We start from the raw sequence: 56946 nt of genomic DNA on the forward strand, positions 1-56946 counted from the left end.
TCCGGCCCTGATCCGTCCCTACGCTCGTGCCGTGAACGAGGGCGATCGCGATCAACCGACCACCGCGTGGATCGAGCGGGCCAGGGCGGGCGCCGCGCTGCGGACCGACGTGCCTCGCCGGGCGCACGGCGACTGGGCACCAGCGGCTGGCCGTCCGGATCCCATCGCGCTCCTCACAGCGCAGGACGAAACCCGCTCCGGCGACCTCATCCCGATCCGGCACGGACGGATGTCGGCCAGCGCGTTCGCGTTCTTCCGAGGCTCCGCCGTCATCATGGCCGCCGATCTGGCGGCCACACCGTCGACGGGACTCGTCAGTCAGATCTGCGGCGACGCACACCTCTCCAACCTCGGAGTGTTCGCGTCACCGGAACGAAACCTCCTGTTCGACCTCAACGACTTCGACGAGACGCTTCCCGGCCCGTGGGAGTGGGATCTGAAGCGGCTGGCCGCCAGCTTCACCATCGCCGCTCGATCCAATGGCCTCGGCAAGCGCGACGACTCGGACGCCGCTCAGGCATGCGCCGAGGCCTACCGGACGGCGATGGCCGACTTCGCGAAGATGACTGCGCTCGACACCTGGTACGCGCGGGTGGACGTCGACGAGACGCTCGATCAACTCCGCGAGACCGCTCCGAAAAAGGTGGTGCGGCGGACCGAAGCGAATATGGCCAAGGCGCGCACACGCACGAGCCTGCAAGCGGCGCGGAAACTGACGGCGCTCGTCGATGGTCGCCTACAGATCGTCGCCGATGCGCCGCTCGTGATGCCGTTGTCGACCGTCGTGCCCGCCCATCGCGTGAGCGAACTCCGCGACGGGATCGCCGATTCCTACCGCCAGTATCGCGCCTCGCTCCCCACCGGTCCGCGCCACGTGCTCGACGACTACGAGTTCGTCGATATCGCCCACAAGGTCGTCGGCGTGGGCAGCGTCGGACTCCGGGCCTACATCGGGTTGCTGCAGTCGCGGCGAACGGGCGAGCCGCTCCTGCTCCAGATGAAGGAGGCGACCGCCTCCGTACTCGAAGCGCACCTCGCCCCCTCCCCGTGGGAGCAGCCGGGACGTCGCGTCGTCGAAGGTCAGCGGATGATGCAGGCAGCGAGTGACATGTTCCTCGGGTGGAGCACGTCGGTCATCGACGGCCGCGACTACTACTGGCGCCAACTCCGCGACATGAAGGCCTCGACCGACGTCGAACGACTCACGAAGCGAGGTCTCACCATCTACGCCCGACTGTGCGGCTGGTCGCTGGCCCGTGCACATGCCCGCTCGGGCTCGCCGGTGGCCATCGCCGGGTACCTCGGCGGCTCGGACCGCTTCGACCGCGCGGTCGCCGAATTCGCTCGCCGGTACGCCGCTCAGAACGACGCCGACTTCGCGGCGCACGCTCAGGCGATCGCCGACGGATCGGTTCCCGCGATCACCGGCGTCTGACATGGGTGGCGTCGGTCGCTTGCCTTCGCTGGTCGCGGTTGCCATTCGCCGTGCGACCAACGCTTCGACAGGCGTCAGTACGGAACCGGATCGATCGAGCGGGTCGCGACCACCAGCAGCAGACCGATCGCGAGGAGTGCACCCGATGGCACCACCGCCGTCGAGATCGGCACCACGATGACCACCGCGAGCGACGTACCGACCAAGCGCGCTCGCGCCCGGGCACCTCGTCACGGTTGAACTGGCCGAGCAACAAGATCGTCATGAGGACCCGAGAGGAGCGCTCCCACCCCAACGCCACACCGGTCGCACCGCCAACACCGACGGCGACGCCATCGCGTACAGCAGCCGACTGCCATCTCGATGCGACAACTCGACGCGCTGAGACGCAGGTAATCGGACCGCGATCAGGTAGCCGAGTGCTACGGCGAGCAGGAGAACCACCCCGAAGACTGCGGCGCGCTCGGCCTCGGGCTGAGGCGGCAGCGTGACGACCGCCAGCGCGATGATCGCCAGTGGCCGCGAGCGCCCCGACGACACCGGGCAACCGGCACCACCCGCCACGACACCGATGAGAGAGACCCACGGCCATGCACCGACCATGAGCGCCGCCAGGAATCCGGCGGCCACCAGCGTCGCCAGGGATCACCCGGCACGATTCGTCGATGCGGGTGTCTTCGAAGCCAGGATCCAGTCATCGGTGAGTACGATCGCGTCGCCTGGGCAGCCGCGACGGCGACCACACGGGTGGATGCGTGCGACACTGGCGAGATGACCGTGTCGATGGGCGCCTGCGACATCGACACCGCACTCGTCCGGCAGGGTCGTAGCGTCAGCGTGCCGGACGGCTCGCTGCGGTCGAGGGCTGGAACGGTCTCAGCGATGGAATCGTCCCCACGGTGATGTCGTTACCGCTGTTCGCGGACGCCTCTCCGCCTTCGCTCTTCGCACGGTTCGGCAGCGTCGGCTGGGTTCCCACGATCGAGCTCACCGTGCACCTCCGCCGTCGCCCGGTCGACGGGTGGGTCCGGGCGCGCTTCGAGTGCGACGACCTCGTCGGTGGCAGTCGGTGACCGACGCGTCACCGAAGGTCACCCTTGCACTCGTCGTCCTCGTTGCGTTGCTGATCGGCGCCAACTTCACGGCGCTGAAGTTCGCGCTGAACCACACGACACCGCTTCTGCTCGCCGGCATGCGCACGGTGGTGGGCGGCACGTTCCTGCTGGGCTTCGTCACCTTGGTGCGCGGCGAACGGATCCCGACCGATCGGACGATGCTCGGCAAGATCTTCGTGGTGAGCTTCGCGATCACCACGGTCTCCAGTGGCCTTCTGGTCTTCGGTGTCAACCGTGTTCCCGCCGGCTTGGCGTCGCTGCTCAGCAGCACCATGCCGCTGTTCACGGCACTGCTCGTTCTGCTTCTGTTGGGGACGCGGCCGACACGCGTCGGCGCACTCGGTCTGGTCGTGGGCTTCGGCGGCACCGTGGTCCTCGCGTCGCCATCTCTCGGGGGCGAGGCAACAGCGATCGGCATCATCGCGTTGGCTCTCTCGGCACTCGCCTGGTCGTTCGGCACCGTGTTCATGCAGTGGCGCGATTTCAGCGCGGTGTCGCCGGTGATGATCGTCGCTGTGCAGTTGCCGATGTCGGCAGCGGTGTTGATCCCGCTCGCATTGCTCGTCGAAGGTGCCGGCGACACCGACTGGTCACTGGGGCTCTTCGTCCCACTCGCCTACGCCGCGATTCCGGCCAATGCCGTCACGTTCGCGTTGATGGCCACGATCGTGAAGCGAGCGACGGCGACCCAGGCTGCGGCGACCGCCTACCTCATCCCCATTTCGGGTGTCTTCTTCGGTTGGCTCATCCGCGGTGAGCGACTCGGGGCGGTCGAGTTGATCGGCGGTGTCCTCGTCGTCACCGGCGTGTACCTCCTCGTCACCGCCAACGCCCGGGCGAAGATGGCCGCTGCAGCATCCGCCTGACTGCTCATGCTCGCGTCCAACGACTCGCTGTCGATCAACTGCTCGTCTCTGCCGATTGGCTGAGCATTCCGGTCGTCGTGATGTGGTGTCGAGATGTGGTGTCGAGATGTGGTGTCGAGATGTGGTGTCGAGATGTGGTGTCCGGCGCAGAGCGTTACGTCGCCGACGCCCAGCCCGGCAACCCGTGTCGCCGATGCCGTCGCGATGCCGACATCGGTGAAACGCTGATCCTCGTCGCTCACGACCAGTTCACCAGCGACAGTCCGTAACGATCGCTTCATCGACGCGTCAGCCGGCGGCATCGGCGGCGAGCACGTGACGCGGCGCCAGGTTGGCGCTGACGTTCGACGCCGTGTGCCGGTCTCGTCCTGCGGCGGCGACGACCTCGCAAGGCGCCTGCCGGACCGCTCGGCGGGTCACCGAACCGAATGCCCGGCGAATCCCACGGCCGCGCCGGTTGCCCATGACGATCAGACGCGCCTGGAGCCGTTCGGCTTCTTCGCACAGCACGGCGACCGGGTCTTGCCACGTCGAGGCGGTGGTGATCGAGGGCGCCTGCAGCAGTGCGGTGGCGTTGGTGAGGTAGTGCTCGGCATCGACGAACCAGTCGCGATGGAACCGGTCGGTTCCGACGGCCGCGCCCACGGGCCTGGTGCGTTCCGCGTGCAGCACCACGTGGAGGTTGACGCCGGCTGAAGTAGCCAGCGCGGCAGCGGTCTGCAGGGTGCGGCGGGCGGTATCGGATCGGTCGATGCTGACGATGATGTCGTTCATGAGGTTGCCTTTCGTGGCTGTCTGGTCCGGGTGGACGACATCACTGTGCAGGCCGCCGGTTACCGTTCCGTCACCGTCGACCCGCGGTACGGTGACACGAAGGGGAGGCGGCGTGACATGGCGGTGACCCGGTGACCGCGATGAACGACCGAGACGACATGCAGATCCAGGTGCTGGGACCGATCCAGGTGACCACCGACGTCGACGTCGTGGTGACGCTGTCTCCCCAGCTCAAGCGACTGCTCGGCCTCCTGGTGATCGCAGACGGGCAGCCCGTGTCGACGGGTCGGCTGGCCGAATACGTCGTGGACCCGAAGAGCTCGGGCTCCACCGTGCGGACCGCGGTGTCGCGGCTGCGACGAATCGTCGGCGACGGCATCGAAGCCTCCGACGGTGGCTATCGGCTCCGCACCGACCGCCACGTGATCGACGTCCGTCGTTTCGAGGCCCTGCGGACCTCGACAGGACCATCTCGCATCCGCGACCTCACCGAGGCGTTGGGGCTGTTCCGCGCCCGACCCTTCGGCGATCTCGCGGACGAGGAGTGGGCGACCGTCGAAGCGGAACGACTCGACAGCGAACGGGCAGCGACCACCGAAGACCTCGCCGAGGCACTCGTCGCTGATGAACGGCCCGACGCAGCGATCGAGTTGCTCGAACCCCACATCGCCGAACATGCCTACCGCGAACGGCCCGTGGCGCTCATGATGCGGGCGTTGGCCGACGCCGGTCGCACCACCGACGCGCTGCGGGCGTTCCAGAGATTCCGCACGACGCTCCGCGACGACGTGGGACTCGACCCGTCATCGGAACTCCGATCCCTCGACGCCGAGATTCTCGCCGCCGCCGACGACGACACGAGGAGCACGGCGCCGTCTGCTCGGGCGCCAGCGCCGTCGTCGGGCCTGCCTGATGGCACCGTGACCTTCCTGTTCACCGACATCGAATCGTCGACGCAACGCTGGCAGGCCGACGAGTCCCGAATGTCGCACGAACTCGAACGCCACGACACGCTCCTGGCCCGGATCATCACCGACCACGACGGCATGGTGTTCAGACACACCATCGACGGCGTCTGCGCGGTGTTCAGCTCTGCGACCGCCGCCGTCGACGCCGCGGTCGCTGCACAAGGCGAACTCGAGTTGCCGGTGCGGATCGGCCTGCACACCGGCGAAGCCGAACTGCGACACGACGACTACAGCGGAACCACGCTCAACCGGGTGGCGCGGCTGATGCGAGCCGGACACGGCGGACAGATCCTCCTCTCCGAGTCGACGGCGTCGCTGATCGACCACGAGGGGAACGGTCCGACACTGACCGATCTCGGCCGTCACCGGCTCGCGGGACTCTCGACGCCGGCGCACGTCTTCCAGGTCGGTGACGCCACGTTCCCACCGCTGCGTGGAGAACGCCACCAGCCCACCAATCTGCCGATCGAGACCAGTTCGTTCGTCGGGCGCTCGGCCGACATCGCCGAGGTGGCCGAGCAACTCGCGGAGCACCACGTCGTCACGCTGCTCGGCGTCGGAGGCACCGGCAAGACCCGCCTCGCGATGGAACTCGCCACGACGCTCGCCTCGTCGTTTCCCGACGGGTGCTGGATGGCGGAGCTCGCACCGATCGACGTCGCCGAAGCAGTTCCTTTCGCCATCGCCGCCGGTCTCGGCCTGTCACCGCCCCAGGACGGCGACATCGTCGACCACGTCATCAAGCGGATCCGCCATCAACGACTGCTGCTCATCGTCGACAACTGCGAACACGTGCTGTCCCACGCCGCAGATGCAGTGGAACGCATCGCTGCGGCCTGCCCGACCGTCACCCTGCTGATGACCAGTCGAGAACCCCTGATGGTGAGCGGCGAGCGTCTGTGGCCGGTGCCGTCGCTGTCGGAGCACGACGCGGTCGAGCTGTTTCTGGCTCGCGCCGCCACCGAAGCTCCGGACCTCCAGCTGGACGGCATCCAGCTCGCCCCGGTCACCGATCTGTGCGATCGCCTCGATCGACTCCCGCTCGCGATCGAACTCGCTGCTTCACGGCTGCGCTCGTTGACGCCGGTCGAGTTGCTCGCCAGCATCGACGAGCGATTCCGCCTCCTCGTCGGCGGACGACGTTCGCGGATGGAACGACACCAGACCATGCGCGGCACACTCGACTGGTCATACGAGTTGTGTACCCCGATCGAACAGCAGGTGTTCGACCGGCTTTCGGTGTTCCCGTCCCGGTTCAGCCTGACTTCGGCGCGGGCGATCGCCGCAGGTGGAGCGATCGACGAACTCGACGTGATCGATCTCGTTCCACAACTCGTCGACCGGTCACTGCTCCAACGAGTCACCGCCGACGACGGCACCTCTCGATACCGCATGCTCGAGACGGTGCGCGCCTACGCCCTCGCTCACCTCCAAGACGCAGGGACCACCGATGAGACCCGAGCGCTCCACGCACGCTACGTCGCCGACACACTGCACCGACTCGCGCTGCGCGCCTACGGCCCCGACGAGCACATCGTGCGTGCCGAGATGGCCAGTTGGCTCATCGACGCCGTTGCCGCCGTCGACACCTCCGTCGAGCAGCAACGATGGCACGACGCGTTCCTCCTCACCCGAGCCGGCCACGCGGCAGGGTTTCGCCAGTGGGTCGACCTGCAAGGACTCATCATCGACGCAGCACGAAACCGACAGGCGCTGAGCGAACTCGAGATCGCGCTCCTCGGATTCGCTCCGATGACGCACTTCGGCATCGACGCGGATCTGACGCGCCAAGTGTTCGACGCGATCGTCGACGGCCGATGGATTCCACGACACGACTCCATCGGCGCGCCCCACGAGTCGATGGACGGCATCGACCTCACCGACACCGAGTGGAACCGGCTGATGGCCTCCCTCGACGACCTCGCTGTCGCCAGCACCGACACGCGCTTCACCGCCCTCGTGGGTCTGGCGTTCTGCTCGATCTCGGCCGACCGGACCGAGCAGATCATCGAACGACTCGAGGACCTCGCCGACGCGACCGAAAGCGCCACCGTGCGAGCCACGGCCGAGAGCTTTCGATCCGCGGTGGATGCCGAGCGAGGCGAGTGGAAGCATGCTGCCGAGCAGTGCGACGGTGTCCTCGACCAGCTCCGCGGCATCTCCGGCGCCGACATCGAGTGGCTGGCGGTCTCCACGGGGTTCGCCCGCATGAGGTGGCGGGCGTCTACCGATCTCCCGATTCGCCAGCGTGACCTCCGCGAGCCGTGGGACCAGTTCGTCGCCCACGGCGTGTCGATCCACGGGTGGAGCGCAGCGATTTCGACGGCCGTGGCGTGTGGCCGTCTGAACGACGGCGATCTGGCGCGCCGCTTCCTGCGGTGGCTGCGGTCGGATCCCACGTTCCGCTTCGACCCTCTCTTCTCCGAGACGCGCCCCCAGCTCGAAGCCGTGGGCCTGGAGTGGGAGCGCGACTCCGACACGTCGTCCACCGACACCCTCGACGAGTTGATCGCCGACGTCCTCACACTCGCCGACACGCTCCCCCGCTGATCGACATCACACTCGCCGCTTCCTCTGCCCGGACTCTTCGGCTCTCGAGACGGGCCGTGCTGCGCTTCCAGAATGACCGCGCGGTCCTGGTGCGGTTGGCGCTGCGCCGATCGAACTCGGACAGGGCCACACCCTCGGTCGGTCGATCCGGAGCGTTCGATCTCGCTGTTGCAAGCTGTCGGGTGCGTCATCGGCACCGTCATGTGACGATCACGCCGTTCGAGATGCGCGGCACCTCCGAGGGCATCTCGCCGATTCAGTCCCAGAGCGTCGGCGCCACGGCGTCGGTCCGCGACGCAGAGAGGGTTTCGTGGGGCGGCCCGCACAACCGATCGACGAGTGCCGGCCAGTCGAAGGAGTCGGTGACCTCCGAAGCCCACAGCTCCACGAGTCGCTCGGTGGGCACGAGCTGAGGGGCGATGAGGTCGAGGATATTCTCGATCTCCGTGCGGAACCGTTCGTTCGTGCTTCGCACACCGTCGGCGACGAGCGCAACGTCGGGCCGGAGCCGCACATACAGGTCGTACGTGGCAGACCAGCGGGCGACCAGTGGTCGTAGGTCGAAGGGATCGGTGCCCTTGGTGACGCGCAGGTAGTAGGCGAAGTTGTCGACGACGGCACGGTCGAGGACGAGCACGTCGGCCCGGTGGCGCAGCTCGAGCTCCTCACGGATCTGCGACATGATCACCCACAGCTGCGCCTCGGGCGTCGCTCGTTCGTTGATGCCGAGCGGGCTGTACCGCACCACCTCGCGGCCGACCTCTACGCTGCGCCCGCTCCGTCCGACCGCGCTGGCGAAGGAGTGCACGGCGTTGGTCTTGCGGACGGCGTGCGATCCGATGAATGCGATCTTGCGGGCACTCGGCATCGCCCGGAACCTACCGTGAGCGCCAGACCCCCGAGGAACTCCGACGCTGGCGCAGCCTCAGGCTGAAGCGGCGTGTTGGATCTTGAGCTGCCGGCGCATGTCGCCGTCTCGCCAGAACCCGGCGGTCTTCGAGCCGTGGGGTTCCCAGCGCGGCAGCGACGCAGCAGGCTGGGGATCGTCGCCCATGACGGTCACCCGTTGGATCATCCGCTCGCCCTCGAAGTCGTTCAGCACGTGGTGCTGCGTGCACCGGTTGTCCCACATGGCAATCGTGCCAGCGCTCCATCGGTAGCGCACGGTGAAGCGGGGCTGCTGGATCCAGCGCGTGAGGTGCCCGAGCAGCAGTGTCGATTCTGCGTCACTGAGCTCGACGATGCGGCGGGTGAAGTGCTCGTTGACGAACAGCGACCGACGACCGGTCTCGGGATGGACGCGCACGACGGGGTGGATGTGGCCCCGCTCGGGCCGCAGATGGGGGCTGGCGTCGTGGTACGCCGTGAGCCCGTCGCACAGTTCTCGCAGCGGCGCCGACAGCTCGTCATAGGCCTTGCAGGCGTTCGACCACAGCGTGTCACCGCCCACCTCGGGAACGACCCTGGCCTGCAGGATGGCGAACTTGGAGGGATGGGCTTCAAAGGTGATGTCGCTGTGCCACTCGTCGGCAACACCGCCCTCGCCGCCGGTGGCGCGGAGCTCGAAGAACTCCGGGCGTTCGCGTTCGAAGTCGAGGTTCGGATGCGACTCGAGCTCGCCGAAGTGCCGGCCGAACGCGAGGTGCTCGTCGGCGTCCAGGTGCTGCTCGGGGAAGAACAGCACCATGTGTTCGAGCAGGAGATCATGGATCAGGCCTGCGTCGTCGCCGTCCGCCACGCGCAGCTCGACACCGCGGATCTCGGCGCCGAGCGACCCTGACAGTTTCCGCACTTCGAGGTCGGACAGATCGGTCATCGCCATGCCCGACACGCTAGACGTCACTTCGCGACGCCAGTGAACTCACGCCAATGCTGGCGATCGCTGACTACCGACTCGAGTCCAGACTCGCGGACCGCCGAACCGACCATCACGCTTCGGCATCGGCTACCAATCAACGTGGACAACACTGGCGTCGAGTCCACCCGGTCATCACCCTCCGGCCATCCGTCGATCAGGACGACTCCGGGAAGGTGCAGTGCGCTGCCCGGGCCTCGCCGCGGCGCGTGCGGAGCGCATCAGGCCGCAACATCGAGCAGCAGCTCCCGAGCACCTTCCACGGAGATTCGGGGACGAGACGTTGGACCAGGATCGGTGTCGCCACCCGACCGGCACCGCCAGCAGCAGGCGACATCGCCGACGACGATGGTGGCCGACATGGGTGGCGGACACGGGTGGCGGACATGGGTGGCGGACACGGGTGGCGGACATGGTCGTGGGGAGACCGCCGGTCGATCATCGCGATCGTCGTCCGATGCCCAACGGGCCGCGGGCACGTCGCCGATCGCCCGTTGCGATCGCAGGTCGATCTACTCGCCGGGGAGCGGGTGGAGTCGATGAGGCTCTGGAGTTCTTTGGCGTTGGCACTCGCCAAGCGTCGTAGGCCGGGTTGGCTCGTGCGTACATCGCGCAGAACTCCACCGGGCGTCCGGAGTACGAGGTCTCGAGACCGAGGCGAGCGCCGAGCACCAGCATCTGTGCGCGTACGCGGAGTTCCTTCAGCACGACGACCTGCGCCCGAAGCGGTTCGAGTTGGAGTTCGTCGGCCATGGGCGTGCCGCGCCAGAGCGCCAGTGCTGCCCGGCCGACATCGACGACGGCGTCCGGATCGGCCTCGACACTGCCCTCCGCCAGGTCGACGAGCCGCTCGAACTCGACAGCGTCGACCAGGACGCCCTTCGAGCCCAGTGTCTAACCCATTGCAGTCGCGCGAACCTCGCAACCCGGTCCGAGAGCGCTGCGCACCTGGGACATCTTCACCTCGATCGCGTTGCGGGCGCTCTTCGGTGGACGATCACCTATCGCACGGTCCGCTCGACGGCCGCACGGCCTCGATACGTCTCCCGCGTCTCCGAGCCTTGGGGACGCGTCAGACGCGGCGCCGACGAAGGCGACCGATCAGGTCGAGGTGTGCAACCCCGGCGATGCCCAGCGCGACCAGCGCGAGGACGGCGTAGCGACTCATGGACTGGTTCAGGCTCGACTCCAGCTCGGACGCCAGCTTGCTGACCGTCAACTTCGCGCCGGATTGTTCGACCGCATCGGGGAGACGATCCGTCGCCCTACCCATCACCACCCGAACGACGAACGCGGACACCACGAGACCGGCAACGATGAACGCCACGCTGCGCACCCGCTCCCTGGACAGCCAGATCGACGCACCGGCGAACGCGACACCGGTGAACAACAGCAACCAGACTGCGCGCTTCGCAAGCACCAAGGCGTCGCGAACGAGCTGAACCGAGTCACCGATCTGCGCGAGCGACTCGCTTCGCAAGACCACCGGCGTGCCGAAGTCGTCCGGCACGTCGCGCCCGAGCGCCGCTGCGAGTTCGGCGCGCTGTTCGTCGGGGTCGCCGGTCGAATCGAGTTCAGGCACCGCGACGTCGCGCAAGAGCCCGATCTCCTGCATCGCCGACACGGCCTTCGCCATGAGCGGGAGCAGGTTGACGCGCACCTCGCCGTCGCGCACCTGGAGACCCTCGGGGCCTGCGTCGCCCTCGATCACGTCCACTGCGAGCGCGTGAGCGCGACCTGCTGCGCCCGCGATCACCGCAGCGACCTCCGGGGAACGCACCAGCTCGGCGACCCGATCCTCCAACCGCGACCGCGCCCCGGCTGCGAGCAGTTCGATCGCCGGCTGGAGGATCTCGGGCACGCTGTCCGAGATCGCCTCCTGCAGGCCGATCGCCTCGGTCAGTTCGGTCACGACCCTCCGGCCCAGGGCGTCGCTGATCTCGTCGTCCTCGAGCAGCGTGGCCACCCTCTCCTCGAACCGCTCCGAGTCTGCCGCCGTGTCGATGGTCCATCGCCCGATCGCTCCGCCCACCAGCCCGATGACGGCGACGACACCCAGTACACCAGCGCCGAACGACCGCCCGCGACCACGTGCCGGGATGGCGTCATCGTCGGCGGGCGGGACGGCGGGCGGCATGGCGGGCGGGATGCCAGGCGAGTCGGCGGGTGGGATGGCACTGGTGCTGTCCGACGTCATGGCGTCCGTCCTGTCGCTGCGAAGAGATGGCCTCGGCTGTCGCACGGAGCGGCCGGTGGCAGCCTACGCGGTCCGAATGTTCGGCTCGTGATGGACGCAGGCTCGCCCTCACACCATCGTCGCGTGCAGACACTCCCGGATCGAGCGCACTGCGCCAGCCCGACGAGATCGGTCGACTCTCCGCCCGGGCTAGCGTCGGAGCCGTGGCGCAACCGATCGACCAGCCTCGTCCGCATGGGTTGGACGAACTCGACGTGTCGGTCCGTCGCAGGCTGATCGCACGCTCCGCCGTGGTCAGCCTCACCGTGGTCACGGCGGTCGTGGGCGCCTACCTCGTGTCGCCATGGGACACCGAAGGGACGTCGTCGGTGGCGGTCCGCGTCGTGATCTCGGTCGCCATCCTGGTCGCCGGCACCCTGATCGCGACGACGCACGTGCTGCGCGCCGAGTATCCCGTCCTCCGAGCTGTCCAGTCGCTCGTCGCGATCGTGACGTTCGCGATCGTCACTTTCGCGTCGATCCACCTCCTGCTGTCGACGAACGACGCTGCGGCATTCAGCGAGCCACTCGACCGGATCGACGCCCTCTACTTCGCCATGACGACGGCGACCACCATCGGGTACGGCGACATCCACGCGCAGTCGGACGCCGCCCGAGTCGTCGTCATGATCCAGATGGTCACGAACGTCGTGATCCTCGGTGCAGCGGCGCGAGTGTTGCTCAACACCGCCCGGCGCCGGATCGACCGCTGACGTCGACACCGGACCAGCCCGATCGGCGATCTGGGGCCGTCGCTCACATCGGTCATTCGGAGAAGGCGTCGTCGTCGAGGAACGGGCCGCCCCTCCACCCCGGTGGCCTGGCACATCCACCAGATGGTGGATGCCGCAACCCGACCGCGGGCAGATGTGCCCGGTGGCCGCGTTCACGACGATGGAGGACGTGAACGACACAGCGATCGAGGCCTCGGGCCTGACCAAGACCTACGGCGACCGGACGGTCGTCGACATCGACCACCTGAGCATCCGACGGGGTGAAGTGTTCGGACTGCTCGGCCCGAACGGTGCCGGCAAGACCACCTTCGTCGAGATGTGCGAGGGCTACCGCCGACCGACATCTGGTCACCTCTCGGTACTCGGCACCGACCCGACGTCGGGCGGATCGTCGTGGCGCTCCCGCCTCGGCATCGTCACCCAGGAGACCGGCGCGTTCGACCGGCTCACCGTGGCCGAAGCGGTCGGCCATCTCGCCGGCTTCTACCCGAACCCGCGGTCCGTCGCCGAAGCCCTCGCCATGACCGATCTCGTGGAACTCGCGGACCGGTTGGTCGACCACCTGTCGGGAGGCCAGCGTCGCCGCCTCGACCTGGCGTGCGGCATCGTCGGGCGACCCGAGCTGCTGTTCCTCGACGAACCGACGACCGGGCTCGACCCGGAAGTCCGGCGGCGACTCTGGTCGATGATCGACGGGCTGCGCGACGCCGGCACGACGATCGTGCTCACCACGCACTATCTCGACGAGGCCGAACAACTCGCCGACCGAGTTGGTGTGGTCGCCGCAGGCGCGCTGATCGCGCTCGACACCCCCGACCGTCTCGGCGGCCACGACGCCAACACCACGGTCGTGTCGTTCCGCCCCTCCGCGCAGACCGAGACGCTGCTCGCCACGCAGGAGTGGGAACGCATCGACCACGACCGCGTCGGCATTCGCTCCACGCAACCCGCAGCGCTCGTGGCCGAACTCCATCGGCTCGGCGGCGAGATCGACGGCCTCGAGGTCGTGCGCCCGTCGCTCGAAGACGCCTACCTCCGTCTGATCGAGGACCACACCGCCGCCTTCGGACAGCGCCACGCCAACGAACCGACGAGCTACGAAGCGCGGACCAACCATTCCCGCACCACCGAACAACGCACCGACGATTCGCAGGAGATCGCGTCATGACCCTCGCTCTCGCATCCGTTCAGCGCACCCGCATCGAGCTGCTCCGCTTCGGGCGCACACGAGAGCACGTGCTGTTCTCGTTCGCCCTGCCCGTCGTGCTGATGACTCTGCTCGCGTCGATCCTCGGCGGCGAGATCGGGAGCACCGGCGTCGACTTCAGCCAATACATCGTGGCCGGAATGATCGCCACGGTCGCCCTCAACGTCGGCGTCAACGATCTCGCACCCCAACTCGCGCTCGACCGGGCCGACGGGACGGTCAAACGACTCGGAGGCACTCCGATGCCTCCCGCCGCCTACGTGCTCGGCAAGCTCGGCTCCGTCGTGGTGACCGCGATACTGCAGACCGCGATCCTGCTTGCGATCGGGGTCGCCCTCTTCGGCGTCGAGTTGCCGTCGGCCGATCGTTGGGTCACGTTCTCGTGGGTGTTCGTCCTCGGGCTCACGTCCGCCGTGCTGCTCGGCATGGCGATCTCCACGGTCGCCACCGACCCTCGCTCGGCGTCCGCCGTGGTCACCCTGCCGTTCATCGCGCTGCAGTTCATCTCCGGGATCTGGTTCCAGTTCAGCGACCTGCCGAGCGGGCTGCAGCAATTCGCCTCGCTGTTCCCGCTGCGGTGGATGGCACTCGGGATGCGCTCGGTGTTCCTCCCCGACTCCTTCGCTGCGAACGAACCGGGCGGCTCCTGGCAGCTCGGTATGGTGGCACTCGTGCTCGCCCTCTGGACCGCCGTCGGCCTGGCGCTCGTGCTCGGCCGCTTCCGCCTGCGAACGGAGCGCTGAACCGATGACGGCGGCCCCGCACGCGCTCGCCTCGGCGACCGAGTCCAGCGAGGCCCCGCCGGCGTCCTCGGCGGCGTCGGCGGCGCACGTCGACGCCGGCGCTGCGCGCGGGTTCCTCATCGCACACCTGGCGATGATCTGCGGGCTCGTGACGATCCATCTCGTCATCGACGGGATCGGCGAGTGGCCGGCGATCCCTCTGGCGGTCGCCACCGTGGCGGTGTGCGTGTTCGCAGCGAGAAGCGAACGACACGGTGGCGAGGTCTCGGAGCGGATGTGGGTGGCGCTCGCCGTCATCTGGATCGGGCTCGTCGTGATCGACCCGCTGTTCCTCCAGGCGATGTTCACCCTCTATCCGGTGACGTACGCCATCGTGCGATGGCCGCAGGGGATCGCTGCATCCGCGCTGATGCCGGTCGTGTGGGGAACGGCCGTCTACTCGCTCGACGAACCGCTGTGGGAGTGGCTCCTGCTGCCCGTCGGCGTCTGGGTGCTCAGTTGCTGCCTCGCCTACTGGATCCTGCGTGTGATCGACCAGAGCGAAGAACGAGCAGCACTGCTCGCAGCGCTGGAGGCAACCCGGGCCGAGCTCGCCGAGGCCCAGCGCGCCGAAGGAGCCCGCTTCGAGCGTGATCGCATGGCGCGCGACATCCACGACACGCTCGCCCAGGGATTCAGCTCGATCGTGTTGCACGCGCGTGGTGCGCTCGCACGCGGCGACGTGGACAGCGTGCGCCGATCACTGGAGCTCGTCGAGCAGGTCGCGTCCGAACACCTCGGCGAGGCTCGTCGACTCGTCGCAGCCGGGCCCGACGAGTCACTCGGTGGTCGCACGTTGACCGAGGCGTTGCAGCGAGTCGCGGCCGCCGACGAGCCGGTCGCCCATCTGCACGTCGACGGCCCCACTCAGCAGTTGAGCGGCTCGATCGACGTCGCGGTGCTGCGCATCACGCAGGAAGCGGTCGCCAACGCACGCAAGCACGCGCGTGCAGAGCGGATCGACGTCACGCTCGCCTACACCGACCGCGAGATCCTCCTCGACGTCGTCGACGACGGCGTCGGTTTCGACGTCGGTGCACCACCGCGCCCGGTCGACGGCCGGATCGGCGGTCGCGGACTCGACGGCATCCGAGCCCGCGCGGCCGAGCTCGGCGGTTCGGTCACGATCGAGTCCGACCGCGGCTCGGGAACGTCGATCTCGGTCGCCCTGCCGACGAGGGCGCGATGAGCCGCGCTGCGAACCGCCCGGCGATCCGAGTCGTGCTCGCCGACGACCATCCGGTGGTCCGTGCCGGGATCGGCCAGATCGTGACCGCCGACGGCGACATCGAGGTGATCGCCGAAGCCACTACCGGGCGCGAAGCCGTCTCGATCGCCGTGCGGGAGCGGCCCGACGTCGTACTGATGGACCTGCGCATGCCGGAGTTGGACGGGGTCGGGGCGATCGCCGAACTCGCCGTCGCCGCGCCGGCGGTCAACGTGCTCGTGCTCACCACCTACGACACCGACGACCAGATCGTCGGCGCGGTCGAGGCCGGGGCCATCGGCTACCTGCTCAAGGACACCGAGCCGGACGAACTCCGCAACGCAGTGCGCGAGGCTGCCGCCGGCCAGACGGTGCTCAGCGCGCCCGTCGCATCGAGACTCGTCCAACAGATGCGCCAGACCACGTCGGTCACACTGACGCCACGCGAACGAGAGATCCTCACGCTCGTCGCCGACGGGCTCAGCAATGCAGAGATCGCAGCGCGCCTCCACGTCGGCCGAGCGACGGTCAAGACCCACCTGCTGCACGTGTTCGAGAAGCTCGGTGTCAACGACCGAACCGCCGCCGTCGTCACCGCCCTCAAACAGGGCATCATCAGCCCGCCCCGCTGACGACGGCGTGCATCGACAAGCTCATCCGGCTCGTCGCTGCGCCACGCAGCGGCACGGATCGCCATGACGAAGTCGCGCCGATCAGCCAGTGAGAGTTCGCCGACGTCGACCGGGTTGTCACTGCAGCCAGCGGTTGCCGAGCGAGTTCAGAACAGCCGGAGATCACCAGTCGCCATGACCGTGACGGTGCCTTCTGAGTCGACGCGAACCAGCTCGCCCGGCTCGTCGTCGTCAGGCTCGAGTTGCGAGAAGCCGGCGCCGAACTCGACCTCGACGACGGGTCGACGAACGAAGCTCAAGGCGCCGTCGCCAAGACAGGCGAGTTCGTATTCGCCGAAGAGATCAGTTCCCAACTCGGCAACGGTGGCGCCGGCGGCGATCGACGTGAGGCGAACGACGCCGGGCTGCGCGTCGCCTTGGCCATATCCGATGTTCCACGTTCGATGCGCGATCACGTCGTCGTCCACGAAGCACGCACCGTCGAGGAATCGATCGGTGCCCAAGATCGGATCGGCCGAGTCGGACCACGGGTCGATGACCCACGCCGCACCGTCCTCCCAGTTCTCGGCGACGATGAGGTGCCGACCGTCCGACGACCAGACCGCTGGCCCGGCGTTGACGTAGTCGGTCTGGATCTCGTTGGTTCGGCCGTCCACGAGGTCGTCGAACTCCAAGCGCGCACGGGCACCCTCGGACGGAGTCGCAGACGAGACGGCGAGGAGCCGCCCGTCGTCACTGAGACGCATGCTCGACACACCCGTGCTCAGCTCGCGCGTCTCGCCGTCCTCTACGGCAACGAGCGATGAGCCAGGGCCGAGCACGTCGTTCAGCTGGACATAGAGAACGCCGTCGGCCCCCAGCCCTGCCGACCGGGCGATCGTCGGCCCGGTGAGCGCCAGGTGCACCGTCACATCGGTACCCGCCTGCGACGCGCTCACGACCCGCGTTCCGGTCACCGTCCCGGAGACGCTGCCCTCTCGCTCCACGATCGTCGCCCAGATCGTCGAACCCATCAGCCGAGCCGATTCGACGGAGCACAAGCGATCCTCAGGACATCCCAGATCGCGGGTGGCGACGACGCCGTCGGCATCCCGCAGATCGATGACGGCGCCGCTCTCGGCCGGCGCCGTGATGAACCGGTCGGTCCCCGCAACGGCGTCGTCGATCGGCCTCGACGACTCGATCGACGGGAACCAGATCTCGGCGATGTCGGCTCGCCACTCGACCGGAGCCTCGCCGACGCGCTGCAGGAACGCCACACCGTCGACGATCCACGCTGCGGTCGATCCGTCGGCCGACACTCGGACGAAGTCGCTTGCCACTGCCACGTCGAAGGGCAGGACCGCTTCACGCACCGCCCAGTCGGCCATGTCGACGGCGAACACCTCGACGCCGTCGGTCGAGTACTCGGCAACGAGGACCTCCGTGGCTGTCGTCCCGACGATGTCGAACCAACTGAAGCCCTGCGTCGCCACATCGTCGGCGGCGAGTTCGGTTCGGCGGAGCTCGACTCGCACATCGTCCGAGGGTCGCTCGCTGAGCACCATGCTGCCGGTGTCGGAACGTCCGAGCAGGGCAACCGTGCCCGTCGGCGTCCAGCCCGTGTCGACCACCTCGAACGGCGGGTCCACCGCGTCCAGCTCGGGCTCCCCGAACATGCGGTTGGTGGAGACGACCTGTCGATCACCCGTGCGCATGTCCGTGAGAGCCACGGACACCCAGCTCTGCGTGAGCACCGTCGTACCGCCCGGCTCCAGTTTCGGATTCGTGCCGACCCCCCAGAGCTGGAACCGATCGCTGCGCCCAGTGGGCAACGACCGGTCGATCTCGGCTCCAGGCTCACCGATGGCGTAGACGTTGCCCGAGACCGGTTCGCAGCAGTCGCTGTAGATGAGGGCGCCGTCGAACGTCCCGGCGACCTCGTCGACGACGTTGGGCGGCTCGCCCTCCTCCGGCACGATGCGCGGATCCTCCCGATCGATCATGAGCACCGGTTCACCGGGTTCGGTGCTGAGCGCTCCGGGGAACCACCAGACATCGCCATCGGTTTCGCGAGCGATGAGATCCGACGGCGAGAGGTCGATCCTCCCCGGCGTCGGGAGCACGATGGCCGGTGAGTCGACGGTCGTCGCGGTCGCGGCGGTCGCGGCATTGGTCGTCGTGGTCTCCGAGACTGCCGACGTCGACGGGCTGGTGGAGACGGCCGTCGCCACGGGCAGCGCGGTGCTCGTGGCCTGGGGCTCGGCCGTGGTGACCGTCGCTGCAAGCTCGGTGGACGGCACATCCACGGTGAGCACCGAGTCGTCGCTGGAGTCGCGGGTCAGCCACAGTGCTGCGACACCGAAGGTCACGACGACGGCCGCAGCGGCGACCCAGGGTGCGAGTCGGGGTCGAGGCACGTCCCTCTCGCTCACGTCTCCGATGCGCGTCTCTCCGCGAGCGAGGGTGTCGGCGAGTTCGCGATCGAGATCGAGCGAGCGCTCGACTTCAGCTCGAGCCTCCCTGGCGAGCGATCGGATCCGGTCATCCATCGGTATCGGCCTCCGTGTGCGCTCGCGCCTCCAACCGGGAGCGCAGCGTTCGCCGCGCCTTGAACAGGATCGCCTTCACGCTGCCTCGCGACGTATCGAGCAGGTTGGCGATCTGGCCGACCGACAGATCGTCGGCGTAGTACAGGGTGACGATGAGGCGCTGCCGATGGTCGAGTGGACGAACGAGATCGTTCCACCGCTCCATCGACAACGTCGAGCCACCGTCCGGTGCACGGCCCACACCCGTCTCGCCCTGCCGAGCCAGGCGATCCACGGCGTTTCGCTCCGATGCCGCCGCCCGATGATGGTCGACGAGCAGGTTCGCCATCACGACCCGGCACCACGACCCAGGAACGTCGTACGTCGAGAGTTCGTTCCATCGGTCGTGGGCACGCGACATGGTCTCCTGCGCGAGATCGCGGGCAACTTCGAGGCGGCCCGTCTTGAGAACACCGAGTGACACGAGACGCGGGTACACCTCCCGAAACATCGTCTCAAATTCGCCATCGGCGGCCACCGTCACATCTTCGTACACGAATCACGGGCCCCGACGGTTACTCCGTTCTGCGAACGTGAGTCGGACCCGCCGCACGATCGACGCACTCGCGGACGTTGCCGATGGTGACGATGGGCTGGAGGAGGCGCACCGCCGGTCGACATCGGACCGCGAGATGGCGCACGTTCGGAGCGCATCGCACATCACGTACCGGCTGGAGAACGCAGGGGTGACGATGGCCAGCTCGAAACAAACGGCGAGGACCTCCGACACTACCGAACGAGGAGCGGGCCCACGATCCTGGAATCGGAGCGCTCGGGCGAAGCGATGACGAAAGGAGCGAACGCCATGAAGCACATCCTCGTCGGCACTGATGGGTCGGCTGGCTCAGCACACGCACTGCGATGGGCATCACGCCTCGCATTGCACCACGGGGCTGAAGTCGTCGCCATGACGGGCTTCCAGCCGGTCGACTCCGAGCTCCGACCCGGTCGACTCGAGAGCCTCCTCGCTCGACGAGGCGAGGAACTGGGCTCGTGGATCGACGCTGCACGGCTCGACGATGTCGCGATTCGGGCGGTCGTCGAACACGGTGACCCTCGGACGGGAATACTCGCCGTCGCCGAACGCGAACAGGCGGACCTGATCGTCATCGGGCGGGTCGGACAGTCGGCAGGGCCCGGCCTGTTCCGAATCGGGAGCATGGCCGAATGGCTCGCTCACCACGTCGACCGGCCCGTGGCCGTCATCGGTCATCATCCCGACCCGACGATCCGCAACGTCCTGATCGGCGTCGACGGATCGGATGGTTCACGCGCCGCTGCGGCGTGGGTACGAGATCTCGCGGCTCGCTCCCCGGGAGTGCTGGTGGTCGCAGCATCCGTCGAACCTCCGCGACCGGAATGGACCGCCGACGACTACCCGGCGGATCGACGTCGAGATCTCGAACGCCGCATCCGCGACGACTTCGCCAGCGAGCTCACCGGACTCGATATCGACCTCGAGGTGGCTGCGGTGCTCGGGGCCAACGCTGCCGACGCTCTCGTCGCCGCGGCTCGGGAACGACAGTGCGATCTCGTCGTCGTCGGCGCACGCGGTCTCGGTGGGCTCACCGGTCTGCGCGTCGGCGGCATCGCGCTTCGGACGCTGCACGAGGCAGACCGTTCGATCGTGCTCATCCCTCCGCGCTGACACGCTCCCACGCCGGTGGCGACGGGTTTCGACGCGGCCGGCTCAACCGGTGACAGCAACCAAGTTCTCGAGAATTCCGACACCGACGGTCATCTTGCGAAAGAACGAGGTCGAGTGTGAGATCAGCGTGAAAGACGGATGGGGCGCCCACAGCGCACGAAGGTGGCCGTCGAGATCGACAGCCTGCTGTTGCGATTCGGTACGGAAACGGTTCTCGCTCTCGAATCCGTGTCCGCCGCACGCTGCCGACTCGAAGAAGATGACCGCGTCGTACCGGGAGAGTTCTTCTTCGTGGCTGGACCCCACCGACGCGAAGAACTCATCCGGGCCACCAGGCCAGTAGGCGCCGCCGTCGACCGTGCCGCGATCGCACAGCAGAATGCGATCCGGATACCGGGCCGCCTGCACGTCTTCGAGGTTTCGCTGGACGTGATAGATCGCGGACTGCGCGCTGCGAGCGGCGGCGGGTTCCTCTGGCCTCGGAAACCCTCCCGAGAACAGCAGCGTCGCCGCCTCGGGCACGACGATCACCCGATCGCCGATCTCGCGGCGGAACAGGTCGGCCGCCGTCGTCTTGCCGCCACCGGGCCCGCCCGTCAGCACCACCCGGAGCGGTCCGTCTCGATGCAGTGGCGAGATGTGGCGCTGATCGCTCTCCTGGTCGTTCATCGCTTCATCCTGGCAGACGGGCATTCCTCACCGGCCGTCTCCTCGTGCGGCACGAAGACCCGGCTCTCGTCAGCTCACGTTCGCAGGACCTTCTCCATCGACTTACCCTTGGCGAGTTCGTCGACGAGTTTGTCCAGGTAGCGGATCTGGCGCATCAGCGGGTCCTCGACCTGCTCGACACGAACGCCACACACGACGCCGGTGATCAGGTCGACGTCGGGGTTGAGCGTTGCCTCCGCGAAGAACTCCTCGAAGGTCGCTGCTCGGTCGAGGATGTCCTGCAGGGCAACGTCGTCGTAGCCGGTCAGCCACTCGATCACCTCGTGGAGTTCGGAGACGGTGCGCCCTTGCGCTCCAACTTGGCGACGTAGTGGGGATACACCGACGCGAAGCTGGTCGTGAAGATCCGATGCATCGAGCCGACCCTACGTTCTCGGCGACGTCGCGGCGACACCCCAAGCCCGAACGGAGCCGCTCGCGACGCCAGTCTCGGACGCGAGGTCCGGTGCAGTGCGGCGAGTCGAGCGCCGAGCACGACTCGCCCGATTCTCGAAGCGGCGAGCAGCTGACCACCCGGCGCTCGATCGGAGACCGATACAGACTGTGTTAGGCTCACCTAGCTGACCCTGTAGACGTGTTCGAACCCGGGAGGTGACATGGCCGATTTCCACGCACCGAGTCCTCGCGACGATGCCCGCCGGCCCGCCACCATCTCGATGCGGACGGACGGAACGGTCGAGGTGCGATCATCGCAGGCAACCGTGTCGGGCATGCCGGATCACACGACCAGCGCAGCCTGGCGTCGTGCGCTGCGGCGCATCGACCGCGTCGTCCTCGACGCCGATCCGCTCGCCGACTCGGCCATCATCGTGGGCGTCGGCCACCGCCGACCGGTTCGACGCCGCGTCACCCTCAGCACCGGTCTCGGGCTCGCGGCGGCCGGCGTACCAGCGACCGTGGCGACTTCCGCGCACCGCCGAGCCTGACGCAACGTTCGACGAGCCGGTCGACACAACGCCCGGTCGACGATTCGAGCGTCGGGTCAGGAGCGACTGCGGACGAGCCGGACGATGAGCAGCAGCAGAATCGACCCGATGATCGAACCGATGATGCCACCCGCCTGGAGGGCCCCGTCTTCGGAGTCGAAACCGAAGATCACGGCGCCGAGGAATCCGCCGAACAGCGAACCGCCGACGCCGAGCGCCCACGTCTGCACGAGCGTCATCGAGTCGTCGCCGGGCACGAGCGCCCGAGCGATGAGCCCGAACAAGAAACCGAACACCAGGAGGACGAGGAGGAACCAGATCATGCGACCTGACTACCCGTTTTCGTCGGGGCCAATCCTGCGACGATGCGACGACGATCATGCCAGCGCACCGAACGCGGCAGTGGGCCGCGCTGCGTTTGTACGCAGTGCGGCCCACTCGGCGACTGCCGACGGGTCAGTCGCCGGATCGGTTCGAGTCGATCATCGACCTCGGATGCATCACCAGCCGAAGGTCTCGTTGCAGTCGGCGATCGCTTCCGGGGTCGACTCGATGAGGCCGGTCGTCATGTCGATGCAGTAGTCGTACTTGCGCACCGCATCGGCAGCAGCGTCGTCCTGCCCCCATGCCTCGTCTCCGTCCGTGACGGGCGCCGTGTCGACGTCGACGGGCGCAGCGACGGTGGGCACGTCGACGGGAACAGCGTCGGTGGGCTCGCCGTCGGTGGGCTCCTCGTGGCTGAGGCGGTCGCCCATCACGGTGAGGAAGTGCTCGGTGATGAGGCCGTTGACATCGAGGCCATTGCCGGCCTGCATGCGCTTCAGGGCCTCGAGCGTCGCCGGGCCGAACTCACCATCGACGGCGAGCGCTTCACCCGTGTAATTCAGCCACTCCTGCACCATGGCGACAGCGGGGCCCTGGTCACACAGGCCGTAGGGCATCTCGAACCTCATGGTGTAGCTCGGGCAGACCGCAGCCGGAGTCGGTGTCACGACCGGAGCCGGAGCGGCAGCCACGACCGGAGCCGGTGCGGGAGGCACGACCTGGGCAGAGGTCTCGGCGGGCGCGTGAGTCACCGCGGGCGCTGCGAACTCGCCAGGCGTCGCCGTTGCGGCTGGGGTTGCTGGCGCCTCGGGTGCGTGCGTCTGCTCGAGCGACTCGGTCACGGCCGGGGTCTCGGCGAGCGGGAGGGCGGCGGTCGTGTTCGACGAGCCACGTCCGAAGGCCACGACGGCCCCGATGCCGAGGAGTGCGGCGACCGCAGCGGTGGCGCCGGCGATGGTGAAGCTCTGCCGCTTCGAGCACGCGACGCTGGAGGCCACGAACTGGGAGTTCGTGTCGAAGCCGGTGTCGTCGAAGCCGGTGTTGCTGTTGGAGTGGGTCTGGTTCATCGAAGTGCCTTTCGTCGTCCTCGAACCCGTCGTTCGAGGTGATGAAGACCACTCTGATCGGATCGCTTCGATCCCGGAATGGGGAGACTTCCCCTCCGCCGGCCGACCCGGAAAATGGCCCCGACAGAACGGCATCGATGCAGCGCCGCGGCTCACCTCCAGGTCGGGATCGTCCGGCATCTCGAGATCGGGATCGACGAGCAGTCTCGTCATCGAGGTTTCGCCAGTTCGGCGGCGAGGTACCCCGAGCGCATGATCATCCTCGGACTCATCCTCATTCTGATCGGAGCGCTGACCAACATCGGCATCCTCTACACGCTGGGCGCCGTCTTGGCGATCGTCGGCGTCGTGCTCTGGATCCTCGGCTCGACCGGCCGCGCCATCGGCGGCCGATCGCACTACTGGTGACGTGAACTGAACGAGTTGGCGAGCGCCGACGCTCACACAGCGTCGGCGCTCACCAGCAGTCGTTTCACTCCACCAGCAGTCGTTTCACTCCACCAGCAGTCGTTTCACTCCACCAGCAGTCGTTTCACTCCACCAGCAGTCGTTTCACTCCACCAGCAGTCGTTTCACTCCACCAGCAGTCGTTTCACTTCTGCGATCGTGGTGAGTTCGACGTCACGATCGACACCGCACGGCGTCAGATTCAACATCGTCGCTCCGGCATCCACGTAGGGGACGAGAAAGTCGGCGATCTGTTCGGCTGACCCCATCGGCGTGTAGCGCTCGAACGCACTGAACGGCAGTTTGTAGAAACGTTCCATTCCGTTCGCCACGTGCGATCGGGCGTCGCCAGCGTCTCGGCCGACGCCGACCCAGACCTGCAGCCCGTGCTGCCACTCGACGCGCCGGTCACCGCCGATCTCCTCGGCACGCCGACAACCTTCGGCGAACCGACGGCCCGAGCACCACGCCGCGAGCCAGCCGTCACCGAGGCGGCCCGCCCGTTCGATGGCGGCGTCGCTTCGACCACCGACCACGAACGGGACCTGTCGTTTCGGTATCGGACGAATCGACGCGTCGGCGATCGAGAAGAAGTCGTTGTCCGCATCGACGATCTCTCCGTCGAGCAGGCGCCGCACGACGTCGAGCGACACGTCGGTCCGCCGCCCTCGGGTCGCCGGATCGACACCGCAGACCTCGATCTCGTGCCGATCCTCTCCCCCGACGCCGACACCGACCGTCAGCCGGCCAGGCGCTGCCTGCGCGAGCGTCGCGATCTGCCGAGCAGCGACCATCGGATGACGGAGCGCGAGGAGCAACACGCCGACGTGCAAGCCGAGCCGAGGCTCGATCCCACTCATCGCCGCGAGTGCGACCAGCCCGTCCATCCCCGATCCGTCGATGAAGCTGACGTGATCGGCGGTGAACACGTGGTCGATGCCGGCGTCGGCGATGTCGCCGAGCCGTGACCGCTGCTCGTCGGGCGACAACTCCCACAGGTCCCACGGCGTGCTCACGCCCACACGAATCGACGACGTCCCCACGGTCATGGACGCCATCGTTGCACGAGGGAGCCGCGAGATCCTCGGCAAAGATCCTCGGCGGAGGGGCGGGAACCAGACCCCGTCGGGAACCAGACCCCGTCGGGAACCAGACCCCGTCGGGAAACGACCGTACAAATATGCATCGACGTCGTTCCACTCACCCGATCCGCTCCACGTTCCGCATCGCAGCGATCGCCCTGCTGCCGTTGGCGACGGTTGCGTGCAACGACGACGACTCGGGTTTCGAGCCGCCCACCGAACTCGGCCCGAACGACGTCCACGTCGCCAACGCCACGGCGATCTTGGTCGGCGACTCCGATGCAGCCGTCTCGGCGCTGCTCTTCTCGTATGAAGATCAGCGGGTGGTCTTCGCCGAGGTCGACCCGTCCGTCGCCGCCAGCGTCGTCCTCGTCGACGGGAGCGAAGACACCGGTGGCGAACCGATCGGCGCGATCGACATCGAGTCTCGCGAGCATCGCAACCTGCAGCCGGGGCAACCGCACATCCTGCTCGAGGACATCGGACCCGATGTCGAACCGGGCTCGTCGTTCGTGATGACGGTGCACTTCGAGTCGGCGTCGCCTCGCACGATCGAAGTCGAGGTCGTCGACGCCTGAGGCGTCGCGTCGACACGCGCTGGAACACGCGTTCGTTCGGGTTACCGCTGTGCAGGCCGTGATCGAGCAACTGTGTCACACCCCTGTGCGCATGATGGGGGCATGGATTCGACCGGGCTCATCGAGCGACTGGAGCGGCTGTCCGCCACACGTCTGCTGATCCCCGCGGCTGCGGCGACCGCCACCGACCTCCAGGATCGACTCGGCGACGTACGAGATCTACGAGCGTGGCTCGACCGCACCGAAGCCGACATCGTCCGAGCACTCCGCCCCGCCGTGTCGTTCCCCGAAGCCTCCATCGCCGAACGATCCCGGGGATCGATCAACGCCGCCACCAAGACCATCGAACGCGCCGACACCCTCGACGCCGCCCCCTCACTCGCCGACGCACTCGACCGCGCAACCATCACCGCCGGACACGTCGACGCACTCACCCGCGCCACGAAAGGACTCGACACCGAACAACGAGCCTCGTTGATCGACGTCGCCGACAACCTCGTCGACGTCGCGACCCACTCGACGATCGAACAATTCCAACGCCGACTCGGCCTCGAACGCAAACGACTGCTCGCCAACGACGGCATCGACCGACTGGAACAGCAACGACGCAACACCTCCATGCGCACCTGGGTCGACGACGACGGCATGTGGAACCTGCGCGGCCGATTCGACCCCGTCACCGGCATCCGACTCGCCAACGCACTCGACACCGCCATCGAGACCCTCTTCGCCGAAACGGTCCCCGAATGCTGCCCGCCCGACCCGCGGGCCAAGCAGGACTTCCTCCGTGCTCACGCACTCGCCCGCCTGATATCGGGCAGCGGCGTCGGCGCGGGATCCCGTCGACCGGAATACGTCGTCGTCATCGACGCCGACGCACCACACCAACCCGGCCCCGTCGGACATCACGCCATCCCCGTCGAACTCCCATCGTCGGTCCTGGCCTCGCTGTCGAGCGACGCCGACATCCACGGTGTCGTGGTCCGCAACGGCGTCATCCTCCACGCACCCGGCCGCACCGACCTCGGACGCAGCACCCGACTCGCCAACGCAGCCCAACGCAGAGCACTCCGCGCCCTCTACCCCGGCTGTGCGATCCCGGGCTGCACCGTCCACTTCGACCATTGCAAGATCCACCACATCGAGTGGTGGGAACACGGCGGACCAACCGACCTGCACAATCTGCTGCCGCTGTGCACACGACACCACGGCAACATCCATCACGACGACTGGACCGTCGCGCTCGGCACCCAGCGAGAACTCACCGTCCGATTCCCCGACGGCACCATCCGCTCGACCGGCCCACCAACCATCACCGCCGCCTGACCCAACGCGATGATGACGGCGATGATGACGACGATGATGATGATGATGACGGCGATGAGCGAGATCCGGTGGTGGCCAGGTGTTGCTCATCGCGGCCAGCAGCGCACCGCGCTCACGACGGCAGCCATGTCAACGAAGCGCCACCCCCTCGCCGGGACGGTGGTCGGCTCATCGACGGTTCGATCAGAGGACCTGAGCGAACAACACCTCGATCTGGTCGATGCTGAGCTGTCCGCTGGAGCGAGCCACCACCGAGCCCGTTTCGTCGAGCATCACGAAGTACGGGTAGCTGGTGAGGCCGAACGCGCCAGCAATCTGCTGCGTCTCGGAGTCGGCGATGACCGGGAACGGGAACTGCTCACGTTCGAGCCACGCGGACGGCGGATAGTTGGGCCGATCCGATGCCGTGCCCGTGGCAACACCGAGAATGCGCACACCGTCGGGCACGCCTCCGCCCGCCTCCCACTCGGTCAACGCTCGCACCTCGTCCTGGCAGAACGGACACCAGTGTGCGAGGAACACCAGCAGCGTCGGCTCGCCCGCTGCGATCTCGATCGGTGTCCCGTCGAATGATGCGCCTTGCGCGGTCGGCGCCACGAGTCCGACCGCGGCATCGCCAGCCGGATCGACGAACGGCGGGAGTCCGGCACCCTCGACCGAGGCGGGACGATTCTGTTCCAGGCCAGCGACGTCGGCGTCGGACGTGTCGTCGTCACCCGAACGAGCGACGACCGCGATGATGATCGCCACGACGACGACGGCGAGCACGCCGACGCCGACGATCCATCCGGTGCGCCCGCTCTGCTTCGCGAACTTCTTCGATGACTTGTTCGATGACTTGTTCGACGACTTGTTCGGTGACTTGGCCGTGGACGTGTTCATGCGTGCTCCTCGAGGGGTTGGGAATCAGAGATCGAGTCGGGAACCGAAATCGCCGACCCAGTCCCAGTGGGCGACACAATCGATGTCGATATCGGTGTCGGTGTCGGTGTCGGTGTCGGGTCGGGTGACGTGTCGGTCACTTGGCGGTCGCTGATGCCCGAGATGGTCGGCGAGAGGGCGAGGGCGAGGATCGCCAAGAACGCAGTGAGCGCCATGAACGCCAACGTCACGAATCCGAACTCCTCGAACCACACCAACGTGCACGGCACCGCCGCCGAGCAGGCACCGGCGTCGAGGTCCGGATAGCGCTCGAGCAGCACGTGATACACAGAGATCGGCGCGCCGACGCCGGCGAGCGCGACGAACGTCGTGGTCGGGATCTCTCTGCGAAGCAGCGACACCACGGCCACGACGGCGATCGAGTACATCGGGATCCGCTGGTACCAGCACAGCGTGCACGGGGCATAGCCGGCCGACTCGGAGAAGTAGAGACTGCCGATCATCGCTCCGGCACTGATGATGGCGATGAGCGGCACCCGGAACGCCACCAGCGCTCGAACGAACTCGTTCGGCCCGCGACGCCGAGCCACGATCGACGACACGACGACCACGATCGCCGTCGCCAACGTGGCGAGACTCAGCATCGCCGTCAACAGTTGCACCGACGACGTGTTCATGACATGGCACTCGTCACGGCGCTCACTGGGTGCTCATTCGGGCTCGACCGCTCGACGCATACGTTCCATAGATCTACTCCAAACAGGTCGCCTGAGGCACGCGGTCGGTTCCCGAGACGCGAAGTTCCTCCGCTCGCGCGGTCTTCGTCCAACAGTCATCGTCACGCCGTCATCTCGACGGCGAGCGTGGCGTGACGACCGTCGCTGCCACGGCGAGCACCGCAGCGAGGACCGCCGCCGTCGGGCGCCACCCGGTCGCGTCGATGAGCGTGGCCGCCACGAGCGGTCCGACGGCACCCGAGATTCCCGACGCGAGCGCGAGCACACCCATCATCGTCCCCAAGCCGGTGCCGCCGAGCACCAGGCGAGCGAAGATGCCGTCGAGCGGCGACAGCGCGCCGACCGCGGTGCCGATGATCACGACGTAGAGGATCGGCACGCCCGGCACGGCGATCGCGAGCAGCACCACCGAACCCACGGCCACGCCGAGACGGGCGGTCTGCACGGCTCGCCGCTCCCCCACCACGCCGATGAACCAGGTGAGCGGGAGCCGACCCAGCAACTGGGCCAAGCCGCGAGCCGCAGCGATCGACGCAGCGAGCGTCGCGGTGACGCCGAGCGATGTCATCACCGGCACCTGATAGACGAGCAACACCGCGACCGACGCCGAACTCAGCGACGCCGACAGCGTGAGACGACGCGCTGCGGGCTGGGTGACGAGGCGCCGCAACGCCGACGACAACGGGGCATGGGTCGCGTCGACGTCGGCCGGTCGGACGATCACGGCCGCGATCGCGAAGCTGACCGCCACGCACGCCGAAGCCAGCACGATCGTCGCGCGCCACCCGACCGTGCGACGGGCGACCTCCGTCAACGGGATCAGGATCGGTGACGAGAAGGCTCCCCAGATCGTGAGCCGAGCGATCGAGCGGGTCTCACTGCCCGCTTGCAGACGAGCGGCGACGGTCTGGGTCATGCCGTAGAAGCCGCAAGCGCCGATGATCCCGCCCCCGACGCCGTACAGCGCGGCGAACAGCAGCGGTCGCTCGACCGCGGCCGACGACGCGCTGAGCCCGGCACCGAAGACGGCGCCGACGACGAACACCGGACGCGCTCCGGATCGATCCAGCACGTGCCCGGCGGCCACGCCGAACACACCGGCGAGCAACTGCGCCAGCGCGAACGCTGCGGCGAGCGTGCGGTCGGTGGTGTCCAGATCCGCTCGCATGTCGTCGAACAGCACACCGAACCCGTAGAACCACGTGCCGTACGCGGTGATGGTCAGCAACCCCAGCGCAGCGATCGGACGGCGCGTGACGTCGCCGGAGAGGACGGGGTCACGCCCGGGCTCAGCAGCGGGCTCGACGCGCACGCCCGGACACTACGAACCCGGCCACCGGCGCAGCAACGGCGTCACCCAGAGTTCACCTCCGCGCAAGGGTCGACGACGCGGCCGCCCGATCGCGCACGCGTCGACGTATCGGTTCCGGTGGGACATACTCACGTGGACATCGTTCCCCGAACGATCCACCCGAACGATCCACCCGAGAGTTTCCCCCGAGTTCCCGCAACCCGACCAGTGCGATGACCGAACGCAAACCCGACAATGTGAGCTGGGAGTCGTGGGTCGAGCGTCAGATCCAGGACGGCCAGCGGGCCGGAGCGTTCGACGCACTCCCCGGTCACGGGCGACCGCTCGACGGACTCGACTCGGCCCGAGACGAACTGTGGTGGGTGAAAGCCAAGCTCCGAGACGAACAGATCAGTGCCCTTCCGCCGACGATCGCCATCCGCGCTGAGCGAGCCGATGCCATCGACGCGGCGCTGCGGGCGGGCACCGACGCCGAGGCGCGACAGCTCCTCGACGCGGTGAACGAACGCATCCGCTATCTCAACAGCCACGCGACCGCTGGGCCTCCGTCGACGGTCGTCACGGTCGACGTCGACGTGATCATCGAACGCCGACACGCCGAGCGACGCGCAAAGATCTCCGACACCGACCCGACCGCACGCTCCGACGCAGACTCGGCGGGAAACCCGGCCACCGACTGCGACACCGACTCCGGGTCCGGCGCTCCTGCACGCCCCGACGCCCCCGGCCGCCCTCCGCGACGCTGGCAAGGATGGTGGTTCCGTCGACGTCGAGCGTGATCGCGCGAGCCGTTCGGCGCCAGCCGGGCCGAACGGCGACTCAACCGGCGAGTCTCGACACGACCTCGACCGCCGCCGGCGTCAGCGGGCGATACAACCGCACTCGCGAGATCGTTCGACCCGCACCGTTCTCGCCGAATGCGCTGACGTACACGTCGCGCCCGACCGCCAACGTGACGCTCGCACTGTTCACGTCGTCGTCGTTCCAGTGCTCGAGGACCATCTCGACCAACAGGCCGTCCGCCCGATCACGGCCGCGGGTCGTGAACCGGTCGGTGAACGGGCAGTACGGCGGCTGCGCGCCGTCCATCGGGGTCCAGTGGCGATCACGGCCCCGCTCCGTCCGTGGAACCTCGCCCAGGTCGAGCGCCGCATACAGCTCTGGCACCAGATGGCACATCGCGTCGTACAGCACGCCGGCGTCGTGCGGCCCGATGGCCCATTCCACCCACCGCTCCTCGAGCGCGGGTTCGGCACCCAGGCGTCCCGCCCCGAGATCGGGATCGACACCGCGATCCTCGACACCGCGATCCTCGACACCGGTGCGGATGAGCGTCAGCCCCTCGGGCATCGAGCAGCGCGCCGCGACCCGACGGGCCACGTCGAGATGGTCGGCGCAGAACCATCCGGTGTCGGGCGGATGGCCGACGAACCCCACCGTCTCGGCCCGCTCCCGCCACGCCTCGCTGCGTTCATCGGGCTGGAATCTCACGAGGTCGCCACCGACCGCCGGATCGAAGCGAGCGTCACAGATCTCACAGTCGGGCGGTCGCATGCGCTCGACGCTAGATCATGGCGCTCGCTCGATGATCGGTTCCACGGGTCGTTTGCCGAGTCGTCGCGGGCCGCGGTCGATCCAGCGCGATCGGCGCGCCCTCGTCGGTGGTCACCGTGAATAACCGTGGTCACGGTGAGTCAACGTGAATCAACGGCACACCGACCGCTGTGTCGGGTCGACGCAACGTTGGCGGCGGGTACCTCGTCCGGCGGGAGCAGATCGGAGCCGGCGTCGAGATCGAGGCGGGTCAGCCGGGCGCCGGCGTGTACGACTCCAGGAACTCGGTGATGGTCGCGTCGACGTCGGCTTCGGCGTGGCGGCTCGCTTGCACGATCAGGAACGTCCCGAGCGCCATCACCACGGCGACCAGTCCACACATCGACCACCGCAGGGCATCTGCGTCGCTGACGCCGTTGCGTTGCAACGCATCCGACATCAGCCCGATCAGAATCGGCGCCGATGCTGCGCCGCACACCGAAAGGGCGAGCCCGAAGCACGAGAACGCCTGCGACCGGATACGTGGTGGCGCCGCGGCAGCGATCACGGCGACGACGCCGGGCACCGCGAGCGATGCCAGAAACGACGACACGGCGAGGAGTGTGATCGTCACACCCGCCACCGGGATGGCGAACGCGAGCGGCCAGGACACGGCGAGGATCAGCGCGGCATACCAGCCGTATCGGCAGAGCGCGCCGAACCCCTTGGTGAGGTTGCGGTCGGCAAGCGGCCCGCCGAGCCAGGTGCCGACGAACGTGCCCAAGGCGATCAGGGCTTGAATCGCTCCGGCCTCTTCCACCGTCATGTCGTACATCCGCTCGAAGTACGTGGGCAGGAAGAACACCAACCCGAACAACGCGAAACCGAACGTCGCGTTGGCGAAGATGCAGTACCGCAGCGTCCGGTTGCTCCAGATGCGGCCGAGGCTCTGACGGAACGTGAGTCGATCGGATGGCTCGGCGAGAAACGCCGAGATCATCGGGTTGCCGTCGACGAACTGTTGCAGGTCGGCCTCACCCCGCTCGGGTTCACGCAGGAGCCAGAGCGCCACGCCGGCGAGGACCAACCCGGGAATCGCTGCGGCGACGAACCCCCACCGCCACCCGAACGCACCGATGATGAGCCCGCCGATCAGTGCACCGAGCACCTGGCCGGCCGGGTTCGCTGAACGGTGATACCCGAGCACCCTGCCGCGCACCGACTGCGGATAGGTGTCCGACAGGATCGACAGGTGCGTCGGGCCGATCGTGCCCTGACCGAAACCGAGGAGCGCTCGGGTCGCGAACAGCTGGGCGAAGTTCTGCGCCATCGCCGCGAACAACCCGGCGGTTCCCCAGACGATCGCACCCGCCCCGAGGATCTTCTTGCGCGACCCTCGGTCGCTCCAGTTGCCGGCCGGCAACGCGATGATTCCGGTGATGAAGATCACCGCTGCGGGCAGCAAGCCGACGGCGGCGTCGGACAATCCGAACTCGCTGCGGATGTCGTCGAGGGCCACGGCGAGCACGGCTCGGTCGAACTCGTCGATCAGGTTCAGCAGAAACAACAGCGCCAGCGTGCGCAGGCCGTACTTCTTCAACTTCGGCCGCGAGGCCTTCGCTTCATGCGGTTGCTTGCCGCTCTCGGCCTGGGCCGCCGCGTGCGCAGCTGCCGCCGCCAGTTCGTCCCCAGGCTCGACACAGGCCGACATGAGGCGAAAGTATGGACGAAAACGTCGCGACGAGCGTCAGCGGCGTCTCTGGCATCCGCCGGACGACGGCATCGGTCGCGCCTCACGCTCAGTCAGCAGCCACAACGAGATCGTCACGAGACCACACCCGCCAGCACCCGACTGCGGCGCCGGCGGTCGCTGAAGCGATCTCGCTCACCGCGTGCCGCGCCGCCGGACCCTCAGCGCGCGTCGTTCCCCCGGCGCACACGGTTGTCAGGGCCGTGGAGCCACACGTTTTCGAAGTCCGCTGCTGACGCCTCGTGGTACGCCGTCAGCATGAGGCCGAGCGGGCTGGCGTCGCCGACGATCGGCCGCTCCCGGAAGCGACCGACGACGTCCGCGCCGCGCCGGTCGACGACGGTCGCGCGTCGTCCGCCGTAGGTCATCGGGTGGTCACTGAACACACCGAGCGCGATCGCTACCGCCGCGAAGAACGGCACCTTCCATCGGCTCGCCGGGCGTACGTCGAGGTCGTAGCGCTCGATCGCCGTGTCCGAAACCTCGTCGCTCACCGTTCAGCAGGATACGACACCGCGGATCTGGACACCTCGGCCGATCTCTCGTGCGATCGACCCGAGCGGCGGACACCAGATCGCCTGGCTCGACGCCAGAGACATCGAGTTCTCGATCCCTTTCCGAGACGACTTCGCCTCCATCGAGCCGGATCGCCACGAGCACCCGGGGTCGTTCATCACTCGGGGGTCGTCAATCACTCGGGGGGCGTCCATGCCCCAAGACACCCAGGTTCGCGTCGTCGAGGCTCGACCGAACGGGTCGGACACTCCGCGGCGTCCGTCGAACGCGCCAGACTGCGACGATGGCGACGTCGACGACCCGCCCGAGCGAGCGGATGTTCGCGTTCATCCGGGCGATCAACACCGGCCAGCGGCGCGTGACCAACGAGCAGGTCGTCGCTCCGTTCATCGCACTCGGCCTCGTCGACGTCGCGGCGTATCAGGCCGCCGGCAATGTCGCGTTCCGCTGCGACCGTGAGCCCGGCATGCTCGACTCCGAACTCACCGATGCGCTGTCGAATGCGTATGGATTCGACGCGCCGACATTCGTTCGGACGCTGCCCGAGCTTCGCGCGGCCATCGATCCGTTGCCCTTCCCACCTGATGTGTTCGCGGCCACCGAAGGACGCGCCCAGATCACGTTCATGTCCCATGCGCCGACACCCGAACAGGCGAGGGCCGTCCACGAACTCGTTCCCGCGGCCGACGAGGTGATCGTGCGAGGCCGAGAATGGCTGTGGCTTCCTCGCGCCGGCGTGAGCGGTTCGGAGCTCCCGGTCGCACGCATCGAGCGGATCGTCGGTCCGATGACGATGCGGACGATCGGCACCGTCGAGCGGATGCTCGCCAAGTTCAGCGACTGAGGGGTTGCGCCAGCGATCGGGTCGACAGCCATCGCAGCGATGCGTACGCTTCGGCAATGACCTCGATCGTTCCCCCACCGATCGTTCCGGACTCGATCGTTCCCGTTGTCGACATCGGCGGATGGGAATCCGGCGACGAGACGACCCGACACCGGATCACGACCGCGATCGGCCAAGCGTGCCGCACCGTCGGCTTCATGCAGATCGTCGGGCACGGCATCGACGGCGAGGTCGAGGCCCTCACCCGGGCCATCGACTGGTTCTTCGGACTCGATCCCGACGACAAGGCCACGAGCATCGCGCCACGACCGTCGATCAACCGCGGGTACACACCGCCGCGGTCCGAGCGACTGAGCTACAGCCTCGGTGTCGCGTCCCCCGACGATCTGTTCGAAGCATTCAACGTCGGTGCGTCGGCGTCGGACTTCGCGCACCTCGACCTCGACGAGGAGGTCTACGCCGAGAACATCTGGCCAACACTCGACGGCGGCGACGCGTTTCGCGCCGACGTGAGCACCTGGTTCGATGCCGCCCGCGGCGTCGCCGACCGGATGACCGAGATCTTCGCCGCGACGCTCGGACTCGAGCCGAATCACTTCGACGAGTTCACCGACCACTCGATCGACGTACTGCGGATGAACCACTACCACGTGCCCGACGGCATCACCCTCGAACCGTCACAGCTCGGGATGGGCGCCCACACCGACTATGGCATCGTCACCGTCTTGTGGGCCGACCCGGTCGCCGGGCTCGAGATCCTGCGACCCGACGGCTCGTGGTTGTCGGTCGTGCCCGAACCCGGTGCGCTACTGATCAACCTCGGCGACCTCACCTCACGATGGACCAACGATCAGTGGATGTCGACGATGCATCGTGTCGTGCCGCCGACCGACGCGGAGGGTCGGCTCATCCGACGCCGCTCTGCTGCGTACTTCCACGATGGCAACGCCGACGCGATCATCTCGACCCTCCCCCCGTGCCGCAACGCCGACGGCACGAGCTCGTACGACGACGTCACCGTGTCGGAGCACATCGGCCAGAAGCTCGCCGGATCACGCGGACTCGAGCTGAACCAGCACGCCGAGCGAGAAGCGGCCCGCGTCGGCGCCGCGCTCGACTGAGCAGGGGCCCGATAGGTTCCGCCCGTGCACCCGGCGGACCCATCCCCGAGCGAGCCCGGCGACGATTCTCGCGGCACGTCGGCTGGCGTGACGTCCAGCGTCCCTGCTGGCGACCCGGCTATCCGTCAGCGGCTGCTCGACACGATGGCCGTGCTGCACGAGGTCGTCGCCGCCCCGGAGTTGGTCGAGGAGTTGAGCGCCTCCGAGCGGTCGCAGTTCTTCAATGCCGCCGGTGATGTGTTCTGCCCCGACCCCGACATCCGCCGTCGCCGAACCAAGCTCCTGCAGCAGCGACGTCGCGCTGCTCGAACGCAGCGCGACGAACAACTCCTCGACGAGACCGGCATCCGCACGTTGCGGGCGCGGCCCGTTTTCACCACCCCCGACGTGTATCCGCCGACCACGCCCGAACTCGCCGATGACACACCCGGTCGATCGGCCACCGACCCGATCCGACCGGGCCTCGACTCGGCGTCGACCGGCGAGACCCTCGACGAGCAGCATTGCTACATCTGCAAGGTCCGCTACCGCACGATCCATCACTTCTACGACCAGCTCTGCCCCGAGTGCGCGGCACACAACTACGCCAAGCGCAGCGAGCTCGCCGACCTCACCGGCATGGTCGTGCTCCTCACGGGCGGCCGCGTCAAGATCGGATACCAGGCAGCGATCAAGCTGCTTCGTTGCGGCGCAGAACTCATCGTCGCGACCCGCTTCCCACGCGACGCCGCTGAGCGGTTTGCGACGGAGGCCGACTTCGCCGAGTGGGGCGATCGCCTCGAGATCTTCGGCCTCGACCTGCGCCATACCCCCAGCGTGGAGGCATTCTGCGCCCACGTCGCCAGGACGCGAACCCGTCTCGATGCGATCGTCAACAACGCGTGTCAGACGGTGCGCCGCCCGCCCGGCTTCTACGAGCACATGATGGCGAAGGAGACCGCTGCACTCGACTCGCTGTCGCACGACGCTCGACGGCTCGTCGGCTCGTACGAGATGCTGCGGTCAGGCCCCGCCGCACTCGACTCCGACGCCTCGACACCTGCATCGACACCGGCATCGACACCGGCATCGACACCGGAATCGACCGGCGACCGGCCACCGGTCAGCGCCGAGGGCGTCGGCGGCTTCCCAGGGATCGCTCGGTCGGCGGAGCTCTCACAGGTTCACCTCCTGGCGAGCGATCACACGTCGCCGGCAACGTTGTTTCCCGACGGGCAGCTCGACCAAGATCTCCAGCAGATCGATCTTCGCGATCGCAACTCGTGGCGCCTCCAGTTGCACGAGGTGTCGTCGGTCGAGCTGCTCGAAACCCAACTCGTCAACGCCGTCGCACCCTTCGTGATCAACGCGCGACTGAAACCGTTGATGGAGGCAACGCCCGGCAGCCACAAGCACATCGTCAACGTGTCGGCCGTCGAGGGGCAGTTCTACCGACCCCGCAAGACCACAAAGCACCCGCACACCAACATGGCGAAGGCGGCGCTCAACATGATGACGCGCACCTCGGCCACCGACTATCGCAATTCCGGCATCAACATGAACAGCGTCGACACGGGGTGGGTGAGCGACGAAGACCCCGACGCCATCGCCGCCGCCAAGACCGCCGAGCACGGGTTCCATCCCCCACTCGACATCGTCGACGGCGCCGCACGCATCGTCGACCCGATCATCGACGGGATCAACACCGGTACCCACGTGTGGGGGCAATTCCTCAAGGACTACGCACCGACCGACTGGTGAACCACGGGTGACCGACTGGTCATCGAGCCCGACGTCACCGCCGCACGCTTGGTCACCGCCGCGTTACGGCAGCGAGAACACCACGATCCGCTCGGCATGATGCCGAAGGATCTCGATACGTTCCCGCCGAGTCATTCACCGTCATTCCCTGTCACCCCCTGTCACGCACCATCACCATCGCACCGTCGATGACGGTCGGGTTCGCAGCCCACCGAGAGGACCCCAACATGAGCGCACACGCTTCCCGCCAACAAGCAATCGAATCGATCACCGACCGGTCGCCCGTCTCCACCACGACCGGGGGTCCGCTCAGCGAGATCTGGGCCTGCGACGTGTTCGACCTCGCGACGATGGAAGAGTGCCTCTCCAAGAGCGCGTTCAAGGAGATGAAGAAGGCCGTCCAGACCGGCGCCCCGCTCGACCCGGCCACGGCCGACATCGTGGCCGCAGCGATGAAGGACTGGGCGTTGGGCAAGGGTGTCAAGTTCTTCTCCCACATCTTCTTCCCGATGACCAACATCACCGCCGAGAAGCACGACGGGTTCATCGTCACCAACCCGGAAGGCAAGGCGATCACCGAGTTCACCGGCAGCTTGCTGATCAAGGGAGAGCCCGACGGGTCGTCGTTCCCGAACGGCAGCTTGCGGATGACCAACGCCGCCCGCGGCTACACCGCTTGGGACCCATCGAGCCCCGCGTACGTGATGAACACCGCCAACGGCTCCACGCTGATGATCCCCAGCGTGTTCTTCTCCTGGACGGGTGAGGCGCTCGACAAGAAGATCCCGCTCCTGCGATCGAACGCCGCGATGAACACCGCTGCGCAACGGGTGTTGGCGTTGCTGGGCGAAACCGAGATCGACACGCTCAACTCGAGCTGCGGCGCCGAGCAGGAGTACTTCCTGGTCGACTCCCACTTCGCCAACCTTCGTCCCGACCTCCTCCTGGCTGGTCGGACCCTGTTCGGAGCCCCATCGCCCAAAGGTCAAGAGTTCGACGACCACTACTTCGGGGCGATTCCCGAGCGCGTCCAGGTGTTCATGCAGGACTTCGAAGACACGCTCTACCGCCTCGGCATTCCCGCGAAGACCCACCACAACGAGGTCGCACCGGGCCAGTTCGAGATCGCGCCCTACTTCGAAGCGGCCAACGTGGCAGCCGACCACCAGCAGTTGATGATGACCATCATGAAGTCGACGGCCAAGAAGCACGGCTTCACCTGCCTGCTGCACGAGAAGCCATTCGCCGGCGTCAACGGCTCGGGCAAGCACGTCAACTGGTCGGTCGGCAACTCGACGCAAGGCAACCTGCTCGATCCCGGCACCACTCCCCACGACAACCTCAACTTCCTCGTGTTCTGCGGCGCCGTCATCCGCGGGGTCCATCTGTACGGACCGCTGCTGCGCGCGGTCATCGCGTCGGCCGCGAACGATCACCGGCTCGGGGCCAACGAAGCGCCACCGGCGATCTTGTCGGTGTACCTCGGCGATCAGCTCGAGGCCGTGTTCGAGGACATCCGTGCGGGCAAGGTCGCCACCTCCAGCGACGGCGGGATGATGGAGCTCGGCCTGTCGCAGATTCTGCCGTTCACACGCGATCCCGGCGACCGCAACCGCACGTCCCCGTTCGCTTTCACCGGGAACCGATTCGAGTTCCGCGCCGTCGGCTCGTCACAATCGGTGTCGGGTCCGCTCGTCGCGATGAACACGATGCTCGCCGACTCCCTCAGCTGGATCGCCGACCGCCTCGAAACGGAGTTCGCCGGAGGAGCGTCGCAGATCGATGCGGTGTCGACGGTGCTCCAAGAACTCATGGAACTGCACGGAAACGTCATCTTCGGCGGCGACGGCTACTCCGAGGAGTGGCATCGCATCGCCGTCGAAGAGCGCGGCCTGCGCAACATTCCCACGACGGCCGACGCGCTGCCGGCCTTTCTCGACGACTCGATCATCTCGCTGTTCGAGCGCACCGAGGTGCTCTCACCGGTCGAGCTGGAGAGCCGCTACGAGGTGTATGCCGAGCAGTACATCCTGTCGATCTCGGTCGAGGCCAAGCTCTGTGTCGAACTCGCCACCACCGTGATCTACCCCGCCGCGATGGCATACGCCTCCGAACTCGCCGCCGGCATGAACGCTGCGGCCGCATTGGGCGTCGAGGTCGATCCGGGTCCGGTGGGCGAACTCTCCGCTGGGTGCACCGCGCTCCTCGCGGCCGTCGCCGAGCTGCGATCGGGTCTCGACGTCCACGACTTCGAGACGACGGAGGCGCACATGAAGTTCTGCGCCGACACCATCCGGCAGCTGATGGACGCCGTGCGCACCCACGCCGACGCACTCGAGACCCAGGTGGCCGACGCCGCCTGGCCGCTCCCCAAGTACCGCGAGATGCTGTTCATCAAGTAGGCGATCCACCGCTGCCATCCACCGCGGCGAGTATTTCGGCAACCAAGTCGGCAGGACCAGGGAGCGCCGCGGGTCGGAGCGCGTCCGCGAGTTGCCCCGGTACGTTCTGGTCGTGAGTGAATGGCAGGTGGAGCACAGCACCGGAGCTGCGCACGACTTCCACCATCGCGATCTCTCGTCGGTCGATCGGCCGAGCGTCTGGGTGCATCGGGTCGAGCGGCCGGCCCTCGTACTCGGCAGTTCGCAGCGCGCCGACATCGTCGACAGGGTCGAAGCCGACCGGCTGGGCATCGAGGTCTGTCAGCGGCGCAGCGGCGGGGGTCTCGTGCTCGTCGACCCGTCGGCGAGTTGTTGGGTCGACGTGCTGATCCCACCCTCGAGCCCGCGGTGGGACGACGACGTCAACCGCGCGTTCCACGGGGTCGGCGACGTCTGGCTGCGCGCACTCGAGTCGCTCGGCGTGCCGGGATTGTCGATGCACACCGGTTCGCTCGTCGACGCTGAGGCTGGCCGATTCCTCTGCTTCGCCGGGCTGGGTCCGGGTGAGATCGTGCAAGCCACACCGGCGGGACCCTCGAAAGTCGTCGGGCTGTCGCAACGCCGCCAGCGCAACATCGCGCGTTTCCAAGGGTTGTTCGTCGCGCACACCGACCTCGCCCTCACCACCTCACTCGTGGACCCCGGGGCGATCCCCCACGCGTTCGATTCGTCGCTGCTCCGTATCGGGCTCGACCGGCCGCCCGATCCCGATCAGGTAGCCGACGCCGTCGTTCGAGTGCTCTGCGACGACCTGTCCTGAGCTCGCGATCCTTCGACAACGAGCCCGGTTCGACGGTTTGTTATCGTCCGGCGCACACCAGACGAGGGGAAGACTGCAATGGGAGCATTGGACGGGCGCGTCGCCTGCATCACCGGTGGCACACGCGGGATCGGTCGGGCAACGGCCGAGGCCTTCTTGCGAGAGGGCGCCAAGGTCGTGGTCAACGGCCGAGATCCCGAGAAGGGCGCTCAGGCGCTCGCCGAGATGAACGGCGGCGACGACGTGTTCTTTCTCGCCGGCGACGTCAAGACCCGAGAGGGCTGCGAGGCGATCGTCAACGGCACCGTCGACCACTTCGGCAAGATCGACATCTTGTTCGCGAACGCGGGCGGCGCGTCGAACCACGCGCCCGTCGCCGACCTGACCGACGAAGCGATGCAGGACTCGCTCGTGTGGAACTTCTGGCACACGTTCTGGACCATGCAGACGGCGCTCAAGTACATGATCCCGCAGCAATCCGGACGCATCATCACGATGAGCTCCGTCGAAGGCAAGGTCGGCAAGCCCGGCCTGTCGATCTACGTCGCCGCGAAGCACGCGATCAACGGCCTCACCAAGTCGGCAGCGCAAGAGGTCGGCACGCTCGGCATCACGGTCAACTCGGTCTGCCCGGGTGCCATCGAGACCGACATCATGATGGCCGAAGGACCCGCAGCGGCAGCGTCGATGGGCCTCGACTACGAGGGACTGCTGGGCATGTTCGCTCAGGAATCCGCCATCAAGCGTCTCAACGAGACCAGTGACGTCGCCGAAGTGTGCGTGCTGCTGGCGTCCGACGCCGGTGCCGGCATCACCGGCTCGATGATCTCGATCGACGGCGGCACCTCGCCGTACTGATACGCCCGCACCGACATCAGCAACGCGACGCAGGAACGAACGAAGGAGACAACGATGGGAAAGCTCGATGGAAAGGTCGCCTGCATCACCGGCGGCACACGATCGATCGGACGAGCGATGGCCGACGCCTTCGTCGCCGAAGGAGGCAAGGTCGTGGTCAACGGCCGCAATGCCGAGAAGGGCGCCGAATGCCTCGCCGAGATGGGAGCCGGCGACAACGCGGACTTCTACGGTGGCGACGCGTCGAAGCAGGAGACGGTGGAAGGCTTGATCGACTTCACGATCGAGCGCTACGGGCAGCTCGACATCTGCTGCCTCAACTCCGGTGGCGTGCTCAACACCGCGCCGGTCGCGCAGATGACCGACGAGGAGTGGAAGCTCGAGATCGACTGGAACCTCAACCACGTCTTCTGGGGGATGCGCCGAGCACTGCAGCACATGATCCCCCGCGAGAGCGGCCGTGTCATCGTGACCTCGTCGGTCGAGGGCAAACTCGGCAAGCCCGGCATCCCCGGCTACGCCACCACGAAGCACGCCGTCAACGGCCTCGTCAAGGCGGCCGCACAAGAGGTCGGGACGCTCGGCGTCACCGTCAACGCGATCCTGCCGGGGCTCATCGAGACCGACATCGTGCGCGAAACCGGACCCGACTCGGCGATCGCGATGGGCCTCGGCGGCTACGACGACCTGATCACGATGTTCTCGGCGGAGTCGGCGATCAAGCGACCGAACACCGTCGAAGAAGTCGCCGCCGTCGCCGTGTTCCTCGCCTCCGACGCCGCTCGCAACATGACCGGCAACATGTTCCCCGTCGACGGCGGGACGATGCCGTACTGATGGTGGAACTCGAGACGATCACGTATCGGGTCGACAACGGCGTCGCCCACGTCCGCTTCAACCGGCCCGAGGGCGCCAACGCCGTCAACCCGCAGTTCTCACGCGACCTGCGTGACGTGATGGTCGAGATCGAGTTCGACGATGCGGTCAAGGCCGCGTCGTTCACCGCGGAGGGCAAGGTGTTCTGCGCCGGTGGCGACCTCAAGCTGTTCGCCGAGGCCGGTACCGGCGTCGCCCGTCTGGCTGCCGACATGCTCGTCGATTTCCACGGTGCGATCTACAAGATGAATCGGCTCCCCAAGCCGTTCGTCGCGGGCGTCCGAGGGGCGGCAGGCGGCGCAGGCTTGTCGCTGATGGCCGCGTTCGACCTGGTCGTCTCCGCGGAGTCGGCGAAGTACACGATGGCGTACACGAACGCGGGCGTCACCCCCGACGGCACGTCCTCGTACTTCCTGAGCCGACACATCGGTCTGCGGCGCATGCTCGACCTCACGCTCACCAACCGCGTGCTCGATGCAGCGACCGCCGAGTCGTGGGGCCTCGTGAATCGGGTCGTGCCCGACGACGACGTCGACACCGAGACCGCCGCGCTCGCGCAACGCCTCGCCGATGGCCCGGCCTGGGCGCTCGGCCACGCCAAGCGCGTCGTGTACGAAGGAGCCGACCGAGCGCTCGAATCGGCCGGCGAGTTCGAGTCGGCCACGATCGCTGCGTCGATGGGCACCCACGATGGACTCGAGGGCATCGCCGCCTTCGCCGGCAAGCGCCGCCCGTCCTTCGAAGGCCGCTGACCCGTCGACCGCGTCGCCGCCCTGCGACCCGTCACTCAGGGAAGCCGGGAACGCCGCCATCCAGTTGGACGCCGGCGCTGTTCAGGAAACCTGAAACGAGCCGGTAGAACCCGGCCACGATCAGCAACTCGATCAGCTCCTCGTCCGACCAGCGGGTCGACAGCGCAGCCCACGTCGAGTCACTCACACAATCGTCAGCGTGCAGATCGTCGGCGAGTGCGATCAGCGCCGCGTCGTCGTCAGACCAGTTGCCGCCGTCGCGAGTGAGCGCCGAGATCTCTTCGTCGGTCAAGCCGACGTCCTTGCCGATCACGGTGTGCTGACCGAACTCGTACTGCGCTTGGGCGTTCCACCCGACGCGCAGGATCACGATCTCGCGTTCGCGTGCCGGGAGTAGCCCCTTGTTGAGGATGAACCCGCCCATCAGGTTGAACCGTTTGAGCAGCTTCGGATGACGCCCGAGCACGCCGAAGATGTTGAGGGGGCGACCATCGTGCGTGAGCGCGCCCGAGAGGATCTCGGCCAGCTCGCCGTCCGCCTCCGAGAGATCGACCGGCTCGATGCGCGGGCTCCCAGGCCGTGGGCCTGCGGGTCGGGGTGCGGTCATGGCAGCGAGATGATCGTCACGGCGCCCGTCGACCCGTCGATCTCGATCTCGGCGCCGTCTGGAATCCTGGTGGTAGCGTCGATCACCGACACGGCACATGGGATGCCGAGCTCACGACACACGATCGCTGCGTGACTCGCCACGGCGCCGACGTTGACCACGACGCCTTCGGCTGCGAGGAACAGCGGGACCCACGACGGGTCGGTCGTGGGGGCGACCATGATGTCTCCCGGCTCGATCGCTCCGGGATCGGACGGGTCGAGCACGATGCGGGCGATGCCCCGCACGACGCCGGGCGAGCCGGCAGCCCCCTGGAGCACGTCGCCGGCATCGGCTCTCGACGCGTTGCTCGTGCCGCGCACCGGCCACTGCGAAATCGGTGGGACCGGCCTGTCCGGACCGACGATGTAGGGCGGGTCGACCGTCGCCAGGTGATCGAAGACGGCGCGCCGCCGCGAAATCGTCTCGGTCATCGACGCCGGATCGGCGAGGAAGCCGTCGAGCTCCTCGTCGAGCAGCATGAACACGTCCTGCACCCGGTCGATCGCGCCCGCATCGACCATGCGCGTGCCGAGTTCCCAGAGCGCCAATTTGCCCTCGTGGATCAGCTTGATGCAGGCGTTCTTCCCCATCTCGCGCATGGCGAAAAACAGCGCAGCGGCACCGATGCCGGCCTGGAGACCACTATGTGCTTCGGGGTCACCCTCCACGACGGCCAGCAGCTCAGCGGTCAGCGCCTCGCGCTCTTCACGACCTCGACGGTGTGCTTGGGTCGGCGCCTTCGCGTCGCCCTGGTTGCGCATGCGCTCCAGCATCCCGAGTGCCAAGGTCGGCCTCGTCGTCCACGAGTTGGCGTGGAGGTCCCATTCGTTGGGACCGCGGTGGCCGTAGGTCGCGATCAACTCGTTCCACTCGTCGAGGAACGCCGCTGCATCGGCGTCGCTCGACTGCCCGATCCGCTCGATCACGTCGTCGACACCGGCATCGAAGGCGGCCGTCAACTCCGGCGAGTTCCGAATGGTGCGGCTCAGCGACCACATCGCCAACGACGCGTCGGCCGACTCGACGCCACCGACCGCCGTCAGCAGCTTGATCGCATCGTCGCCGCGACCGATGGCCGTGCAGATCGCCTGCACGGCACCCGGCCCGAGCGACGCCGCGAGCGCCGACTGGCAATAGGCGTGCCACGCCTCTTCGAGTACCGGGCCGGCCACGTCTCGGGCTCGGGCGACCAATTCGTCGTTGGTGGCGCTCGACAGATCGGGACGAGCGCCAACCGTGTCGGACGCCAACTGCGAGGCAGCGAGCTGCTGCGGAAAGTCGGACGTGCTCATCACCCATCCCATCCGCTCGGCGAGCTTGACGCTCTGGTCCTCGTTCTCGTCGTCGGGATGCGCCATGTACGGCGGCACGCCGGGATGATCACCGAAGTAGGCGTGGTCCATGCCCTCGACGCTGGCGCCGGGCATGCGTACGCCCATCACGCGCGGCAGCGAGAGCTGGTTGTAGAAGTAGCCACCCCAGTTGCCGAATACCTCCGGCGGGTCGAGCGCGAACTCGGTGGGCTCGACGACCCCGAACGACACGAACCCCTGGGCCACGCCCGGGATGCAACCCTTCATCCAAGCCAGGCTCCAGCCGAGCGGGCTGAACGGTTCCGGGCCGACCTCGTCGGCGTTCGCCCTCGTGTAATACGGGAAGCGGGTACTGATCTGCGTGTCGCTGATCCAGCTGTCTGGCACGTTGGCACTTTCCATGAGCGGGGAACCTAAATCGTCCGAACGCCCGATCTCGGATCGGAGCAGGGTCAGCGACTAGGAAGGCACCATGATCGATCTGAGCGGCAAGGTGTTCGTGGTGACCGGCGGCAACGGTGGCATCGGGCTCGGCATGGCGGAAGGCATCGTCATGTCCGGTGGCGCGGTGTCGATCTGGGGTCGCAATGCGGAGAAGAACGCTGCGGCGGTCGAGACGCTGGAAGGACTCGGCGGCACGGCGTCCGCGTTCGTGTGCGACGTCAGCGACGAGTCCGCTGTCGTCGACACGATGCGCCAGACCGTCGACGGCCACGGCCGCATCGACGGCTTGTTCGCCAACGCCGGGCGAGGCGGCACGGGCACCCCGTTCCTCGACCTGACGCTCGCGGAATGGCGCGCCGTGATGGACGTCAATCTGGACGGTGTGTTCATCACGCTGCGCGAGGCGGCCAGGCAACTCGTGGCCCAGGGCGATGGCGGCAGTCTCGTCGCCGTGTCGTCCACGTCGGCCATCCACGGCGCCGCCGGCAACGAGGCGTACGGCACGGCCAAGACGGCGCTCAACGGGCTCGTCCGCGCACTCGCCGTCGGCCTGGCTCGTCACCGCATCCGGGTCAACTCGCTGCTGCCGGGCTGGACGATCACCGAACTCGCCTCGGGTGGCTACGAGAGCGACGTGTTCCGGACGGCGACGATCAAGCGCACCCCGGTACGTCGGTGGGCCGAGCCGAGCGAGTTCCGGGAAGTCGGGGCGTTCCTCGCGGATCCGAGTCAGACCTACCACACCGGCCAGGAGATCTGCGTCGACGGCGGCTACACCATCTTCTGACCCTCGCTGCCGACCCCACGCCAGCGCGGCGAAAGGTCATGGTGCCTGGCACCATGACCTTTCACCATGACCTTTGGGGTCAGGGGAGGCGTTGGAGGAAGTCGACGACCGAGTCGTTGAAGGCGTCGTTGGCGTCGCCGGCGACCATGTGGCCGGCTCCTGCGACATCTGCGAACTCGGCATCGGGGGCGAGTTCGAGGAACCGTTTGGCCCCCTCCTCCGAGAGGAGATCGCTCTGACGGCCGCGCACGAGCAGGGTCGGGATGTCGAGTGCTCGCGCCGCGTCCTCGAGCGCTTCGGCGCGCTTGTCGAACTCGATGATCCGCGTCTCGTCGGTCTCGGAGTGCGGACCCCACATGAACGCCGGATCCCAGTGCCAGTACCACCGCCCGTCGTCACGCAGGCGAACGTTCTTGCGCAGGCCGTCGAGGTTCGTCGGGCGCGGCCGGTGCGGGTTGTAGGCGGCCACGGCGTCGGCGACCTCGTCGAGCGACCCGAACCCGGTGTGCATGTGTTCGTGCATGAACGAGCGGATCCGATCGACGCCTGCCGGCTCGATGTTGGGCGCCACGTCGACGAGCACCAGGGCCCGCGCGATCTGTTCGGGCCGGCTGTGATGCACTGCCATCAGCGACGAGGTGCCGCCGAGCGACGCCCCGACGAGCACCGGACGGTCGAACTGACGGGCGATGGCGGCGACGTCGCCCGGAAAGACACCCGCGCTGTAGTCGCCGCCGGGTGACCAGTCGCTGTCGCCATGTCCTCGCAGGTCGACCGACGCCACCTGGAATCCGCGACCGGACAGATCGCGCAGCGCGCTCCCCCACGAATGTCGGGTCTGCCCGCCGCCATGGAACAACAGCACGGCCGGGTCGTTCGGATCGCCGGCGATGTCGGCGCTGAGTTCGACACCGCCGACCGCCTGAAGCCGCACCGTCTCGATCAAGAGGTCACTCCGCGACCGGTGAGCACGTCTTTGCTGATGATCGTCTTCATGATCTCGCTGGTGCCGCCATAGATCGTGCAGACACGGGCGTCGGCGAACGCTCGGCCGACCGGGTACTCCGTGGTGTAGCCGTACCCACCGAACAACTGCAGGCACTTGTCGATGCATCGATTCTGCATCTCGGTCCCCCACAGCTTCGACATCGCCGCAACGGCCGGCGACAGCTCCCCGGCGTTCAACTTCATCACGCACTCGTCGATGAACGGGCGGGTCACCTCGACTTCGGTGGCGACCTCGGCGAGCACGAACTTCGTGTTCTGGAACGACGCGATCGGCTTGCCGAACGCGTGCCGCTCGTTGACGTAGTCGACGGTCCAGTCGAGCACCGCCTGCGCTGCCGCGAGTCCGTACAGGCCGATCGACAGGCGCTCCTGGGCGAGGTTGAAGCTGAGGTACTCGAACGCCTTGCCTTCTTCGCCGAGCAGATTGGTCACCGGAACTCGCACGTCGGAGAAGAACAACTCCGCCGTGTCGGCCGAGTGCTGGCCGATCTTGTCGAGGTTGCGCCCGCGTTCGAAACCCGGCATCCCACGCTCGACCACCAACAGCGACATCGCGTTCGCGCCCGCCTTCGGATCACCGGTCTTGCAGGCGACGATCACGAGGTCGGAGTTGATCCCGTTGGTGATGAACGTCTTGGCCCCGTTGAGCACGAACTCGTCGCCGTCACGAACCGCGGACGTGCCGATCGACTGCAGGTCGGACCCCGTACCCGGCTCGGTCATCGCGATCGCCGTGATCAACTCACCCGACGCGATGCCGTGCAGCCAGCGCTGCCGCTGCTCCTCGGTGCAGTACTCGATGAAGTACGGGGTCGTGATGTCGTTGTGCAGCATCATCCCGAGGCCGCCGCCGCCGATCCCGGCCCGAGCGATCTCCTCGTTCAGCACCGCGTTGAAGCGAAAGTCCTTGACGCCGCCCCCGCCGTACTCCTCCGGAATCGCCATCCCGATGAAGCCGTGCTTGCCGGCCTCCACGTAGACACCGCGGTCCATGATCCCCTCGCGCTCCCAGCGCTCGACATGGGGCACCATCTCGCTTTCCACGAACGCCCGAAAACTGTCACGGAAGAGTTCGTGCTCTTCGTCATAGATCGTCATGGGCACAGCATGTCAACTGGATCGGTTCGGCAACCAACTGGCGAACACGACTACCTTCGCCGACGTGATCATCTACGGCGTCGTCAACGCCAGCCCCGACTCACTCGCCGACGATTCGATCGCCACCACGCCGGAAGCGGCCGTGGATCGTGCTCGATCACTTCTTGCCGACGGCGCCGATGCGATCGACCTCGGCGGCCAAGGATCGACCGACAAGGCGACGGTCGTCGGGTGGGAAGACGAATGGGCGCGAGTCGAGCATCTCCTCCCCGCGCTGGCCGATCTCGGCGTCGACATCTCGATCGACTCGTGGCGACCCGAGGTCGTGCAACGGTCGCTCGATGCTGGCGCCTCCGTCATCAACGCGGCCGATGGCATGCAATCGGACGAGATGTGGAAGGTCGCTGCCGAGTACGACGTGCCGATCGTCGTGCCGTTCCTGTCGGGCCCGAACCCTCGTGAAATGGACCACGTCCGCACCGATCCGGTCGAGGTGATGCTCGACTTCTTCGAGGCGCGCCTCGCCGACGCCGACCGATTCGGATTGCGTCACCGTTGCATCGTCGACCCAGGTACGGGCTTCGCTCCGTCGAACTGGGCGTGGGACGACCGATTCGTCTACCAGAAGCGGGTCTACAGCAATCTCGACGCACTCCGCCGATTCGGATTGCCGATCTACATCGCGCTGCCATGGAAGGAAACCGCGCAGCACGACGAGCTGCTCGAGATCGTCGTGCGCCAACGACCCGAGTACGGCCGAGCGCACTACCCGGAGAAGATCCGACGGTTCGAAGCGGCCGCCCGGCTCGAACTCGACGGCGGTGCCACCAACACCACGACTCAGGCGTAGCCGGGATCGACGACGACGTCGGGACTGTCGAGCCCATCGTCGATCAGGTGCACGCGTGCTCCGATCGGGTGCAGCCCGTCGGCGCGTTGTTCGAACCAGCGACCTTCGAGATTGTCGAGTCGCTCCCAGCTCTCGCCGTCCTGTCGTTCGAGCGCGTTGATCACGCCGCCGTGCGACACGACGAGCAACGTCTCGCCGAGATGCAACTCGCGCAGACGGGCCATCGCGACCATCGCCCGTTCGACGATGTCACCGTCGGGCTCGTAGCCAGGCGGCCGTCGACCCTCGGCGAGATAGCCCGGATACTCCTGCTCGATCTCGATGCGCGTGAGTCCTTCCCACTCGCCGGCGTGGCGTTCGGCGAGTGCACCGACCGCTGGAGCGAGCCTCACGCCGAGCGCCTCGGCGAGGATCTCCCCCGTTCGCCGCGCCCGTCGCAGGTCCGACGTGATCACCGAGTCGAAAGGCCCGAGGCGCGCCGCGGTCGCCGCGGCGCGCTGCGCCTGGGATTCGCCGTGTTCGGTGAGCGGCGGATCGGCCTGCCCCTGCCAGCGTCCGACCGCGTTCCACGTCGACTCCCCATGTCGGATCAGGAGCATCCGTACGCTCATCGTCGAGACGTTCCTCGACTCAACCCGAGGCTCTGCAGCGACGGGCGCGACGCGAGATTGAGCGGCACTTCCGACCCGTCGGCGCGGCGAAGTACGTCACCGGACTCGCCCGCCACACCCGCTCGGCCGAGCATGGTGCCCATCACCTCGGCGGCCTGGACCGACAGCGACTGGAGCGTTCGATGGCGGTGCAGACGATCGCCGAGATCGACCTGCGCGATCGACTCGGCACCGAACCGTCGGGCGATGTCGATCAACAACCCCATCTCGACGCCCCAGCCCTGCACGAAGTCGACCTGTTCGAGCACCGACCGTCGACCGGCGTACTCGCCGGACAGCGGCTGGGCGAGGCCCGTGAGCGCCGGAAAGTAACGCGACATCAGCGGCCGCGCGACCAGCTCGGTGGTGCGACCGCCGCCGCCGTACTTGGTCGGGCGGTGATACAGCGCCTTCACCATCGCCACCGACTCGTCATCGAGTAGCGGGCCGAGCAACTTCATCACCCAGTCGGGTTCGAAACTGGTGACATCGCCGTCGCACCACACGATGAAGTCGCCGTGGCTCACCAGCAGCGACGCCCACAGCACGTTGCCCTTGCCGTGGCCGATGCCATGCTCTGCGTGGACATCGTCGATCGACACGACGCGTGCGCCGGCATGTGCAGCGACGCGTGCGGTGTCGTCGGTGCTGCGGTCGTCGACGACGATCAACTCGTCGACGAGGCCGGTCTTCTCGATGAGCTCGGTTCGGATCACACTGATGAGCGGTCCGACCGTGGCCGCCTCGTCGCGGCACGGCAGACACACCGAGACGGTGCGATCGGCTTTGGCGGCAAGCAGCGCGGCGACGTCGTCGTCACTCAACGCGTCGGGAACCTCGAACGTGCGGGTGCCGGTCACGGCTCAGTCCGTCGACAGCAGCCCGCGTGGGTAGACCCCGCCGGGTTCGAGTTCGTCGTCCCAACCTTGCGGGCACAGCTCGGGAGCGATGTCGGCCAGCGGGGCGAGCACGAATCGGCGTTCGCCATAGCGGGGATGCGGAATCGTGAGGTCTTCGCTCGACATCTCGACACCCTCGAACAGCACGATGTCGACGTCGAGTGTGCGCGGCCCCCACCGCACGACCCGCTGGCGCATCGCCTCGGCCTCGATCCGCTGGCACCGGCGTAGCAGCGCGAACGGGTCGAGCGAGGTCTCGACCTCCACCACCATGTTCAGGTAGGGACCCTGGTCGTCGGGCCCGCCGACCGGGTCGGTCTCGTACACCTGTGACATCGCCGTCACGTTGCCGAGGCTCGCCACGCCGAAACGCAGGTAGCTCTCTCGATCGCCGAGATTGGAGCCGAGGGCGATGAACGCCCGATGCGCAGTGTGCGGCGGCACGGCCGCTTCGGCGCGGGTGCGCCGGATTCGCACGGCAGTGTCTTGCGCGTCGAGAGCGAGCGGCGGACGCAGCTTGGTCAGCTTGACGTCGACGGCTTCGACCCGGTCGAAGGCGAGCACGACGTCGGCGATGCGTGCGACGAGCCGCTCCAGCAACACGTCTTTGGATTCGACCACGACGGCCAGGACGTTGTCGGCGACCAGCCCATAGTTGACGGTGTCGCCGAGTTCGTCGGAGACGCCTGCATCATGCAGGTCGACCTCGAACGACAGGTCGATCTGGAGTGGTTGAGCGATCTCGCGCTCATGGGGCAGGGCGCCGACGACGGTCACTGCGCGCAGCCCGTTGATCTCGATCCGATCGCTCATGTCCGGAACCCTAGGGTGACCCGACGGCGGTTTGCGTAACTGCGACCTCCTCGCATCTGGAATTTCTTCTCGACGCCTCGCCCATCGACTGGTCGAGCCCATCGACTGGTCGAGCCCATTCGGTTCGATACACACTCGCGCGACACAATGGCGAGATGAGCGAGAACTCCGAACCTGCTGTCCTCACCGAGCGCCGCGGGCGCGTCCTCTTGATCACGCTGAACCGACCCGACGCGATGAACGCGATCAACGGTGCGTTGTCGAGCGGGCTCGTCGCAGCAGTCGAGGAACTCGATGGCGATCCGGGTCTGACAGCGGGTGTGCTCACCGGAGCCGGACGCGGATTCTGCTCGGGAATGGACCTCAAGGCGTTCTCTCGCGGCGAGGACATCGGCCCGATGATGACCTTCATCCGCCACGGCTCCGCCAAGCCGTTGATCGGCGCGATCGAAGGTTTCGCGCTCGCCGGTGGCCTCGAACTCGCGTTGGCGTGCGACCTGCTGGTCGCGGCCAAGGGCGTCAAACTCGGTATTCCCGAGGCCGGGGTCGGCCTGTTCGCCGCTGGCGGCGGACTCCTTCGCTTGCCGAGCCGAGTCGGATACGGCAAGGCGATGGAGATGGCCTTGACGGCGGATCCGATCACCGCCGAGGAAGCGTTCGACTACGGCCTCGTCGCCCGCATCACCGAGAAGGGCGACGCCGTCGCGGGAGCGATCGAACTCGCGGAACGCATCGCCAAGAACGCTCCGCTGGCCGTCGCCGCATCGAAGCGTCTCATCCAGGCAACGCAGGGTGCCACCGACGACGAGTTCTACGAGATCCAGAATCCGCTCATGGGCCAGGTGTTCGGCTCGAACGACGCGGCCGAAGGACCCCGCGCGTTCGCAGAAAAGCGCGCCCCGGAGTGGACCGGCTCCTGACCGACGACGCAGCAGGTCAGGCGAGGGACTGACCCGCCGTTGGCGCGTCGTCGCGGTTCTCCCACACGATCAGCGACGCGTAGTTGTCGACGGTCGGGTTCGGCATGTAGTCGGCGAGCACGCCGCGCACCTCGAACCCGTTCTCGAGCTGGAACGACAGTGTGCGGTCGTACAGCTCGCCCGCAGCAACCTTCGCCACGTACTCCGCCGCCGACATCGCGTGCTTGTGACCCGCGAAACCGGGAATCACGCCACCCGCGACGATGCCGCGCAGACCCAGATCACGACAGACCTGTTTGCGGATCTCGTACAACTCCGCGCCGATGCCATGTCGACGGTGATCGGGGCGCACGACGAGGGTCATCCCGTAGTACCAGTCACCGTCGGGCACGTGGCCGGTGCCGCCTCCGTTCGCTTCGAGCAGGCTGAGCATGGTGTGTTGCGGCTGGTCGAAATCGAAGAACGTCCGCACGCCGAACCCGGTGGCGATCGGCACGTCGCGCTCGCCGAGGCCGACAAAACACCCATGCGGGAACTCGCGGGCGAGATCGAGGATGTCTTGGCGACCGAACAGGTTGTCAGGGCCGGTGTTGGGGAACGCCTGGCCTTCGAGCTCGACGACCATGTCCGCCCAGACAGCGTCGAGGTGGAAGTAGCGCAGGCCGGAACGTGCTCCGATCACGACCGGCGGCGTCGGCGGGGTCGGTAGTACCTCAGGGATTCGCAGCGGCATCGCGACACGCTGGTAGTCGTTGTCGATCGGTGGCCCCCAACACGACCAGAACCCGTCGGTCTTCGGCCGCATCACCGCCGCGCCGCTCGACTCGATGTGCAGCGGTTCGCTCGCGACCTGGCAGATCGCCGACGACTCGCGAGTCATGGCAAAAAGCCGCTCGTTGTCGACGTCACCCTCGGCGAGGAGCTGAGTCGCCATCGCCAATCGTTTCGTCGACGACTCGTTGAGCAGCGGCGCCCGCTGCGCCTGCACGGCCGTCGCAGCCGGATCGACCGTATGGTTGGTGTGCACGATCACGTTTCCGGCGAGCGTGGTCACCGGGCGTACCGATGGCATCGCCTCGACGTTGTAGCCGACGTCGTGGCGGTCGTAGATGAGGTAGTTGTGTGCCCCCGCGAGATCGGCATCGAGCAACACGCGAAGGGCTTCGTCCGCCGTCGAGGTCTTGAGCATGCCGCGAACGACCGACGTCCACGCGACCCCGCGGGTGCCATCGATGCCGCTGAGGTTGTTGATGCCGACGCATACGCCATCGGTGTTCATGCCGATCTGGCCGAGGCAGCCGGTGGTCGTGAACACGTTGAACGCCGGCGCGTCGGTGGGACGGGCTCGGTGCAAGAAGACGTGTTCGGTCGCCGAGTCGTGCATGTCCCACGTCTGCGCGAGGTAGCCGGCGCCGCCCGCTCGATGGTCGGGAACGATCACGGCAGTGCAGTCGTCCTCGATCAACGTCGTCGGAATGGGACCCCCTGAGACCGCTCGGACCGTGTCGACGAAGTCGGTGAACCCGCCGACGATGATCGCCTCGGCGATCGAGATGCCCGCCGCTTCTGCCATCGCCGCCATCTCGACGAAGAGATCGAGATCGAACGCTTCGTGGGCCGGGATCATCGACTCGGCGATCTCGATCACGTCGGCACGGCTGATCGGCCCGCCGCTCCACGCTCCAGACGTGACGAGTTCGACGCGGTCGGCAGCGTAGATGCGGATCTCCTCGGCGAACGCCGAGCCGTGGGCCGCTCCGATGCGTTCCGGGGAACCCGAAGTGTCGAGGATGCGAATCGGCGGGCGTCTCATGGTCTGGCAACGATATATCGTGCCGTCGATGGTCTCTTCACCATTACGCCGTGAGCCCGACCGTGAGCCCGACCGTGAGCCCGACCCGTCAGCCAGCAAGCCCGACCCGTCCGGCGTCGGCGAGGCGACCACGACGGCGTTGTGGATCGACCAGCTCGGCACCATCGACGCACGTCCGCCCCTGCCCGGCGACCTCGATGCCGACATCGCGATCGTCGGCGGTGGATTCAGCGGCCTGTGGACCGCGTACTACCTCGCGGAGCTGCAGCCCGATGCCCGCATCGTCGTGCTCGAACAGCACGTGTGCGGCTACGGAGCGTCTGGGCGCAACGGAGGCTGGGCGATCGGGGAACTGGCCGGGGCCGCGTCCAAGTACGCCAAGCTGTCGTCACCGCAGGCCGCGCTCCGGCTCGAGCGAGCGGCGTTCGCCTCCGTCGACGAGATCGGCCGGGTCGCCGCTGCCGAAGGCATCGAGTGCGGATTCCATCGCGGCGGCAACATCCGCCTCGCCCGCACCACGCCGCAAGCCGATCGCCAGCGCGCCGAGATCGAATCCGCTCGAGCACACGGACACGGCGATGACGTGATTCGCCTGCTCGATCCCGATGAGGCTCGCACCCACTTCGCTGCGACCGACGTCCGCTCCGGGATCTTCTTCGCTCCGTGCGCATCGCTCGATCCAGCACGACTCGTGCGCGGACTCGCGCGCGCCGCTGAGCAGCGAGGCGTCACGATCCACGAAGGCACCACGGTTCGATCGATCGAACCCGGACGGGTCGAGACCGACCACGGCACCGTCCGCGCCGCGGTGACGGTGGGCGCCCTCGAGGCCTACACCCGAGATCTGCAGGGCGCCCGCCGCGACCTGCTTCCCGTCTACTCGCTGATGGTCGCGACGGAGCCGCTCCCCGCCTCGGTCTTCGACGAGATCGGCCTCCACGACCGACCGACGTTCGCCGACGACAGGTACATGGTGATCTACGGCCAGCGGACCGACGACAATCGCATCGCATTCGGTGGACGTGGGGTCCCCTACCTGTTCGGCTCGAAGATCGATCGTGCAACCGAACTCCACGAGCCATCGCACCGCCTGATCCGTGACACCTTGGTCGAGCTCGCTCCCGTCCTGCGCGACGCGCGCATCACCCATCGTTGGGGCGGCGTGCTCGGCATCCCGCGCAACTGGCTCCCCTCCGTTCGCTTCGACCGCGCGAGCGGCGCCGGCACGCTCGGCGGCTACGTCGGTGAAGGCGTCGCAGCGGCCAACCTCGCGGGTCGTACCCTCGCCGAGGTCATCGCCGGCGTCGAGACCGAACGCACCGATCTGCCGTGGGTCGGGGCCTCGGCGCGGCGGTGGGAACCCGAGCCGTTCCGGTGGCTCGGCGTGCGCGCGAGTCGTCGCATCCTGATCGCCGCCGACGACCGCGAAGCGGCACGCGATCGCGAGGCGAAAGTGGCCACCTGGGTCGCCGGGCTGCTGCGCGGCGATTGACACTGCGCTCGCGCATCCGCTGTGGAATGATCAGCAAATGACTGCGCTGCTGCATCCCTTCGCCGATCCGGCGAAGCCCGAAGAAGGTTTCATCAAGATCGTTCGGGCCAAGGGCACGACCCTGTGGGACGAGCACGGCAAGTCGTATCTCGATGCGATGGGCAGCCTCTGGTACTGCCAGGTCGGCCACGGCAACCAGGAGATGATCGACGCGATCAGCTCCCAACTCGGAGCGCTCGACACGCACCACATCTTCGACCCGTTCACCCACCAGCCCGCCATCGACGTCGCGGAGGCGATCGCCTCCAAGTGCCCGATGCCCGACGGGCGCGTCTTCCTCGGCAGCTCCGGCTCCGAAGCGGTCGATACCGCCCTGAAGCTGATGCGGCAGTACCACCGCCTGCGCGGCGACCACGATCGCCAGATCATCGTGCGGCGCACCCGCGGCTATCACGGCACGAACTGGGGCGGCACCACCGCTCAGGGCATCGAACTCAACCGCGAGGGATGGGGCGACCTGGTCCCGCACTTCATCGAGGTCGATCCCGACGACATCGAAGACGCGGCACGAGTGTTCGCCGAGCACGGCGAGCGCATCGCCGGTGTCATCACCGAACCGGTCCAGGGTGCGGGCGGCGTGTTCCCACCGATGGACGGCTACCTCGAAGGACTCCGCAAGCTGACGCAGCAGCACGGCACGTTGTTGTGCTTCGACGAGGTCATCAGCGGGTTCGGCCGAACCGGCTCGTGGTTCGCGTCCCAGACCTACGGCGTCACCCCCGACCTGATCACGTTCGCCAAGGGCGTCACCTCCGGCTACCAGCCGCTGTCGGGCGTCATCGTCGGTCGTGACGTCGCCGACGTGTACGAGTCCGCCGACGCGATGCTGCGGACGGGCTACACCTACTCCGGGCACCCCGCGTCGTGTGCCGCCGGGGTCACCAACATCGGGATCATCGAGCGTGACGGCCTCGTCGAGCGCGCCTCGCACATCGGTCGACGGTTCGACGAGGCGTTCTCGGCGCTCACC

The 56946-nt window shown here is 67.4% G+C and carries 54 protein-coding genes and 2 pseudogenes (1 of these 56 running past the window's edge); 28 read left to right on the forward strand and 28 right to left on the reverse strand.

The window, feature by feature from the left end:
* The first annotated feature begins 31 nt into the window (after positions 1-31).
* Complete coding sequence (locus ACE37B_RS19025) at positions 32-1435, forward strand: DUF2252 domain-containing protein (RefSeq protein WP_409924912.1); 1404 nt, start codon at positions 32-34, stop codon at positions 1433-1435.
* Between the two features lie 261 nt (positions 1436-1696).
* On the opposite strand, the gene ACE37B_RS19030 is transcribed toward ACE37B_RS19025, so the two are convergent.
* The gene (locus ACE37B_RS19030; protein ID WP_409924913.1) at positions 1697-2065 is read right to left on the reverse strand and encodes a hypothetical protein; all 369 of its coding nucleotides are present in this window, start codon (positions 2063-2065) and stop codon (positions 1697-1699) included.
* 236 nt (positions 2066-2301) lie between these two features.
* Here ACE37B_RS19030 and ACE37B_RS19035 point away from each other — a divergent pair.
* Positions 2302-2508 (forward strand): annotated as a pseudogene (locus ACE37B_RS19035) (thioesterase family protein); the annotation flags it as partial.
* Positions 2505-3416: a DMT family transporter gene (locus ACE37B_RS19040; RefSeq protein ID WP_409924914.1), complete on the forward strand. Its 912-nt coding sequence runs from the start codon at positions 2505-2507 to the stop codon at positions 3414-3416. The pseudogene ACE37B_RS19035 and the gene ACE37B_RS19040, both read left to right, overlap by 4 nt.
* Before the next feature lie 288 nt (positions 3417-3704).
* Here the strand turns inward: ACE37B_RS19040 and ACE37B_RS19045 are convergent, their stop codons facing one another.
* Positions 3705-4190 carry a universal stress protein gene (locus tag ACE37B_RS19045; protein WP_409924915.1) on the reverse strand — a complete coding sequence of 162 codons (486 nt, stop codon included), beginning with the start codon at positions 4188-4190 and terminating at the stop codon, positions 3705-3707.
* A gap of 140 nt (positions 4191-4330) precedes the next feature.
* Between ACE37B_RS19045 and ACE37B_RS19050 the strand changes: the two genes are divergently transcribed.
* Entirely contained in the window at positions 4331-7708 is a 3378-nt protein-coding gene (locus ACE37B_RS19050; RefSeq protein ID WP_409924916.1) for a BTAD domain-containing putative transcriptional regulator, read from the forward strand.
* Positions 7709-7964: 256 nt separating this feature from the next.
* On the opposite strand, the gene ACE37B_RS19055 is transcribed toward ACE37B_RS19050, so the two are convergent.
* From ACE37B_RS19055 to ACE37B_RS19075, 5 genes are all read right to left on the reverse strand, one after another.
* A complete protein-coding gene (locus ACE37B_RS19055) occupies positions 7965-8576 on the reverse strand; it encodes an AAA family ATPase (RefSeq protein ID WP_409924917.1) in 612 nt (203 codons plus the stop codon).
* 57 nt (positions 8577-8633) lie between these two features.
* Complete coding sequence (locus ACE37B_RS19060; RefSeq protein ID WP_409924918.1) at positions 8634-9530, reverse strand: TauD/TfdA dioxygenase family protein; 897 nt, start codon at positions 9528-9530, stop codon at positions 8634-8636.
* Between the two features lie 190 nt (positions 9531-9720).
* On the reverse strand, positions 9721-9900 hold the full coding sequence (locus tag ACE37B_RS19065; RefSeq protein WP_409924919.1) for a hypothetical protein: 180 nt from the start codon (positions 9898-9900) through the stop codon (positions 9721-9723).
* 101 nt (positions 9901-10001) lie between these two features.
* Positions 10002-10454, reverse strand: a complete 453-nt coding sequence (locus ACE37B_RS19070) for a BTAD domain-containing putative transcriptional regulator (RefSeq protein WP_409924982.1) — start codon at positions 10452-10454, stop codon at positions 10002-10004.
* A 181-nt stretch (positions 10455-10635) separates the two neighbouring features.
* Positions 10636-11760, reverse strand: coding sequence for a hypothetical protein (locus tag ACE37B_RS19075; RefSeq protein ID WP_409924920.1), 1125 nt, complete (start codon positions 11758-11760; stop codon positions 10636-10638).
* Positions 11761-11963: 203 nt separating this feature from the next.
* Here ACE37B_RS19075 and ACE37B_RS19080 point away from each other — a divergent pair, with 203 nt between their 5' ends.
* The 5 genes from ACE37B_RS19080 to ACE37B_RS19100 all read left to right on the forward strand — a co-directional run bounded on the left by ACE37B_RS19080 (position 11964) and on the right by ACE37B_RS19100 (position 16361).
* The gene (locus ACE37B_RS19080) at positions 11964-12512 is read left to right on the forward strand and encodes a potassium channel family protein (RefSeq protein WP_409924921.1); all 549 of its coding nucleotides are present in this window, start codon (positions 11964-11966) and stop codon (positions 12510-12512) included.
* 181 nt (positions 12513-12693) lie between these two features.
* The gene (locus ACE37B_RS19085) at positions 12694-13701 is read left to right on the forward strand and encodes an ABC transporter ATP-binding protein (RefSeq protein ID WP_409924983.1); all 1008 of its coding nucleotides are present in this window, start codon (positions 12694-12696) and stop codon (positions 13699-13701) included.
* Positions 13698-14483 carry an ABC transporter permease gene (locus ACE37B_RS19090; RefSeq protein ID WP_409924922.1) on the forward strand — a complete coding sequence of 262 codons (786 nt, stop codon included), beginning with the start codon at positions 13698-13700 and terminating at the stop codon, positions 14481-14483. Before ACE37B_RS19085 ends, ACE37B_RS19090 begins: the two co-directional genes overlap by 4 nt.
* A gap of 4 nt (positions 14484-14487) precedes the next feature.
* A complete protein-coding gene (locus ACE37B_RS19095) occupies positions 14488-15711 on the forward strand; it encodes a sensor histidine kinase (RefSeq protein WP_409924923.1) in 1224 nt (407 codons plus the stop codon).
* Positions 15708-16361 carry a response regulator gene (locus ACE37B_RS19100; RefSeq protein ID WP_409924924.1) on the forward strand — a complete coding sequence of 218 codons (654 nt, stop codon included), beginning with the start codon at positions 15708-15710 and terminating at the stop codon, positions 16359-16361. Before ACE37B_RS19095 ends, ACE37B_RS19100 begins: the two co-directional genes overlap by 4 nt.
* A gap of 146 nt (positions 16362-16507) precedes the next feature.
* Here the strand turns inward: ACE37B_RS19100 and ACE37B_RS19105 are convergent, their stop codons facing one another.
* Complete coding sequence (locus ACE37B_RS19105; RefSeq protein WP_409924925.1) at positions 16508-18892, reverse strand: hypothetical protein; 2385 nt, start codon at positions 18890-18892, stop codon at positions 16508-16510.
* On the reverse strand, positions 18885-19409 hold the full coding sequence (locus tag ACE37B_RS19110) for an RNA polymerase sigma factor (RefSeq protein ID WP_409924926.1): 525 nt from the start codon (positions 19407-19409) through the stop codon (positions 18885-18887). Before ACE37B_RS19110 ends, ACE37B_RS19105 begins: the two co-directional genes overlap by 8 nt.
* A 327-nt stretch (positions 19410-19736) precedes the next feature.
* On the opposite strand from ACE37B_RS19110, the gene ACE37B_RS19115 reads away from it, so the two are divergent.
* The gene (locus tag ACE37B_RS19115; RefSeq protein WP_409924927.1) at positions 19737-20579 is read left to right on the forward strand and encodes a universal stress protein; all 843 of its coding nucleotides are present in this window, start codon (positions 19737-19739) and stop codon (positions 20577-20579) included.
* A 42-nt stretch (positions 20580-20621) separates the two neighbouring features.
* On the opposite strand, the gene ACE37B_RS19120 is transcribed toward ACE37B_RS19115, so the two are convergent.
* Positions 20622-21248 (reverse strand): AAA family ATPase, encoded by a 627-nt coding sequence (locus ACE37B_RS19120; protein ID WP_409924928.1) that lies wholly within the window; start codon positions 21246-21248, stop codon positions 20622-20624.
* 74 nt (positions 21249-21322) lie between these two features.
* A pseudogene (locus ACE37B_RS19125) lies at positions 21323-21663 on the reverse strand (DUF2200 domain-containing protein).
* Positions 21664-21904: 241 nt separating this feature from the next.
* Here ACE37B_RS19125 and ACE37B_RS19130 point away from each other — a divergent pair.
* On the forward strand, positions 21905-22234 hold the full coding sequence (locus tag ACE37B_RS19130) for a hypothetical protein (protein ID WP_409924929.1): 330 nt from the start codon (positions 21905-21907) through the stop codon (positions 22232-22234).
* 56 nt (positions 22235-22290) lie between these two features.
* On the opposite strand, the gene ACE37B_RS19135 is transcribed toward ACE37B_RS19130, so the two are convergent.
* Positions 22291-22557 carry a GlsB/YeaQ/YmgE family stress response membrane protein gene (locus ACE37B_RS19135; RefSeq protein ID WP_409924930.1) on the reverse strand — a complete coding sequence of 89 codons (267 nt, stop codon included), beginning with the start codon at positions 22555-22557 and terminating at the stop codon, positions 22291-22293.
* Positions 22558-22734: 177 nt separating this feature from the next.
* The gene (locus ACE37B_RS19140; RefSeq protein WP_409924931.1) at positions 22735-23625 is read right to left on the reverse strand and encodes a peptidoglycan-binding domain-containing protein; all 891 of its coding nucleotides are present in this window, start codon (positions 23623-23625) and stop codon (positions 22735-22737) included.
* A gap of 252 nt (positions 23626-23877) precedes the next feature.
* Here ACE37B_RS19140 and ACE37B_RS19145 point away from each other — a divergent pair, with 252 nt between their 5' ends.
* Complete coding sequence (locus ACE37B_RS19145; RefSeq protein ID WP_409924932.1) at positions 23878-24033, forward strand: hypothetical protein; 156 nt, start codon at positions 23878-23880, stop codon at positions 24031-24033.
* A 164-nt stretch (positions 24034-24197) separates the two neighbouring features.
* On the opposite strand, the gene ACE37B_RS19150 is transcribed toward ACE37B_RS19145, so the two are convergent.
* Positions 24198-25121 carry an LLM class flavin-dependent oxidoreductase gene (locus tag ACE37B_RS19150; protein ID WP_409924933.1) on the reverse strand — a complete coding sequence of 308 codons (924 nt, stop codon included), beginning with the start codon at positions 25119-25121 and terminating at the stop codon, positions 24198-24200.
* A 131-nt stretch (positions 25122-25252) separates the two neighbouring features.
* Here ACE37B_RS19150 and ACE37B_RS19155 point away from each other — a divergent pair, with 131 nt between their 5' ends.
* Together ACE37B_RS19155 and ACE37B_RS19160 are read left to right on the forward strand one after the other, a co-directional pair.
* Positions 25253-25732 (forward strand): hypothetical protein, encoded by a 480-nt coding sequence (locus ACE37B_RS19155; RefSeq protein WP_409924934.1) that lies wholly within the window; start codon positions 25253-25255, stop codon positions 25730-25732.
* Positions 25733-25834: 102 nt separating this feature from the next.
* Entirely contained in the window at positions 25835-27058 is a 1224-nt protein-coding gene (locus tag ACE37B_RS19160) for an HNH endonuclease (protein ID WP_409924935.1), read from the forward strand.
* Positions 27059-27241: 183 nt separating this feature from the next.
* Here ACE37B_RS19160 and ACE37B_RS19165 read toward each other — a convergent pair whose 3' ends face one another.
* From ACE37B_RS19165 to ACE37B_RS19175, 3 genes are all read right to left on the reverse strand, one after another.
* Positions 27242-27940 carry a TlpA family protein disulfide reductase gene (locus ACE37B_RS19165; RefSeq protein WP_409924936.1) on the reverse strand — a complete coding sequence of 233 codons (699 nt, stop codon included), beginning with the start codon at positions 27938-27940 and terminating at the stop codon, positions 27242-27244.
* On the reverse strand, positions 27937-28617 hold the full coding sequence (locus ACE37B_RS19170) for a disulfide bond formation protein B (protein ID WP_409924937.1): 681 nt from the start codon (positions 28615-28617) through the stop codon (positions 27937-27939). The genes ACE37B_RS19165 and ACE37B_RS19170 overlap by 4 nt, the downstream gene beginning before the upstream one ends.
* Before the next feature lie 169 nt (positions 28618-28786).
* The gene (locus tag ACE37B_RS19175) at positions 28787-29989 is read right to left on the reverse strand and encodes an MFS transporter (protein WP_409924938.1); all 1203 of its coding nucleotides are present in this window, start codon (positions 29987-29989) and stop codon (positions 28787-28789) included.
* A gap of 212 nt (positions 29990-30201) precedes the next feature.
* Here ACE37B_RS19175 and ACE37B_RS19180 point away from each other — a divergent pair, with 212 nt between their 5' ends.
* Positions 30202-30768 (forward strand): DUF1992 domain-containing protein, encoded by a 567-nt coding sequence (locus ACE37B_RS19180; protein WP_409924939.1) that lies wholly within the window; start codon positions 30202-30204, stop codon positions 30766-30768.
* 40 nt (positions 30769-30808) lie between these two features.
* Here the strand turns inward: ACE37B_RS19180 and ACE37B_RS19185 are convergent, their stop codons facing one another.
* From ACE37B_RS19185 to ACE37B_RS19195, 3 genes are all read right to left on the reverse strand, one after another.
* A complete protein-coding gene (locus ACE37B_RS19185; RefSeq protein ID WP_409924940.1) occupies positions 30809-31543 on the reverse strand; it encodes a hypothetical protein in 735 nt (244 codons plus the stop codon).
* Between the two features lie 250 nt (positions 31544-31793).
* The gene (locus ACE37B_RS19190) at positions 31794-33233 is read right to left on the reverse strand and encodes an MFS transporter (RefSeq protein ID WP_409924941.1); all 1440 of its coding nucleotides are present in this window, start codon (positions 33231-33233) and stop codon (positions 31794-31796) included.
* A gap of 200 nt (positions 33234-33433) precedes the next feature.
* A complete protein-coding gene (locus ACE37B_RS19195) occupies positions 33434-33766 on the reverse strand; it encodes a hypothetical protein (protein ID WP_409924942.1) in 333 nt (110 codons plus the stop codon).
* A gap of 305 nt (positions 33767-34071) precedes the next feature.
* Here ACE37B_RS19195 and ACE37B_RS19200 point away from each other — a divergent pair, with 305 nt between their 5' ends.
* The 8 genes from ACE37B_RS19200 to ACE37B_RS19235 all read left to right on the forward strand — a co-directional run bounded on the left by ACE37B_RS19200 (position 34072) and on the right by ACE37B_RS19235 (position 43180).
* The gene (locus tag ACE37B_RS19200; protein ID WP_409924943.1) at positions 34072-34632 is read left to right on the forward strand and encodes a DUF1697 domain-containing protein; all 561 of its coding nucleotides are present in this window, start codon (positions 34072-34074) and stop codon (positions 34630-34632) included.
* Positions 34633-34688: 56 nt separating this feature from the next.
* Positions 34689-35753, forward strand: coding sequence for an isopenicillin N synthase family dioxygenase (locus ACE37B_RS19205; protein WP_409924944.1), 1065 nt, complete (start codon positions 34689-34691; stop codon positions 35751-35753).
* Positions 35754-35897: 144 nt separating this feature from the next.
* The gene (locus ACE37B_RS19210; RefSeq protein WP_409924984.1) at positions 35898-37493 is read left to right on the forward strand and encodes an SDR family NAD(P)-dependent oxidoreductase; all 1596 of its coding nucleotides are present in this window, start codon (positions 35898-35900) and stop codon (positions 37491-37493) included.
* Between the two features lie 227 nt (positions 37494-37720).
* The gene (locus tag ACE37B_RS19215; RefSeq protein ID WP_409924945.1) at positions 37721-39895 is read left to right on the forward strand and encodes a glutamine synthetase III; all 2175 of its coding nucleotides are present in this window, start codon (positions 37721-37723) and stop codon (positions 39893-39895) included.
* Positions 39896-40007: 112 nt separating this feature from the next.
* Positions 40008-40694 carry a lipoyl protein ligase domain-containing protein gene (locus ACE37B_RS19220; protein ID WP_409924946.1) on the forward strand — a complete coding sequence of 229 codons (687 nt, stop codon included), beginning with the start codon at positions 40008-40010 and terminating at the stop codon, positions 40692-40694.
* 78 nt (positions 40695-40772) lie between these two features.
* Positions 40773-41552 carry an SDR family NAD(P)-dependent oxidoreductase gene (locus ACE37B_RS19225; protein ID WP_409924947.1) on the forward strand — a complete coding sequence of 260 codons (780 nt, stop codon included), beginning with the start codon at positions 40773-40775 and terminating at the stop codon, positions 41550-41552.
* Between the two features lie 54 nt (positions 41553-41606).
* Positions 41607-42389: an SDR family NAD(P)-dependent oxidoreductase gene (locus ACE37B_RS19230; protein WP_409924948.1), complete on the forward strand. Its 783-nt coding sequence runs from the start codon at positions 41607-41609 to the stop codon at positions 42387-42389.
* Complete coding sequence (locus ACE37B_RS19235) at positions 42389-43180, forward strand: enoyl-CoA hydratase/isomerase family protein (RefSeq protein WP_409924949.1); 792 nt, start codon at positions 42389-42391, stop codon at positions 43178-43180. Before ACE37B_RS19230 ends, ACE37B_RS19235 begins: the two co-directional genes overlap by 1 nt.
* Positions 43181-43211: 31 nt before the next feature.
* On the opposite strand, the gene ACE37B_RS19240 is transcribed toward ACE37B_RS19235, so the two are convergent.
* Together ACE37B_RS19240 and ACE37B_RS19245 are read right to left on the reverse strand one after the other, a co-directional pair.
* Positions 43212-43787, reverse strand: a complete 576-nt coding sequence (locus tag ACE37B_RS19240) for a carboxymuconolactone decarboxylase family protein (RefSeq protein WP_409924950.1) — start codon at positions 43785-43787, stop codon at positions 43212-43214.
* Complete coding sequence (locus tag ACE37B_RS19245; RefSeq protein ID WP_409924951.1) at positions 43784-45529, reverse strand: PEP-utilizing enzyme; 1746 nt, start codon at positions 45527-45529, stop codon at positions 43784-43786. Before ACE37B_RS19245 ends, ACE37B_RS19240 begins: the two co-directional genes overlap by 4 nt.
* Positions 45530-45614: 85 nt before the next feature.
* Between ACE37B_RS19245 and ACE37B_RS19250 the strand changes: the two genes are divergently transcribed.
* Positions 45615-46373 (forward strand): SDR family NAD(P)-dependent oxidoreductase, encoded by a 759-nt coding sequence (locus ACE37B_RS19250; protein ID WP_409924952.1) that lies wholly within the window; start codon positions 45615-45617, stop codon positions 46371-46373.
* Between the two features lie 79 nt (positions 46374-46452).
* On the opposite strand, the gene ACE37B_RS19255 is transcribed toward ACE37B_RS19250, so the two are convergent.
* Together ACE37B_RS19255 and ACE37B_RS19260 are read right to left on the reverse strand one after the other, a co-directional pair.
* Complete coding sequence (locus ACE37B_RS19255) at positions 46453-47316, reverse strand: alpha/beta fold hydrolase (RefSeq protein ID WP_409924985.1); 864 nt, start codon at positions 47314-47316, stop codon at positions 46453-46455.
* Positions 47316-48479 (reverse strand): acyl-CoA dehydrogenase family protein, encoded by a 1164-nt coding sequence (locus ACE37B_RS19260; protein ID WP_409924953.1) that lies wholly within the window; start codon positions 48477-48479, stop codon positions 47316-47318. The genes ACE37B_RS19255 and ACE37B_RS19260 overlap by 1 nt, the downstream gene beginning before the upstream one ends.
* Between ACE37B_RS19260 and ACE37B_RS19265 the strand changes: the two genes are divergently transcribed.
* A complete protein-coding gene (locus tag ACE37B_RS19265) occupies positions 48478-49329 on the forward strand; it encodes a dihydropteroate synthase (protein ID WP_409924954.1) in 852 nt (283 codons plus the stop codon). The genes ACE37B_RS19260 and ACE37B_RS19265 overlap by 2 nt on opposite strands.
* Here ACE37B_RS19265 and ACE37B_RS19270 read toward each other — a convergent pair.
* Genes ACE37B_RS19270 through folK form a run of 3 tightly spaced genes read right to left on the reverse strand, consistent with a single transcriptional unit; the run spans position 49320 to position 51691 of the window.
* Positions 49320-49940 (reverse strand): histidine phosphatase family protein, encoded by a 621-nt coding sequence (locus ACE37B_RS19270; RefSeq protein ID WP_409924955.1) that lies wholly within the window; start codon positions 49938-49940, stop codon positions 49320-49322. The genes ACE37B_RS19265 and ACE37B_RS19270 overlap by 10 nt on opposite strands.
* On the reverse strand, positions 49937-50839 hold the full coding sequence (locus ACE37B_RS19275; protein ID WP_409924956.1) for a glucosyl-3-phosphoglycerate synthase: 903 nt from the start codon (positions 50837-50839) through the stop codon (positions 49937-49939). The genes ACE37B_RS19270 and ACE37B_RS19275 overlap by 4 nt, the downstream gene beginning before the upstream one ends.
* 3 nt (positions 50840-50842) lie before the next feature.
* Complete coding sequence (gene folK, locus ACE37B_RS19280; RefSeq protein WP_409924957.1) at positions 50843-51691, reverse strand: 2-amino-4-hydroxy-6-hydroxymethyldihydropteridine diphosphokinase; 849 nt, start codon at positions 51689-51691, stop codon at positions 50843-50845.
* A gap of 155 nt (positions 51692-51846) precedes the next feature.
* On the opposite strand from folK, the gene ACE37B_RS19285 reads away from it, so the two are divergent.
* Complete coding sequence (locus ACE37B_RS19285) at positions 51847-52611, forward strand: crotonase/enoyl-CoA hydratase family protein (RefSeq protein ID WP_409924958.1); 765 nt, start codon at positions 51847-51849, stop codon at positions 52609-52611.
* A 16-nt stretch (positions 52612-52627) separates the two neighbouring features.
* On the opposite strand, the gene ACE37B_RS19290 is transcribed toward ACE37B_RS19285, so the two are convergent.
* A complete protein-coding gene (locus ACE37B_RS19290) occupies positions 52628-54424 on the reverse strand; it encodes a C45 family autoproteolytic acyltransferase/hydolase (protein ID WP_409924959.1) in 1797 nt (598 codons plus the stop codon).
* Between the two features lie 28 nt (positions 54425-54452).
* On the opposite strand from ACE37B_RS19290, the gene ACE37B_RS19295 reads away from it, so the two are divergent.
* Positions 54453-55916, forward strand: coding sequence for an NAD(P)/FAD-dependent oxidoreductase (locus ACE37B_RS19295; protein WP_409924960.1), 1464 nt, complete (start codon positions 54453-54455; stop codon positions 55914-55916).
* 37 nt (positions 55917-55953) lie between these two features.
* Positions 55954-56946: the 5' portion of an aspartate aminotransferase family protein gene (locus tag ACE37B_RS19300; RefSeq protein WP_409924961.1), read on the forward strand. The gene runs 213 nt beyond the window's last position; 993 of the gene's 1206 nt are visible here — the first part of the coding sequence; the start codon lies at positions 55954-55956; its stop codon lies beyond the right edge, outside the window.

The organism is Ilumatobacter sp. (assembly GCF_046290335.1).
In the GTDB taxonomy this organism is placed as follows: domain Bacteria; phylum Actinomycetota; class Acidimicrobiia; order Acidimicrobiales; family Ilumatobacteraceae; genus Ilumatobacter_A.

Coding starts and splice junctions, on each gene's coding strand:
- ACE37B_RS19160 (WP_409924935.1), top strand. CDS start 25,835: ATGGATTCGACCGGGCTCATCGAGCGACTGGAGCGGCTGTCCGCCACA.
- ACE37B_RS19090 (WP_409924922.1), top strand. CDS start 13,698: ATGACCCTCGCTCTCGCATCCGTTCAGCGCACCCGCATCGAGCTGCTC.
- ACE37B_RS19225 (WP_409924947.1), top strand. CDS start 40,773: ATGGGAGCATTGGACGGGCGCGTCGCCTGCATCACCGGTGGCACACGC.
- ACE37B_RS19105 (WP_409924925.1), bottom strand. CDS start 18,892: ATGGATGACCGGATCCGATCGCTCGCCAGGGAGGCTCGAGCTGAAGTC.
- ACE37B_RS19285 (WP_409924958.1), top strand. CDS start 51,847: ATGAGCGAGAACTCCGAACCTGCTGTCCTCACCGAGCGCCGCGGGCGC.
- ACE37B_RS19215 (WP_409924945.1), top strand. CDS start 37,721: ATGAGCGCACACGCTTCCCGCCAACAAGCAATCGAATCGATCACCGAC.
- ACE37B_RS19100 (WP_409924924.1), top strand. CDS start 15,708: ATGAGCCGCGCTGCGAACCGCCCGGCGATCCGAGTCGTGCTCGCCGAC.
- ACE37B_RS19130 (WP_409924929.1), top strand. CDS start 21,905: ATGGCCGATTTCCACGCACCGAGTCCTCGCGACGATGCCCGCCGGCCC.
- ACE37B_RS19065 (WP_409924919.1), bottom strand. CDS start 9,900: ATGTCGCCTGCTGCTGGCGGTGCCGGTCGGGTGGCGACACCGATCCTG.
- ACE37B_RS19190 (WP_409924941.1), bottom strand. CDS start 33,233: ATGTCGGCCTGTGTCGAGCCTGGGGACGAACTGGCGGCGGCAGCTGCG.
- ACE37B_RS19180 (WP_409924939.1), top strand. CDS start 30,202: ATGACCGAACGCAAACCCGACAATGTGAGCTGGGAGTCGTGGGTCGAG.
- ACE37B_RS19155 (WP_409924934.1), top strand. CDS start 25,253: ATGCATCGACGTCGTTCCACTCACCCGATCCGCTCCACGTTCCGCATC.
- ACE37B_RS19050 (WP_409924916.1), top strand. CDS start 4,331: ATGAACGACCGAGACGACATGCAGATCCAGGTGCTGGGACCGATCCAG.
- ACE37B_RS19135 (WP_409924930.1), bottom strand. CDS start 22,557: ATGATCTGGTTCCTCCTCGTCCTCCTGGTGTTCGGTTTCTTGTTCGGG.
- folK (WP_409924957.1), bottom strand. CDS start 51,691: ATGAGCGATCGGATCGAGATCAACGGGCTGCGCGCAGTGACCGTCGTC.
- ACE37B_RS19120 (WP_409924928.1), bottom strand. CDS start 21,248: ATGAACGACCAGGAGAGCGATCAGCGCCACATCTCGCCACTGCATCGA.
- ACE37B_RS19295 (WP_409924960.1), top strand. CDS start 54,453: ATGGTCTCTTCACCATTACGCCGTGAGCCCGACCGTGAGCCCGACCGT.
- ACE37B_RS19260 (WP_409924953.1), bottom strand. CDS start 48,479: ATGACGATCTATGACGAAGAGCACGAACTCTTCCGTGACAGTTTTCGG.
- ACE37B_RS19055 (WP_409924917.1), bottom strand. CDS start 8,576: ATGCCGAGTGCCCGCAAGATCGCATTCATCGGATCGCACGCCGTCCGC.
- ACE37B_RS19075 (WP_409924920.1), bottom strand. CDS start 11,760: ATGACGTCGGACAGCACCAGTGCCATCCCACCCGCCGACTCGCCTGGC.
- ACE37B_RS19170 (WP_409924937.1), bottom strand. CDS start 28,617: ATGAACACGTCGTCGGTGCAACTGTTGACGGCGATGCTGAGTCTCGCC.
- ACE37B_RS19060 (WP_409924918.1), bottom strand. CDS start 9,530: ATGGCGATGACCGATCTGTCCGACCTCGAAGTGCGGAAACTGTCAGGG.
- ACE37B_RS19290 (WP_409924959.1), bottom strand. CDS start 54,424: ATGAGACGCCCGCCGATTCGCATCCTCGACACTTCGGGTTCCCCGGAA.
- ACE37B_RS19235 (WP_409924949.1), top strand. CDS start 42,389: ATGGTGGAACTCGAGACGATCACGTATCGGGTCGACAACGGCGTCGCC.
- ACE37B_RS19140 (WP_409924931.1), bottom strand. CDS start 23,625: ATGAACCAGACCCACTCCAACAGCAACACCGGCTTCGACGACACCGGC.
- ACE37B_RS19095 (WP_409924923.1), top strand. CDS start 14,488: ATGACGGCGGCCCCGCACGCGCTCGCCTCGGCGACCGAGTCCAGCGAG.
- ACE37B_RS19165 (WP_409924936.1), bottom strand. CDS start 27,940: ATGAACACGTCCACGGCCAAGTCACCGAACAAGTCGTCGAACAAGTCA.
- ACE37B_RS19265 (WP_409924954.1), top strand. CDS start 48,478: ATGGGCACAGCATGTCAACTGGATCGGTTCGGCAACCAACTGGCGAAC.
- ACE37B_RS19115 (WP_409924927.1), top strand. CDS start 19,737: ATGAAGCACATCCTCGTCGGCACTGATGGGTCGGCTGGCTCAGCACAC.
- ACE37B_RS19250 (WP_409924952.1), top strand. CDS start 45,615: ATGATCGATCTGAGCGGCAAGGTGTTCGTGGTGACCGGCGGCAACGGT.
- ACE37B_RS19200 (WP_409924943.1), top strand. CDS start 34,072: ATGGCGACGTCGACGACCCGCCCGAGCGAGCGGATGTTCGCGTTCATC.
- ACE37B_RS19270 (WP_409924955.1), bottom strand. CDS start 49,940: ATGAGCGTACGGATGCTCCTGATCCGACATGGGGAGTCGACGTGGAAC.
- ACE37B_RS19185 (WP_409924940.1), bottom strand. CDS start 31,543: ATGCGACCGCCCGACTGTGAGATCTGTGACGCTCGCTTCGATCCGGCG.
- ACE37B_RS19240 (WP_409924950.1), bottom strand. CDS start 43,787: ATGACCGCACCCCGACCCGCAGGCCCACGGCCTGGGAGCCCGCGCATC.
- ACE37B_RS19145 (WP_409924932.1), top strand. CDS start 23,878: ATGATCATCCTCGGACTCATCCTCATTCTGATCGGAGCGCTGACCAAC.
- ACE37B_RS19085 (WP_409924983.1), top strand. CDS start 12,694: ATGGAGGACGTGAACGACACAGCGATCGAGGCCTCGGGCCTGACCAAG.
- ACE37B_RS19045 (WP_409924915.1), bottom strand. CDS start 4,190: ATGAACGACATCATCGTCAGCATCGACCGATCCGATACCGCCCGCCGC.
- ACE37B_RS19205 (WP_409924944.1), top strand. CDS start 34,689: ATGACCTCGATCGTTCCCCCACCGATCGTTCCGGACTCGATCGTTCCC.
- ACE37B_RS19210 (WP_409924984.1), top strand. CDS start 35,898: ATGGCCGTGCTGCACGAGGTCGTCGCCGCCCCGGAGTTGGTCGAGGAG.
- ACE37B_RS19150 (WP_409924933.1), bottom strand. CDS start 25,121: ATGACCGTGGGGACGTCGTCGATTCGTGTGGGCGTGAGCACGCCGTGG.
- ACE37B_RS19230 (WP_409924948.1), top strand. CDS start 41,607: ATGGGAAAGCTCGATGGAAAGGTCGCCTGCATCACCGGCGGCACACGA.